Genomic DNA, 57,671 nt, shown 5'->3' with positions numbered 1-57,671 from the left:
GCGCGTCCTCCCCGGACCGCAGGTCGGGCCGCCCCAGCATGGCCCATCCGTCCAGCAGCAGCGCCGCGGCGTAGCCGCCCTCGGCCACCGGTTCCGCCCCGGGGGTGCTGACCACCAGCGCGGGCGCCCCCGGCACCGTGTCCAGCACGTGCTCGCGTCCCGAGGTCCGCACCGGGACGGCGGGGAAGGCCCGGCCCAGCTCCTCGGCGGTCCGCCGCGCCCCCACCACCTGTGCCCGCAGCCGGAAACCGCCGCACTCGGGGCAGTGCCAGCCGCTCTCCTCGCGCCCGCACCACCCGCACCGCAGGTCGTCGGCCCCCCGCGCCTCCAGCGGCCCGGCGCAGTGCCGGCACCGCGCCGGGGCCCGGCAGGCGGCACACGCCATCCGCGGCACGTACCCGCGCCGGGGCACCTGCACGAGCACCGGCCCGTGCCGCAGGCCCTCCCGGACGGCCTGCCAGGCGAGCGTCGGGAGCCGGGCCGCGCGGGCCGCCTCGTCCCGCGCGAGATCCTGGTCGCCGACGGTCCGCACGAGCGGCGCGGCCGTCCGCACCCGTTCCCTGGGGGCGAGAAGCGGTCTGGCCCAGCCGGTGTCCACGAGCTGGGCGGCCTCCACGGTGCAGCTCCAGCCGCCCAGCAGGAAGCCGCACCTGTCCTGCGCCGCCCTCAGCAGCAGGACCTCGCGGGCGTGCGGCTGCGGGGCGTGCTGTTCGCTGTGGCTGTCGTCGCCGTCGTCCCAGACGGCGACCAGGCCGAGGTCCCGCACCGGCGCGAACATCGCCGCCCGCGTCCCGACGACGGCCCGCACGGAGCCCCGCCGCACCGCGAGCCACTGCGCGTAGCGCTTCTCCGGCCCGGCGTCGGCGGTGAGGACCGCGTGCCGGCCCTCCCCCAGCAGTCCGGTGAGCGCGGCGTCCACGCGGGCCACGGCGCGGCCGTCCGGCAGGACGACCAGCGCGCCGCGTCCGGAGGCCAGGGCGGCGGCGACGGCCCGGGCCAGCTCCTCGCTCCACTGCGGGCCGGGCAGTGCGTTCCACACGGCCCGTGGGGCGCCTCCGGAGGCCAGTGACTCCAGGAAGGCGGGCCCCTGCTCGTACCGCTCCCAGGAGCCGGGCGCGGGCGCCGGGGGCGGAGGCTGCGGGGCGGGCGAGGGACGCCGCTCGGCACGGGCGCTGCGCGGCGGCACGGCGAGCTGGAGGACGTCGGCGAGGCTGCCCGCGTACCGGTCGGCGACCACGCGGGCGAGCCCCAGCAGCTCCTCGTCGAGCACCCGCTCGGGCGAGACCACCTGGGCCAGGGCCGCCAGGGGGCCCGCGTAGTCGGACTCGGCGCGCCGCTCGACCAGGAACCCGTCGATCAGCCCGCCGCCCTCGCGACGGCCCTCGCGCACCCGGCGCCCGCCGGCGCCGAACCGCACCCGCACCCTGACGCCCGGCTGGGCGTCGGCGTCCAGCTCCTCGGGCACGGCGTAGTCGAAGTACCGGTCGAGATGGAGCACGCCCTTGTCGACCAGGACCCGGGCCACGGGCAGTTCCTTCGCGAGCGCGGCGCCCCGCCAGGTCCGGGGTTTGGCGCGGGGCGTCCCGGCCTTGCGCACGCTCTCCCGGATGAGCGCGAGCTGCTCGGGCGGCGCACCCTCCGCGTCGCCGTCCGGCTGTCCGTTCTCGCTGCTCACGCCTGCATTCTTACCAAACACGACTGACAGCGGCGCCGGGCCCGGGATCGGCCGCGGGTGCGGACGGACGCCCGGCGCGCCTGCGCCCGGGACCAGCCCGTGCGCCTCACGCCCGGCCGTGACGCCGCCGCGGCCGAAGGACCGCACGCCGAGGCCCGGCGGCCCCTCGGAGGGGACGCCGGGCCTCGGGGACGCGGGGTGGGACCTACAGTCCGGCGGCCTTGCGCAGGGCGTCGACGCGGTCGGTGCGCTCCCAGGTGAAGTCGGGCAGCTCACGGCCGAAGTGGCCGTAGGCGGCGGTCTGGGCGTAGATCGGGCGCAGCAGGTCGAGGTCGCGGATGATGGCGGCCGGGCGCAGGTCGAAGACCTCGTCGATGGCCCGCTCGATCCGCTCGGTGTCGACCTTGGCGGTACCGAAGGTCTCCACGAACAGACCCACCGGCTCGGCCTTGCCGATCGCGTAGGCCACCTGCACCTCGCAGCGCGCGGCCAGCCCGGCCGCCACCACGTTCTTGGCGACCCAGCGCATCGCGTACGCCGCCGAGCGGTCCACCTTGGAGGGGTCCTTGCCGGAGAACGCGCCGCCGCCGTGGCGGGCCATGCCGCCGTAGGTGTCGATGATGATCTTCCGGCCGGTCAGGCCGGCGTCACCCATCGGACCGCCGATCTCGAACCGGCCCGTGGGGTTCACCAGCAGCCGGTAGTTCTCCGTGTCCAGCTTGATGCCGTCGTCCAGCAGCGCCCTGAGCTCCGGCTCGACGACGAACTCCCGGATGTCCGGCGCCAGCAGCGACTCCAGGTCGATGTCGGAGGCGTGCTGGGAGGAGACGACCACGGTGTCCAGACGGACCGCCTTGTCGCCGTCGTACTCGATGGTGACCTGGGTCTTGCCGTCCGGACGCAGGTAGGGGATCGTCCCGTTCTTGCGCACGTCCGACAGGCGCTTGGACAGCCGGTGGGCCAGGAACACCGGCAGCGGCATCAGCGTCGGCGTTTCGTCCGTCGCGTAACCGAACATCAGGCCCTGGTCGCCCGCGCCCTGACGGTCCAGTTCGTCGTCGTCGCCCTCGACGCGGGCCTCGTAGGCGGCGTCGACGCCCTGCGCGATGTCAGGGGACTGCGCGCCGATCGACACCGACACGCCGCAGGAGGCGCCGTCGAAGCCCTTCTTCGAGGAGTCGTAGCCGATCTCCAGGATCTTGTTGCGCACCAGCGTCGCGATGTCCGCGTACGTCTTGGTGGTGACCTCGCCGGCCACGTGCACCAGGCCGGTGGTGATCAGAGTCTCGACGGCGACCCGGGAGGCCGGGTCCTCGCGGAGCAGCGCGTCGAGGATGGTGTCGCTGATCTGGTCAGCGATCTTGTCGGGGTGACCCTCGGTCACGGACTCCGAGGTGAACAGACGACGGGACACAATGCTCCCTGGGGTTGCAGCGGCTGCTGGCTGATCATTGGCGAACGGCGGGGGCTGCACCCGACGCCGTCAGTGGAACAGTTTATCGGTCGCGCTTCGCCACGGGTCCCCCTGTCTCGTCTCGCGAGAGCGCTGTGACCTGCGGCACGGGCATTCTCCACGGGCCGGGCGACGTTTGCCAGAGGCGCCACGCCCCCGGCGGACGCGGTTCAGGCGTGCCGGCCGTGAATCAGTCACTCACCGAGGCGCTCGGAAACCAGGTCCCACACGGTGTCGGCCAGGGCCTCCTTCGGGCCGTGCGCGACGGGGGTCTCGCTGCCGTCGGCACCCAGCACCACGGCCTCGTTCTCCTCGGAACCGAAGGTCTTGCGCTCTCCCACCTCGTTCACCACCAGCAGGTCGCAGCCCTTGCGCTTCAGCTTGGCGCGGCCGTTGGCGAGCACGTCGTCGGTCTCGGCGGCGAAGCCGACGATCACCTGTCCGGACCGCACCCGGTCGCCCGAGATCTCCGCGAGGATGTCCGGATTCCGCACCAGGGTGACCGGTTCGGGCTCCTGGCCGTCCTTCTTCTTGATCTTCCCGGCCGCGTAGGCCGCCGGGCGGAAGTCGGCGACGGCCGCCGCCATGACGACGGCGTCCGCGTCGGCGGCGGCGCGCAGGACGGCCTCGCGGAGTTCCACGGCCGTCCCGACGGCGACGACGTCCACACCGGCCGGGTCGGGCAGCGCGGCGTTGGCCGAGACGAGCGTGACGCGGGCGCCCCGGGCGACGGCGGTGCGGGCGAGGGCGTACCCCTGCTTGCCGGAGGAGCGGTTGCCGAGGAAGCGGACGGGGTCGAGGGGCTCGCGGGTGCCTCCGGCGCTGACGACGACGTGCCGGCCCCGGAGGTCCGGCTCGGTGACTCCACGGGCCAGCACCCGGCGGCAGACCTCGAAGATCTCGCCCGGGTCGGGCAGCCGGCCCTTGCCCGTGTCGGCGCCGGTGAGGCGTCCGACGGCCGGCTCGACGACGAGGGCACCGCGGGCGCGCAGCGTCGCCACGTTCTCCTGGGTGGCCGGGTGTTCCCACATCTCCGTGTGCATGGCGGGGGCGAAGACGACCGGGCAGCGGGCGGTGAGCAGGGTGTTGGTGAGGAGGTCGTCGGCCAGGCCGTGGGCCGCCCTGGCCAGCGTGTCCGCCGTGGCCGGGGCGACGACCACCAGGTCGGCGTGCTGCCCGATGCGGACGTGCGGCACCTCGTGGACGTCGTCCCAGACCTCGGTGGAGACCGGGTTGCCGGAGAGGGCGGACCAGGTGGCGGCGCCGACGAAGTGCAGGGCCGAGGCGGTGGGGACGACCCGCACGTCGTGCCCCGACTCCGTCAGCCGCCTGAGCAGCTCACAGGCCTTGTACGCGGCGATGCCGCCGCTGACCCCCAGAACGACCTTCGGCTTGTCCACCGTCTCTCCCCGGAACCTCGGAAACCTGCGACGAACCCCATGAGACACCACAGGCCCGGCAGACGTACTGCCGGGCCTGTGGAAAAGTCAGCCGCGAACTGCCGATACGACGTACTGACCGGTTACTGGCCGGGGCCTTCGACGGCCTCGGAGGTCAGCAGTCCCGCGTTGATCTCGCGCAGGGCGATCGAGAGCGGCTTCTCGTGGACGTGGGTGTCGACGAGGGGACCGACGTACTCGAGCAGACCCTCGCCGAGCTGCGAGTAGTACGCGTTGATCTGGCGGGCCCGCTTGGCCGCGTAGATCACGAGGCTGTACTTCGAGTCCGTGGCCTCGAGGAGCTCGTCGATCGGCGGGTTGATGATGCCCTCGGGCGCGGAGATGGAAGAGGACACGCTCTACCTTCCGATGGATGGGAAAGATTCAGTCGACGCGACCGGTGAACGATTGCTCACGATCACACGACGTTCATCAAGGCTAGCAGCTCGCGGGCCACGTCCTGGACGGAGGTGTTGACCAGGGTGGTGTCGAACTCAGGCTCCGCCGCCAGCTCGGTCTTCGCGGCGCCGAGCCGGCGCTCGATGACCTCGGCCGACTCGGTGCCCCGGCCCGTGAGCCTGCGCACGAGCTCCTCCCAGGAGGGAGGAGCCAGGAACACCAGCTGTGCCTCGGCCATGGACTCGCGGACCTGCCGCGCGCCCTGGAGGTCGATCTCCAGCAGTACGGGCACACCCGCCTCCAGGTGCTCCAGCACCGCCGCGCGGGGCGTGCCGTAGCGGTTCCCGGCGAACTCGGCCCACTCCAGCAGCTCGCCGTTGGCGATCAGCTTGTCCATCTCCTCGTCGGTGACGAAGAAGTAGTGGACCCCGTGCCGCTCACCGGGGCGGGGCGCCCGTGTCGTCGCCGACACCGACAGCCAGACCTCGGGGTGTTCCTTGCGCATATGGGCGACGACCGTGCTCTTGCCGACCCCGGAGGGGCCGGAGAGCACGGTCAGCCGCGGTCGTTCACTCATGCAGCGATTATTCCAGTAGTCCCGGGCTGTCCAGAACTCAGGAGCCGGTGCTGCCGAACTCGCGCTCCAGGGAGGCGATCTGGTTGGAACCGAGACCCCGCACGCGGCGGCTCTCGGAGATGCCCAGTCGCTCCATGATCTGCTTGGCGCGGACCTTGCCCACGCCCGGCAGGGACTCGAGCAGGGCGGAGACCTTCATCTTGCCGATGACGTCGTTCTCCTGGCCCTGCTTGATGACCTCGTGAAGGGAGGCGCCGGAGTGCTTGAGTCGATTCTTGACCTCGGCCCGCTCCCGGCGAGCCGCGGCGGCCTTTTCGAGCGCGGCTGCGCGCTGTTCAGGGGTAAGGGGCGGAAGAGCCACGCCTACGTCACCTCGGATGTCGAACTGTCGGATACGGACCGGTGAGGAACCTAGTCGCCCCACACCTGGGGAGCCACGAGCAACACGCCTGCCCGTTCTCCCCCACTGCTTGAAGGGCGTGGGAGGCACCCCCACTCGTCGGAGACTAGCGGCCAATGCCGCCCGAGTCAGCGAGAACAGCGGAAAAGTCCTGGTCAGCCTCCGTCAGGCCGGACATTAAGGACATAATCCCCCCGTTTTGGGGTGGTAGCCAGAGTGCGGCGACCTCGGAATCGGCCGTCGGCGGACTTCAGGCAGCCGTCACCGCGGCACGCACGTCCTCCGCGAAGCGGTCCGCCGCGTCACGCAGAGCGACCACGTCGGGACCGTGGCGCAACACACCCCGGCTGACGTTCGGCACCACGTTGCGCACCGCCCTGCCGAACACCGCCGGGAGGTCGGCCGCGGTGGCCCCCTGCGCGCCGATGCCGGGCGCCAGGATAGGACCGCCCATGTCCAGGTCGTACGAGGACAGGTCACCGAGGGTGGCGCCCACCACCGCGCCGAAGGACCCGAGCGGCTCCTCGCCGGCGTTCTCCAGGGCCAGGTGCCCGAGCATGGTCGCCCCGACGGTGCGTCCGTCCGCGCGGACCGCGTGCTGCACCTCGCCACCCTCCGGGTTGGAGGTCAGCGCCAGCACGAACAGGCCGGTGCCGGTCTCCCGGGCCAGCGCGACGGCCGGGCTCAGCGAGCCGTAACCGAGGTACGGCGAGACGGTGAGCGCGTCGGAGAACAGGGGGGCGTCCCTGTGCAGGAACGACTCGGCGTAGGCGGCCATGGTGGAGCCGATGTCACCGCGCTTGGCGTCCATCACGACCAGCGCCCCGGCTTCCCGTGCCTCCTGGACCGTCCGCTCCAGCACGGCGATGCCGCGCGAGCCGAAGCGCTCGAAGAAGGCGCTCTGCGGCTTCAGCACGGCGACCCGGCCGGCGATTGCCTCGACGACGGTCCGGCTGAACCGCTCCAAGCCCCTCACGTCGTCGCTGAGGCCCCACTCGGCGAGCAGGGAGGCGTGCGGGTCGATGCCCACGCAGAGCGGGCCCCGCTCGTCCATCGCGCGGCGCAGGCGCGCGCCGAAGGGTGCCAGACCGGTCATGCCGTCGTCCTCACGTCGGCGCCCACCGCGTCGGCGAGCGTGGCGTAGGGGCTGGTGCGCAGTCGCGCGGCGAGCCCCTTGTGCATGGCGCGGCCCCAGAAGGGGCCCTCGTAGATGAACGCGCTGTAGCCCTGCACCAGCGTGGCACCGGCCAGGATGCGCTGCCAGGCGTCCTCGGCGTTCTCGATGCCGCCGACGCCGACCAGGGTGATGCGGTCGCCCACGCGCGCGTAGAGGCGGCGCAGCACGGCCAGTGAGTGCGCCTTCAGGGGGGCGCCGGACAGGCCACCGGTCTCCCGGACGACGGCGGGATCGGAGGTCAGGCCGAGTCCCTCGCGGGCGATGGTGGTGTTGGTGGCGATGATGCCGTCCAGGCCGAGTTCCACGGCGAGGTCGGCGACGGCGTCGACGTCCTCGTCCGCGAGGTCGGGGGCGATCTTCACCAGCAGCGGCACCCGGCGGGCCGGGACCGCGCGGTCGGCGGCCTCGCGGACGGCGGCGAGCAGCGGGCGCAGGTGGTCCACGGCCTGGAGGTCGCGCAGTCCGGGCGTGTTCGGCGAGGAGACGTTGACGACCAGGTAGTCGGCGTGCGGTGCGAGCCGCTCGGCGGACTTCACGTAGTCGGCGACGGCCTCGGACTCCGGGACGGCCTTGGTCTTGCCGATGTTGACGCCGACCACCGTCCTGAAGACGGGCGCGCGGGAGGCCAGGCGCGCCGCGACGGCGAGCGAGCCCTCGTTGTTGAAGCCCATGCGGTTGATCAGGGCCCGGTCCGCGACCAGACGGAACAGCCGCTTCCTGGGGTTGCCGGGCTGCGGCTCCCCCGTGACGGTGCCGACCTCGACGTGGTCGAAGCCCAGCATCGCCATGCCGTCGATGCCGACGGCGTTCTTGTCGAAGCCCGCGGCGAGACCGAAGGGGCTGTGCAGGCGCAGCCCGAGGGCCTCGGTGCGCAGTTCCGGGTGGCGGGGGGCGAGCACGGCGGCGACGAAGGTCCGCAGCACGGGGACGCGCGCGACCCGGCGGATCCAGCGGAAGGCCAGGTGGTGGGCCTGCTCCGGGTCCATCCGCCGGAAGAGCAGAGTGAAGAGAATCTTGTACATGGTGTCCTCATGAAGAGGGGGACACCGTTTCCGGTGTCCCCCTGGGGGCGGCTGCTAGTCGCGGGCCGCGGTCAGATGTTCCGCGTGTTCCTGGAGGGAGCGCACGCCCACCTCCCCGCGGTTGAGCGCGTCGATGCCCTGGACGGCGGCGGCGAGCGCCTGGACCGTCGTCAGGCAGGGCACGGACCGGGCCACGGCGGCCGTACGGATGTCGTAGCCGTCGAGGCGGCCGCCGGTGCCGTACGGGGTGTTGACGATGAGGTCGACCTCGCCGTCGTGGATGAGCTGGACGATGGTCTTCTCGCCGTTCGGGCCGGTGCCCTCGGACTGCTTCCGCACGACCGTGGCGTTGATGCCGTTGCGCTTGAGGACCTCGGCGGTGCCGGAGGTGGCCAGCAGCTCGAAGCCGTGCGCCACCAGCTCCCGCGCGGGGAAGATCATCGAACGCTTGTCGCGGTTGGCGACCGAGATGAACGCGCGTCCCTTGGTCGGCAGCGGGCCGTAGGCGCCCGACTGGGACTTGGCGTACGCCGTGCCGAAGACCGAGTCGATGCCCATGACCTCGCCGGTGGAGCGCATCTCGGGGCCGAGCACGGTGTCGACGCCGCGGCCGTGGATGTCCCGGAAGCGGGACCACGGCATCACGGCCTCCTTGACGGAGATCGGCGCGTCCAGCGGCAGCTCGCCGCCGTCACCCTTCGCCGGGAGCAGACCCTCGCCGCGCAGTTCGGCGATGGTCGCGCCGAGCGAGATCCGTGCGGCGGCCTTCGCCAGCGGCACCGCGGTCGCCTTCGAGGTGAAGGGCACGGTGCGCGAGGCGCGCGGGTTGGCCTCCAGGACGTAGAGGATGTCCCCGGCCAGCGCGAACTGGATGTTGATCAGGCCGCGCACACCGACGCCGCGTGCGATGGCCTCCGTGGAGGCGCGCAGCCGCTTGATGTCGAAGCCGCCGAGGGTGATCGGGGGCAGGGCGCACGCCGAGTCGCCGGAGTGGATGCCGGCCTCCTCGATGTGCTCCATGACGCCACCGAGGTAGAGCTCCTCGCCGTCGTACAGCGCGTCGACGTCGATCTCTATGGCGTCGTCGAGGAAGCGGTCGACGAGCACCGGCCGCGAGGGGCTGATCTCGGTCGACTCGGCGATGTAGGACTCCAGCCGGGTCTCGTCGTAGACGATCTCCATGCCGCGGCCGCCGAGCACGTAGGACGGGCGGACGAGGACCGGGTAGCCGATCTCGTCGGCGATGGCCTTGGCCTCCACGAAGGTGGTGGCGGTGCCGTGCTTGGGGGCCGGCAGGCCGGCCTCCTTGAGGACCCGGCCGAAGGCGCCGCGGTCCTCGGCGGCGTGGATGGCCTCCGGGGAGGTGCCGACGATCGGCACGCCGTTGTCCTTCAGCGCCTGCGACAGGCCGAGCGGGGTCTGGCCGCCGAGCTGGACGACGACGCCCGCGACCGGTCCGGCCTGCTGCTCGGCGTGGACGATCTCCAGGACGTCCTCCAGGGTGAGCGGCTCGAAGTACAGCCGGTCGGAGGTGTCGTAGTCGGTGGAGACCGTCTCCGGGTTGCAGTTGACCATCACGGTCTCGTAGCCGGCGTCGCTGAGGGCGAAGGAGGCGTGGACGCAGGAGTAGTCGAACTCGATGCCCTGGCCGATGCGGTTCGGGCCGGAACCCAGGATGATCACCGCGGGCTTCTCGCGCGGCGAGACCTCGGTCTCCTCGTCGTAGGAGGAGTAGAAGTAAGGCGTCCTCGCGGCGAACTCGGCGGCGCAGGTGTCGACGGTCTTGTAGACCGGGCGGATGCCCAGCGCGTGCCGGACCTCGCGGACGACGTCCTCGCGCAGGCCGCGGATCTCACCGATCTGCTGGTCGGAGAAGCCGTGCCGCTTGGCCTCGGCGAGCAGCTCGCGGGTCAGCTCCGGGGCCCCGGCGAGGTCGTCGGCGATCTCCTTGATGAGGAAGAGCTGGTCGACGAACCAGGGGTCGATCTTCGTGGCGTCGAAGACCTCCTCCGGGGTGGCGCCCGCGCGGATGGCCCCCATGACCGCGTTGATCCGGCCGTCGGTGGGACGGACCGCCTCACGCAGCAGCTCGGCCTTGTCGCCCGCCTCGCCGACGAAGGTGAACTGGCTGCCCTTCTTCTCCAGCGAGCGCAGCGCCTTCTGGAACGCCTCGGTGAAGTTGCGGCCGATGGCCATGGCCTCGCCGACCGACTTCATGGTGGTGGTCAGTGTGGAGTCGGCGGAGGGGAACTTCTCGAAGGCGAAGCGGGGCGCCTTCACCACCACGTAGTCGAGCGTCGGCTCGAAGGAGGCCGGGGTCTCCTGCGTGATGTCGTTGGGGATCTCGTCGAGGGTGTAGCCGACGGCGAGCTTGGCGGCGATCTTGGCGATGGGGAAACCGGTCGCCTTGGAGGCGAGCGCCGAGGAGCGCGACACGCGCGGGTTCATCTCGATGACGATGACCCGGCCGTCCTCGGGGTTCACCGCGAACTGGATGTTGCAGCCGCCGGTGTCGACGCCGACCTCGCGGATGACGGCGATGCCGATGTCGCGCAGGATCTGGTACTCGCGGTCGGTGAGCGTCATCGCCGGGGCGACGGTGATGGAGTCACCGGTGTGCACGCCCATGGGGTCGAAGTTCTCGATGGAGCAGACGACCACGACGTTGTCGTGCTTGTCGCGCATCAGCTCCAGCTCGTACTCCTTCCAGCCGAGGATGGACTCCTCCAGGAGCACCTCGGTGGTCGGCGAGAGGGTGAGGCCCTGTCCGGCGATGCGGCGCAGCTCCTCCTCGTCGTGGGCGAAGCCGGAGCCGGCGCCGCCCATGGTGAAGGAGGGGCGGACGACGACCGGGTAGCCGCCGAGCTCCTCGACCCCCTTGAGGACGTCGTCCATGGAGTGGCAGATGTAGGACCGGGCGGACTCGCCGTGCCCGATCTTCTTGCGGACCTCCTCCACGACCTCCTTGAACTGGTCGCGGTCCTCGCCCTTGTGGATCGCCTCGACGTTGGCTCCGATCAGCTCGACGCCGTACTTGTCGAGAACGCCGTTCTCGTGCAGCGAGATCGCGGCGTTGAGCGCGGTCTGGCCGCCCAGGGTGGGCAGCAGGGCGTCGGGCCGCTCCTTGGCGATGATCTTCTCGACGAACTCGGGGGTGATCGGCTCGACGTAGGTGGCGTCGGCGATCTCCGGGTCGGTCATGATCGTCGCCGGGTTGGAGTTGACCAGGACGACCCGCAGGCCCTCGGCCTTGAGGACGCGGCACGCCTGGGTGCCGGAATAGTCGAACTCGGCGGCCTGGCCGATGACGATCGGGCCGGAGCCGATGACCAGGACGGACTGGATATCGGTGCGCTTAGGCACGCTGGCCCTCCATCAGGACGGTGCTCATCAAAGACGTGAAGCGGTCGAACAGGTAGGCGGCGTCGTGCGGGCCCGCTGCCGCTTCGGGGTGGTACTGGACGCTGAAGGCGGGCTTGTCGAGCAGCCGGAGGCCCTCCACCACGTTGTCGTTGAGGCAGACGTGGGACACCTCGGCGCGGCCGAACGGGGTGTCGGACACCTCGTCCAGCGGCGCGTCGACGGCGAAGCCGTGGTTGTGCGCGGTGACCTCGACCTTGCCGGTCGTCCGGTCCTGCACCGGCTGGTTGATGCCGCGGTGGCCGTACTTCAGCTTGTAGGTGCCGAAGCCGAGGGCACGGCCCAGGATCTGGTTGCCGAAGCAGATGCCGAACAGCGGGGTGCCCCGCTCCAGGACCGCCTGCATCAGGGCGACCGGGTGGTCGGCGGTGGCGGGGTCGCCGGGGCCGTTGGAGAAGAACACGCCGTCCGGGTTCACCGCGTAGACGTCGTCCACGGTCGCCGTGGCCGGCAGGACGTGCACCTCGATGCCGCGTTCGGCCATGCGCCGGGGGGTCATGCCCTTGATGCCGAGGTCCACGGCGGCGACGGTGAACTTCTTCTCGCCGATGGCCGGGACGACGTACGGCTCGGTGGTGGCGACCTCGGCGGACAGGTCGGCGCCCTTCATCCCGGGCACCTCCTGGACCCGGGCGAGCAGTGCCGCGTCGTCGCCCACGGCGTCGCCGCTGAAGATGCCGACGCGCATGGCGCCGCGCTCGCGCAGGTGCCGGGTGAGGGCGCGCGTGTCGACGCCGCTGATGCCGACGACGCCCTGCGCGGCGAGCTCGTCGTCCAGTGAGCGCGTCGAGCGCCAGTTGGAGGGCACGCGCGCGGGGTCGCGGACGACGTAGCCGGAGACCCAGATCCTGCGGGACTCCATGTCCTCGTCGTTCACGCCGGTGTTGCCCACGTGCGGGGCGGTCATCACGACGACCTGGCGGTGGTAGGACGGGTCGGTGAGGGTCTCCTGGTAGCCGGTCATCCCGGTGGAGAACACCGCTTCGCCGAAGGTCTCCCCCACAGCCCCGTAGGCACGGCCACGGAAGATCCGGCCGTCCTCCAGGACGAGTACGGCGGGAACCTTCACGGTTCCCCTGGTGGAGGTTGTCATCGTGCGCCTTCCGTCTTGACGATCATGTGGTTGAGGGCTTCGACCCACTGGTTGTGCTCGGCCGCGTGGTCGGAGCGGAAGCCGGAGTCGATCAGCCGCTCGCCGTGCGCCCAGGTGACGACCAGCAGACCGCCCTCGGTGAGGACCTTGCCGGCGATGCCCTTGTCGAGCCGGGCGCCGCGCAGCGCGTCCGCCGGGACGAAGAAGTCGTCCGCTCCTGGCCGTACGACGTCCAGTCCCGCCTCCGTGAGCGTGAGCTCGGCCCGGCTGCGGGTGCCCAGGCCGTGCGCCACGATGCGGTCGAGCCACTGACCGGCGGTGGTGGAGCCGTGGTAGCGGCCGCTCATGCTCAGTCTCACCGGTCCGGGGTCGTCCGGCGCGCCCGGCAGCTCGGGCAGGTCCCCCTGGAGCGTGCCGCGCCACTTCCAGCCCTCGCGCATCAGCCAGTAGACGAGCGCGACGAAGAGGGCGAGTCCGACGACCCAGCCGATCCGGGCGGCCCAGTCGGTCACTTCCGCCGATTCCTTCTCGGCGGCCAGCAGGATTACAGGTGTCACGTGAGCTTCCCGTCGACGAGCGTGGCCTTGCCCCGGAGCCAGGTGTGCGTGACACGGCCCGGCAGCTCGCGGCCCTCGTACGGAGTGTTGCGGCTGCGCGAGGCGAAGCCCGCGGGGTCCACGGGACCACGGTATGCCGTGTCGACGAGGGTGAGGTTGGCGGGCTCACCTGCCGAGACGGGACGGCCGTGGCCCTCCGCCCTTCCGATGCGCGCGGGCTTGAAGGACATGCGGTCGGCGACGCCGGCCCAGTCCAGCAGGCCCGTGCCGACCATCGTCTCCTGGACCACCGACAGCGCGGTCTCCAGGCCGACCATGCCCATGGCCGCGGCGGCCCACTCGCAGTCCTTGTCCTCGTGCGGGTGCGGGGCGTGGTCGGTGGCGACGATGTCGATCGTGCCGTCGGCGAGCGCCTCGCGCAGCGCCATGACGTCGCGCTCGGTGCGCAGCGGCGGGTTGACCTTGTAGACCGGGTTGTAGGTCCGCACCAGTTCGTCGGTGAGGAGGAGATGGTGCGGGGTGACCTCGGCGGTGACGTCGATGCCGCGGGACTTGGCCCAGCGCACGATCTCGACGCTGCCGGCCGTGGACAGGTGGCAGATGTGGACGCGGGAACCGACGTGCTCGGCGAGCAGCACGTCCCGGGCGATGACCGACTCCTCGGCGACGGCCGGCCAGCCGCCGAGCCCCAGCTCCGCGGAGACGACACCCTCGTTCATCTGGGCGCCCTCGGTCAGCCGCGGCTCCTGCGCGTGCTGGGCGACGACCCCGCCGAAGGCCTTCACGTACTCCAGCGCGCGGCGCATGATCACGGCGTCGTGGACGCACTTGCCGTCGTCGGAGAAGACGGTGACGCCGGCCGCTGACTCGTGCATGGCGCCCAGCTCGGCGAGTTTCCGCCCCTCCAGGCCGACGGTGACGGCGCCGACGGGCCGCACGTCGCAGTAGCCGTGCTCCCTGCCGAGCCGCCAGACCTGCTCGACGACGCCGGCGGTGTCGGCGACCGGGAAGGTGTTGGCCATGGCGAACACGGCCGTGTAGCCGCCGCTCGCCGCGGACCGGGTGCCGGTCAGCACGGTCTCGGAGTCCTCGCGGCCGGGCTCGCGGAGGTGCGTGTGCAGGTCCACCAGGCCCGGCAGCAGCACCTTGCCGCCGGCCTCGACGACCTCGGCGCCCTCGCCGGACAGGCCGGTGCCGACCTGCGTGATCGTTTCACCGTCGATCAGGACGTCCTGCGGCTCGCCGCCGAGCACCTTCGCACCACGGATCAGGGTCTTGCTCATGGTTGTTACTTCTCCTCGGTGGTACGGGCGTGGGTAACGGCGGGTTCGTTGCCGCCCAGCAGCAGGTAGAGAACGGCCATGCGGATGGAGACGCCGTTGGTGACCTGCTCGATCACGGTGCAGCGGTCGGAGTCCGCGACCTCGGCGGTGATCTCCATGCCGCGGACCATCGGGCCGGGGTGCATCACGATGGCGTGCTCGGGCATGCGCGCCATGCGGTCGCCGTCGAGGCCGTAGCGGCGCGAGTACTCCCGCTCCGTGGGGAAGAACGCGGCGTTCATCCGCTCGCGCTGGACGCGCAGCATCATCACGGCGTCGGACTTGGTCAGCGTGGAGTCGAGGTCGTAGGACACCTCGCAGGGCCAGGTGTCGACGCCGACCGGCAGCAGGGTCGGCGGGGCGACGAGGGTGACCTCGGCGCCGAGGGTGTGGAGCAGGTCGACGTTGGAGCGGGCGACCCGGCTGTGCAGGACGTCGCCGACGACGGTGATGCGCCGGCCGGAGAGGTCCTGTCCGATCCCGGCGTCCCGGCCGACGAGCCGGCGGCGCATGGTGAAGGCGTCGAGGAGCGCCTGGGTGGGGTGCTGGTGGGTGCCGTCGCCCGCGTTGATGACGTGGGCGTCGATCCAGCCGGAGGTGGCCAGTCGGTACGGGGCTCCGGAGGCGCCGTGCCGGATGACCACGGCGTCCACGCCCATGGCCTCCAGGGTCTGGGCGGTGTCCTTGAGGGACTCCCCCTTGGAGACGCTGGAGCCCTTGGCGGTGAAGTTGATGACGTCCGCGGACAGGCGCTTCTCCGCGGCCTCGAAGGAGATGCGCGTGCGCGTGGAGTCCTCGAAGAAGAGGTTCACGACCGTGCGGCCGCGCAGGGTCGGCAGTTTCTTGATCGGCCGGTCGGCGACCCGGGCCATCTCCTCGGCGGTGTCGAGGATGAGGACGGCGTCGTCGCGGGTGAGGTCGGCGGCCGAGATGAGATGACGCTGCATCTGTCAGGCTCCGTATAGCAGTTCAAAGAGGCGAAATCGGGCAGACGGGTACGCGCGAGGGCGTGCCGGGCCGGCGCACGCCTCCGGCGTGCGCGCGCGGTGCTACTGGGCGGTCCGCTTCGCGCCGAGCAGCACGGTGTCGCGACCGTCCTCCTCGGCGAGCAGGACCTTGACCGTCTCCCGCAGCGACGTGGGCAGGTTCTTGCCGACGTAGTCGGCGCGGATGGGCAGTTCGCGGTGGCCGCGGTCGACGAGGACGGCGAGCTGGACCGCGCGCGGGCGCCCGATGTCGTTCAGCGCGTCGAGGGCGGCTCGGATGGTGCGGCCGGAGAAGAGCACGTCGTCGACGAGGACGACGAGCCGGCCGTCGATGCCGTCACCGGGGATCTCGGTGCGGGCCAGCGCACGCGGCGGGTGCATGCGCAGGTCGTCGCGGTACATGGTGATGTCGAGCGAGCCGACCGGGACCTTGCGCTCGGTGATCTGCTCGAGCTTGGCGGCGAGCCGCTGGGCGAGGAAGACGCCTCTGGTCGGGATGCCGAGGAGCACCACGTCGTCGGCGCCCTTGGCGCGCTCGACGATCTCGTGGGTGATGCGGGTCAGCACCCGCGCGATGTCAGGGCCTTCGAGAACGGGCCGGGCATCGGACTGCGGATTCTGCGGTTCCTGCGTGTCCATACGAAACGGACCTCCTTCTCCGCCTCACGGGACGGACCTTAAAGGACGTCGGATTGCGCCACTCAGGCTATCAGGCCGGGATCCACGCGGAGCGACACCCCCGATCACTCCAATGGCGTAGCCGATCTTCGCTACCACGGAAGCGTCGGTGTGGACCATTCGGCTTGACGCACGAGAGTAACGCTGCGTAACCTCACAGTGAGTTACCAGCCGCGCGGCATGGAAACCAGCCAGAGCCGCGTCGACACAGTGCCGGGGAGCTATATGTCCAGCGAATACGCCAAACAGCTCGGGGCCAAGCTCCGGGCGATCCGCACCCAGCAGGGCCTTTCCCTCCACGGTGTCGAGGAGAAGTCCCAGGGCCGCTGGAAGGCGGTCGTGGTCGGTTCGTACGAGCGCGGCGACCGCGCCGTGACCGTGCAGCGCCTCGCGGAGCTGGCGGACTTCTACGGTGTTCCGGTGCAGGAGCTGCTGCCGGGTACGACCCCGGGCGGCGCCGCCGAGCCGCCGCCGAAGCTGGTCCTCGACCTGGAGCGGCTGGCCACGGTGCCGGCCGAGAAGGCGGGCCCGCTGCAGCGCTACGCGGCGACGATCCAGTCCCAGCACGGTGACTACAACGGCAAGGTGCTCTCCATCCGCCAGGACGACCTGCGCACCCTCGCCGTCATCTACGACCAGTCGCCCTCGGTCCTCACCGAGCAGCTGATCAGCTGGGGCGTCCTGGACGCGGACGCGCGCCGCGCGGTCGCCACGCACGAGGAGGCGTAACCGCTCCGCGGGTACGCAGAAACGTGCCGCCGGGGTGATCGGACCCACATGGTCCGATCACCCCGGCGGTTTTCGTTCCCCATGCCCCTGAGGGCGCTTCTACTCCCGGCGCAGCGACGGCTTGAGCTCCTTGAGCCGGCCGAGCAGCCCGTTCACGAACGAGGGCGACTCGTCGGTGGAGAACTCCTTCGCCAGCTGCACCATCTCGTCGAGGACGACCGCGTCCGGGGTCTCGTCGACCCAGATCAGCTCGTACGCGCCGAGACGCAGGATGCTGCGGTCGACGACCGGCATCCGGCCGAGGGTCCAGCCGACCGAGTACTGGGAGATCAGCTCGTCGATGCGCTTCGCGTGTTCCGCGTAGCCCTCGACGAGCTGCATCGTGTACTCGCTCACCGGCGGCTGCCGGGTGTCGGTCCGGGAGTGCCGGATCCAGTCGGCGAGGACCGTCAGGACCTCGGTGCCGCGCTGGTCGCCCTCGAAGAGGATCTGGAAGGCACGTTTGCGGGCCGTGTTGCGGGCAGCCACGGTTAGCTGTTCACCCGGCCGAGGTAGTCGCTGGTGCGGGTGTCGACCTTGATCTTCTCACCCGTGGTGATGAAGAGCGGGACCTGGATCTGGTGACCGGTCTCCAGCGTGGCCGGCTTGGTGCCGCCGGTGGAGCGGTCGCCCTGGACGCCCGGCTCGGTCTCCTGGATGGTCAGCTCGACGGCGGCCGGGAGCTCGACGAAGAGCACCTCGCCCTCGTGCTGGGCGACCGTGGCGGTGAAGCCCTCGACGAGGAAGTTGGCGGCGTCGCCGACGGCCTTGCGGTCGACCATGAGCTGGTCGTAGGTCTCCATGTCCATGAAGACGAAGTAGTCGCCGTCCATGTAGGAGAACTGCATGTCGCGCTTGTCGACGGTGGCCGTTTCGACCTTGACGCCGGCGTTGAAGGTCTTGTCGACGACCTTGCCGGAGAGCACGTTCTTGAGCTTGGTGCGCACGAAGGCCGGGCCCTTGCCGGGCTTGACGTGCTGGAACTCGACGACGGACCAGAGCTGGCCGCCTTCGAGCTTGAGCACCATGCCGTTCTTGAGGTCGTTCGTGGAAGCCACGGTTGCGGAATCTCCTGGACTGGACTGACGTGGACGACCCCGGGGCGGGCGTGCGCACAGCGCGAAGGCTAGAGCGCGAGCAGCTCCTTGGTCGTGATGGTGAGTAGCTCGGGTCCGCCGTCCGCCTCGGGGCGCACGACGAGCGTGTCATCGATCCGGACCCCGCCCCGGCCGGGGAGGTGGACCCCCGGTTCGACGGTGACCGGCACACAAGCGTCCAGTTTACCCATGGCCGCAGGGGTCAATTGAGGGTCCTCGCGGATTTCCAGTCCGACACCGTGACCGGTGAGGACGGGGAGGGCCTCGCCGTACCCCGCGGAGTCCAGGACGTGGCGTGCCGCACGGTCCACGTCGCGGCAGGCCGCGCCGGGGACGAGGGACTCGCGTCCGGCGCGCTGGGCCGAGAAGACGAGGTCGTACAGCTCGATCTGCCAGTCCGCGGGGGCCGTGCCGATGACGAAGGTGCGGCCGATCTCGCAGCGGTAGCCGCGGTAGGTGGCGCCGAGGCAGACGGAGAGGAAGTCGCCCTCCTCCACGCGGCGGTCGGTGGGGCGGTGACCGGGGCGGCCGGCGTTCGGGCCGGTGGCCACGGAGGTGGGGAAGGCGGGGCCGTCGGCGCCGTGGTCGACGAGGCGGCGCTCCAGTTCGAGCGCGAGGTGGCGCTCGGTGCGGCCCACGAGGATGGACTCCAGGAGTTCACCGAGGGCCTGGTCGGCGATCTCCGCGCCGATGCGGAGGCAGGAGATCTCCTCCTCGTCCTTGACGACCCTGAGCTGTTCGACCGCGCCGGCGATGCCGGCCAGGCGCAGCCGGGGTGCGGCCGAGCGGAGCGCGCGGTGCCGGGTCACGGTGAGGTGGTGCTCCTCGACGGCGAGGGAGTCGACGCCCTGGGTGAGGGCGAGGCCGGCTGCCGCGACGGCGGCGTCGCCGCCGGTGCCGGGCGTCACGTGGACGCGCAGCGACTCGTCGGGGCGGCTCTGCGGTGACCGGTCGTCGGGTGGGTCCGCGCACACCAGGACGTCCTCGGTTCCGCCCAGCAGCAGCACGGCGCCCTCGGGGGCGGCGCCCGCGAGGTAGCGCACGTTCGCGGGGCGGGACACCAGCGCCGCCGCGCTGCCGCTCGCGTTGCAGCACTCCCGTAGCCGCGTCCGGCGGATCGCGTAGACCTCTGACATTCTTCGAGCGTAGGAGCGGTGGCCGGATGTCGCCGGTCGAGCGGGGCCGAGTGGGGGGCTCGGGCGTCCTCGCGCAGCCCGGTCACATCGAGGGGTCCGCGCTCACCACGGTGGGGGGCTGGCTATCGAGCGGGCCAGGACGTCGTCCAACATGCGGGCGGTCCCCGGTATGTCCAGCTGCGAGTTGTCGATGATCGGCAGACCCGAGCCGTACCAGCCGGCCATGCGGCCGTGGATGCGGGCGACCTCCTCGTCGCTCAGGCGACGGTTGCCCGTGCGCTCCGCGTTGCGCTCCAGGACGATGTCCAGCCCCGGCAGGAGGACGACCGGCAGCAGGCCGGGTCCCACGTGCCGCTTCCAGCCGCCGAGGCCGACGACCGGGCGGTCGGGGAAGACCGCGTCGTCGAGGATGCAGGAGATGCCGTTGGCGAGGAAGTTGCGCGCGGCGAAGCCGCAGGTGCGGCGGGCCAGACGGTACTGCGCCTCGGAGTTGTCGTTCCACCCGGACTGCGGATCGGCGAAGCCCGAGCGGACCCACTCGCGTACGTCGTCGAGGCTGATGTGGGCGGTCGGGACCCGGCGGTGGTCCGCCCAGTACTTGGCCACGCTCGTCTTGCCGGCCCCCGCCGGGCCGATGAGCAGCACGGCGATGATCGTCCCGGCCGGATCGGGTGCCGCGGGGGCCTGCGGCGGGCTGGGCATGCCGACCGGACCGCCGGGCGGCAGCGGCACGTGCCCCGTGGTGTCCGGCGGCGGGGGCATCGAGGCGTGCCGCGGACCCGCGGGGGGCACAGGCGCGGGGAGGCCCGGTGCCGGAGGAGGCACGGGCGCGGAGGCGGGTCCCGGGGGCCGGCCCGGGTGGTGTGCGGCCGGTGACCATCCGACGGCCGGTCCCTGCCCCGGCTGGTGGGGCGGCGGCAGCGGAGAACCCACTGCGTGCTGCATCCGGTGCCACTCCGTCTCGTACAGGCAATGGGGCGCTGACAGCGGGGGGTTCCCGCGTGCTACCGAACGGTACCGCCCCCTGCCGTCGTTGTGTGAACGGCCGGGGGCGGTGCCGAGTGCCCGCTCTACTCGCCCACCTCACCGTACGCGGCGAGCAGGACGGCCGGGTCGGGTCCTTCGAACACCGTGGGCCTGGCAAGACCGTCGAGGACGATGAAGCGCAGCAGGTCGCCGCGGGACTTCTTGTCGACCTTCATGTTCTCGACCAACTTGGGCCACTGGTCGTAGCGGTAGCGCAGCGGCAGGCCGACCGATTCCAGGATCGTGCGGTGCCGGTCCGCGGTGGCGTCGTCCAGACGGCCCGCGAGACGGCCGAGTTCGGCGGCGAAGTGCATGCCCACCGCCACCGCGGCGCCGTGGCGCCACTTGTAGCGCTCGTTCTTCTCGATGGCGTGGCCGAGGGTGTGGCCGTAGTTGAGGATCTCGCGCAGGCCCGACTCCTTCAGGTCGGACGAGACGACGTCGGCCTTGACCCGGATCGAGCGCTCGATGAGTTCCGCGGTGTGCGGACCGGCCGGGGTACGGGCGGCCTCGGGGTCGGCCTCGATGAGGTCCAGGATCGCCGGGTCGGCGATGAAGCCGGCCTTGATGACCTCCGCCAGTCCCGAGACGTAGTCGTTGACCGGGAGGGAGTCCAGGGCGGCCAGGTCGCACAGGACGCCGGCGGGCGGGTGGAAGGCGCCGACGAGGTTCTTGCCCTCGGCGGTGTTGATGCCGGTCTTGCCGCCGACGGCCGCGTCCACCATGGCGAGGACCGTGGTGGGTACGGCGATCCAGCGGACGCCCCGCAGCCAGGTCGCCGCGACGAAGCCGGCCAGGTCGGTGGTGGCGCCGCCGCCCACGCCGACGACGACGTCGGTGCGGGTGAACCCGGACTGGCCGAGCGCCTTCCAGCAGTAGGCCGCGACCTCGTAGGTCTTGGCCTCCTCCGCGTTGGGCACCTGGATGGCGACCGCCTCGTACCCCTGTCCGGCGAGGTCCGCGCGGAGCGCGTCACCGGTCTCGGCGAGAGCCTCCGGGTGCACGACCGCGACCCGCTTGGCCTTCTCGCCGATCAGGCCGGCCAGTTCACCCAGGAGCTGACGCCCCACCAGGACGTCGTAGGGCTCGGTGCCCGCCGTCCCGCCGATGTGGATCCGCGTCACTTCCTCGTTGCTCATGCTTCCTTCAGCTCCAGTGCGTCCAGCGCGGCCTCGGCGACCTCTTCCGGCGTGTGTCCGTCGGTCGGTACGACGGCCGTGGCGACCTCCTCGTACAGGTGCCGGCGGGCCTCCATCAGCTCCCGCCACTGCTTGCGCGGGTTGACGGCGAGCAGGGGGCGGGCGACGCCCAGGCCGGTGCGCCTGACGGCCTCCTCGACGTCCATCGAGAGGTAGACGACCCGCTGTCCGGCGAGGAGCGCGCGGGTGTCCGCGTCGAGGACCGCGCCGCCGCCCAGGGCCAGGACGCCGTCGTGCCCGGTGACCGCCGAGTGCACCGCGCGCTTCTCGATCGCGCGGAAGGCGGCTTCGCCCTCGTCGACGAAGATGTCGGCGACGGTCCTGCCCTCGGCGGCGACGATGTCGTCGTCGGTGTCCCGATAGCCGACGCCCAGCCGCTCCGCCAGCAGGTGCCCGACGGTGGACTTGCCCACGCCCATCGGGCCGACCAGCACGAGCACCGGGCTCATCGGACGGCCAGGTTGTCGAGGTACGAGGTCACGTTGCGCCGGGTCTCGGTGACGCTGTCGCCGCCGAACTTCTCCGCGACCGCGTCCGCGAGGACCAGGGCCACCATCGCCTCGGCGACGATGCCGGCGGCCGGCACCGCGCACACGTCGGAGCGCTGGTGGTGGGCGGCCGCCTCCTCGCCGGTGACGACGTCCACGGTCTTCAGCGCGCGCGGCACGGTGGCGATCGGCTTCATCGCCGCGCGCACCCGCAGCAGCTCACCGGTGGTCAGTCCGCCCTCGGTGCCGCCGGAGCGGCCCGAGGCACGCCTGATGCCCTCGTCGGTGGCGAGGATCTCGTCGTGCGCCTTGGAGCCGGGGACGCGGGCCAGGTCGAAGCCGTCGCCGACCTCGACGCCCTTGATGGCCTGGATGCCCATGAGCGCGGCGGCCAGGCGGGCGTCGAGGCGCCGGTCCCAGTGCACATGGGAGCCGAGGCCCACGGGAACGCCGTACGCCAGCACCTCCACCACGCCGCCGAGGGTGTCGCCGTCCTTGTGGGCCTGGTCGATCTCCGCGACCATCGCCTTCGACGCGTCCGCGTCCAGGCAGCGCACCGGGTCCGCGTCCAGCCGCTCCACGTCGGCGGGGGTCGGGTACACGCCGTAGGGCGCCTTGGCGGCGGCCAGCTCGACGACGTGACTGACGATCTCGATGCCGGCCGTCTCCTTCAGGTACGACCGTGCCACCGCGCCCAGTGCCACGCGGGCGGCCGTCTCGCGGGCGGAGGCGCGCTCCAGGATCGGGCGGGCCTCGTCGAAGCCGTACTTCTGCATGCCCGCCAGGTCGGCGTGGCCGGGGCGGGGCCGGGTCAGCGGGGCGTTGCGCGCCAGGCCGGCCAGCACCTCGGGGTCGACCGGGTCGGCGGCCATGACCTGCTCCCACTTCGGCCACTCGGTGTTGCCCACCATGACCGCGACCGGGGAACCGAGGGTCAGACCGTGCCGGACGCCGCCGAGGAAGGTGACCTCGTCGCGCTCGAACTTCATCCGGGCACCGCGTCCGTAGCCCAGCCGCCGCCTCGCGAGGTGGTCCGCCACCATCTCCGTGGTGATCGGCACGCCGGCGGGAAGCCCCTCCAGCGTCGCGACGAGTGCGGGACCGTGCGACTCCCCCGCGGTCAGCCAGCGCAACCTGCTCAACGGTGCTCCTCCGTGCTTCGCGCCCCGGTATGCCCTGCGTACGCGCCTCTTCGCGTACGGCTGTGGCGTGACGGGGTGCGCGGCCCCGGTCCGCCACCTCCGATCCTCCCACGTCCGGGCGGGGGTCCGGCCGCCGGTCCATCAGGCGGACGGCCGGGATCACGGGCCGGGGCATTGGTATTCAGGCCTGGCCGTCGCCCTCGCGCCGCGACGGCGCGTAGGCGCCGAGGAAGTCGGCGCCGCTCGGCTGCCGGGCGCCGGCCGGTGCCGTGGGCCGCGGCGCGTACGGGCCCAGGTGGTCGGTCCCGCTCCCCTGGCCGTGCGGCGCCGCCGTGGGGACCGGCTGCCCCGAACGGGCGGCGCGGCGGTGCGCGATCCTGCGTTTGATCTTGAGAACCCAGGACGCGACGACGGCGAGCACGATCAGGGCCAGCACCGTGATCTGCACCCAGTCGGGCAGGAAGCCCAGCACGGACTCGAACATCTGGGACTTCCACGATGCCAGTGGCATGCCTGCGGACATGGAACCTGTTCCCCTCCCGTGTTCCGCCCCCTGCGGAACCGAAGGGGGATCCTAGCGGGCGGCGAGGGCCCGTTCTCCCGCTTTTCGCATGGCGTCCAGCGGAGCCGGCGAGCGCCCCGTCATCTGCTCCACCTGGAGCACGGCCTGGTGCACCAGCAGGTCGAGTCCGCTGATCACGGCTCCCCCGTACGCGGACCACCGCGCGGCGAGGACGGTCGGCCACGGGTCGTAGAGCACGTCGAAGAGGGCCGTCGGGCGCTCGGGCACGGCCCGGGCCAGGACGTCGGTGACGCCGGCCGGGGTGGTGCTGACGACCAGCGGGGCGCGCAGCGCCTGCTCGGCGTCGTCCCAGCCGGCGATGCGGACCGCGACGCCGAGCCGCTCGGCCCACTGGCGCATCTGAGCGGCCCGGGCCTCGCTGCGGACGTGGACGGTGACCTCGCCCGAGCAGATCCGGGCCAGGGCGGCCAGCGCGGAGGAGGCGGTGGCGCCCGCGCCCAGGATGGCAGCGCTGTCCACCTGGTCGATGCCGTGCTCGCGCAGGGCGGCGACCATGCCGGGGATGTCGGTGTTGTCGCCGGTCCTGCGGCCGTCCTCGGTGAAGACCACGGTGTTCACGGCGTCCACCGAGGCCGCCGTGACACTGATGTCGTCCAGCAGCGGGATGACCGCCCGCTTCAGCGGCATGGTCAGCGACAGCCCCGCCCATTCCTGGCCCAGCGTCTCGAAGAACCCCGGCAGCGCCTGCTCGTCGACCTCGAAGCGGTCGTACGTCCATCCCCCGAGCCCCAGCTCCGCGTACGCGGTGCGGTGCAGCACCGGGGAGAGGGAGTGGGCGATCGGCGAACCGAGTACCGCCGCCCGCCGTGCCCCGGCCCTAACTGGCATTGAACTTGTCCTTCAGCTTCAGGAACTCGGAGTGCGTCCTGGCGAACTCCGTCTTGTTCACGCCGTCGGTGGCCACGAAGTAGATCCAGCCGTCGGACGTGGGGTTCAGCGCCGCCTGCAGGGCGTCCTCACCGGGGTTGCCGATGGGGCCGGGCGGCAGGCCCTTGTTGGTGTAGGTGTTGTACGGGTCCTTGTTGCTGTTGATCTCGGACTCGCTGATGTCGATGTTGCTCTCGCCCTTCAGGTAGTTGAAGGTCGAGTCGAACTGCAGGAGTTGGTAGGTCTCGGTGTTGCTGGTCTTGAGGCGGTTGTAGACGACCTCGGACATCTTGCGGAAGTCGTCGTGGGTCTTGCCCTCGGCCTGTACCAGGCTCGCGACCGTCACCAGTTCCCACGGTCCCTCAAGACCCAGGCTCTCGGCCTTCTCCTCGAAGTTCAGTTCCGTGTACGTCTCGGTGGCGCGGGCCACCATCTGTTTCAGCACGGCCTCGGGCTTCTGGCCCTTGGCGACGGCGTAACTGGACGGGTAGAGGAAGCCCTCCAGCGGATCCTTGACGTCGTCGTGGTTCACGGCCCAGTCGGGCAGGCCGAGGGTCTTCCACTTGGTCTCGGCGACCTCGGCCGTGGTGCCCTCCTCGAGTCCGAGGCGCTTGTCGATGGCCTCGTAGACGCGGGCGTTGCGCCAGCCCTCGGCGATGATCAGGTTGTTGCGGCTCTTGGGACTGAGCATCAGCTCCACCGCGCTCGCGGCCGACATCTCCTTCTGCAGCGTGTAGACGCCGTCCTGGATGTTCTTGCCCTCCGGGTTGGAGGCCTGGGCCGCGACGAACGCGTCGACGCTCTTGATCACACCCGCCTTCTTGAGCTCCTGGCCGATGGCGTACCCGCCGGAGCCCTTGGGGATGGTGACGGTCACCTGCTCACCGTTGCCGGATCCCGCGAAATCGGGGGCGCTGCCGAAACGATCCTGGTAGAACTGGTACCCGAAGTAACCGACACCGGCCAGGCCGCCGCCGAGGACCACGACCACCACGAGACAGGCCAGGCCGCTGCGTCGTTTCTTCTCCTTGCCGCCCCGGCGCTCGCCGCGTCCCCGCCGGTCGGCCGGCTCGTCGTCACGGCCGTCGTCCTCGTTGCGGCCGTCATCGTCGCCGCCCGAGAAGAAGGCGTGTTCGCCCTGGTCGGGGCCCGGGTCCCAGTCGGTCTCCGGCTCGGGTTCGGCACGCCGGCGGCCGGGCGGCTCGGGCGGCGGGTAGGCCTCGGGGCTGCCGTAGTAGTCGGGCTGCTCGCCGTACCCGGCCTGCTGGGCGTAGGGGTCCGTCGGGCCGACGGCGTAGGGGTCCTGCGGGTAGGAACCCGTGGGCCAGCCGTTCTGGTCGTACTGCGGCGGCTGCTGGGGCGCGTACTGCTGCTGGTCGTACCCGTGCTGCTCGCCGGTGCCCCAGTCGCCGTACCGCGCGTGCGTCTGCGGCTGCTGCGGATGGTGCTGCGGCTGGCCGCCGTAGGGGGACTGCGGGCCCTGGGCCTGCTGTCCTCCCCATCCGTCGTCCCCGTACAACGGGTCGTCCGGATGCCACGGTTCGGAGCCTCGGCCCCGGCCATACTCAGTCATCGATCCCCTAGAGCCGCGAGGCGGCGGTCACCCCGGCCACCTGAGGACCACGGCTCCCGTCCCGCCTCTCTTAGTGCGGCGGCTGTTCGAACACCGCCCGCATCGCGCGGAACGTTACCGTATCGCGATCAGACGACCACTTCGACGCCCTCGCCGGGTGGCTTGCCTGACACCCGTTCGGATTCCAGTGCCTGCTGGAGAATGATCACGGCGGCGGCCTGGTCGATGACGGAGCGTCCCTTCCTGGACTTCACCCCCGAGGCGCGCAGTCCCTGACTCGCCGTGACCGTCGTCATGCGCTCGTCGACGAGCCGGACCGGAACGGGCGTGATCAGACGGGCCAGTTCCCCCGCGAAGCCGCGGACCTTGATCGCGGCCGGGCCCTCGCCCCCCTTGAGGGAGCGAGGGAGACCGACGACGACCTCGATCGGCTCGTACTCCTCGACGAGCTGCCGCAGCCGTCGGTGCGCGGCGGGGACGTCCCGGCCGGGGACGGTCTCGACCGGCGTGGCGAGGATCCCGTCGGGGTCGCAGGACGCGACCCCGATGCGGGCGTCCCCCACGTCGATCGCGAGACGGCGGCCGCGGCGCATCACCGGGCCGTCCGTCTGCTCGTTCACCCGGCCGTTCACGTGGCGGTGTCCGCCACGAGGCGCTCGACGGCCTCGACGGCCTCGCCGACGGCGGCCGGGTTCTGTCCGCCGCCCTGGGCGACGTCCGGCTTGCCGCCACCGCCGCCGCCGAGCGTCTTGGCGGCGGTGCGCACCAGGTCACCGGCCTTGAGACCGCGCTCGCGTGCGGCCTCGTTGGTGGCGATGACCGTCAGCGGCTTGCCGTTGTTCACGGCGAAGAGGGCCACGACTGCGGCCCGGCCGCCCTGGATGCGGCCGCGCACGTCGAGGACCAGCTTGCGCAGGTCGTCGGCGGCGGTGCCGTCCGGGACCTGACCGGTGACCAGTGCGACGCCCTTGATGTCCTTGGCGGACTCGGCGAGACCGGCGGCGGCCTGGAGCACCTTCTCGGCGCGGAACTTCTCGATCTCCTTCTCGGCGTCCTTCAGCTTGCCGAGCATGGCGGAGACCTTCTCCGGCAGCTCCTCCGAGCGGCCCTTGAGCAGTTCGGTGAGCTGGTTGACCACCGTGTGCTCACGGGCGAGGAAGTGGTAGGCGTCCACACCGACCAGGGCCTCGATACGGCGGACACCTGAGCCGATGGACGACTCGCCGAGGAGCTTCACCAGGCCCAGCTGGGCGGTGTTGTGCACGTGGGTACCGCCGCACAGCTCCTTGGAGAAGTCGCCGATGGTCACCACGCGCACGCGCTCGCCGTACTTCTCGCCGAACTCGGCGATGGCGCCCTGCTTCCTGGCCTCGTCGATGCCCATGACGTCGGCGCGCACGTCGAGGTCGCGGGCGAGTACCTCGTTGATCTTCTGCTCGACGTCGACCATGACCGTCTGCGGCACCGCGGACGGCGAGCCGAAGTCGAAGCGGAAGCGGCCGGGCTGGTTCTCCGAACCGGCCTGGGCGGCCGTCGGGCCGAGGGCGTCGCGCAGGGCCTGGTGGGTGAGGTGGGTGGCCGAGTGGGCGCGGGCGATGGCCTTGCGGCGGCGGTCGTCGATGGAGGCGTGGGCCTTGGCTCCGACGGTGATCTCACCGACCTGGACGACGCCCTTGTGCACGTAGACGCCCGGGACCGGCTTCTGGCAGTCGCGGATCTCGATGACGGCACCGGTGTCGGCCCTGATCCGGCCGGTGTCACCGATCTGGCCGCCGCCCTCGGCGTAGAACGGGGTGCGGTCGAGGACGATCTCCACCTCGTCGCCCTCCGTGGCGGCCGGCGAGGAGACGCCGTCGACGAGGATGCCGACGACGGTGGACTCGCCCTCGGTGTCGGTGTAGCCGATGAAGTCGGTGGCACCGGCGCGGTCGGCGATCTCGCGGTAGGCGCCGAGGTCGGCGTGGCCGGTCTTCTTGGCCTGGGCATCGGCCTTGGCGCGCTCCCGCTGCTCCTTCATCAGTCGGCGGAAGCCCTCCTCGTCCACGGAGAGGCCCTGCTCGGCGGCCATCTCCAGGGTGAGGTCGATGGGGAAGCCCCAGGTGTCGTGGAGCAGGAACGCCTTGTCGCCGGGCAGGACGGTGGAGCCCGCGGCCTTGGTGTCGCTGACAGCCGTGTCGAGGATGTTGGTGCCGGCCTTCAGCGTCTTGAGGAAGGCGTTCTCCTCGGCGACGGCGACCTTCTCGATCCGCTCGCGGTCGGTGATCAGCTCCGGGTACTGCTGCCCCATCATGCCGATCACGACGTCGATCAGGTCCCTGACGACCGGGCCGGTGGCGCCGAGCAGGCGCATGTTGCGGATGGCGCGGCGCATGATGCGGCGCAGCACGTAGCCGCGGCCCTCGTTGCCGGGGGTCACTCCGTCGCCGATGAGCATCACGGAGGTGCGCATGTGGTCGGTGACCACGCGCAGGGAGACGTCGGAGGCCTGGGCGTCGCCGTAGCGGACGCCGGTCAGCTCGGTGGCCTTGTCGATGACGGCCATCGAGGTGTCGATCTCGTACATGTTCCGCACGCCCTGCAGAATCATGGCGAGCCGTTCGAGCCCCAGGCCGGTGTCGATGTTCTTGCTGGGCAGGTCCCCGAGGATCGGGTAGTCCTTGCCCGGACCCTCGCCCCGCTCGTACTGCATGAAGACGAGGTTCCAGATCTCCACGTACCGCTCGTCGTTGACGGCGGGACCGCCCTCGGCGCCGAACTCGGGGCCGCGGTCGTAGTTGATCTCGGAGCAGGGACCGCAGGGGCCGGGGACGCCCATGTCCCAGAAGTTGTCCTTCTTGCCCAGGCGCTGGATGCGCTCGGCGGGCACGCCGACGACGTCGCGCCAGATCCGCTCGGCCTCGTCGTCGTCCTGGTAGACGGTGATCCACAGGCGCTCGGGGTCGAGGCCGTAACCACCCTTGTCCTGGGGACTGGTGAGCAGCTCCCAGGCGAGCTTGATGGCGCCTTCCTTGAAGTAGTCGCCGAAGGAGAAGTTGCCGCACATCTGGAAGAACGTGCCGTGGCGGGTGGTCTTGCCGACCTCTTCGATGTCGGGGGTGCGTACGCACTTCTGCACGCTCGTGGCGCGCTCGAAGGGCGGCTTGACCTCGCCCAGGAAGTAGGGCTTGAAGGGCACCATGCCGGCCGGGACGAGCAGCAGAGTCGGGTCGTCCGCGATGAGCGACGCCGACGGGACGACGGTGTGCCCGCGCTCCTCGAAGAAGCTCAGCCAGCGGCGGCGGATCTCGGCCGACTCCATCAGTGGTCCTCATTCCGGTTGTACGGGTACGTCGTGTACGTCGACTTCTGCCCCGGGCCCTCGACGTACTTGGGGCTGTTGCGGTTCTCGATGACGGCGTAACCCCGGGGCGGGGGGAGAGCGCGGTCGACGGGGGCGTTCAGCCCGAGGGCGTCACCCAGTTCGGCCTCACGCCGGGCCATGTTGTCGCGGACCTCGAGGGCGAAGTCCACCGCTCGGTCCCTGAGCCGGCCGCCCGCCTCGATCGCCTTGTTCGCCGCGGCGACGGCGAGGTTCTCGGGCGTCAGCTGCTTGAGCTTGCGATTGACCTTGGTGGTGGCCCATACGCCGGTGGCGACACCGGTGGTGAACCAGAACGTTCGGCGGAACATCGTCGGGTCAGTCCTTCTTTCCCCGGGCCCGCTTTTCCCGCCGCGCGCCCGGGACGGTGCGGCCCACGATCACGGTACGCCTCGGCGCCTTGGCCGGGGCGTCGTCCTTGCGGCCGCTGACGGCCCGGCGGACGCCGTAGCCGAAGGCGGCGACCTTCACCAGGGGGCCGCCGAAGGTGGAGGCCACGGTGGTCGACAGCGCGGAGGCGTTGGAGGTGACCTCCTGGACGTCGGAGGCGATGGCGTCGACCCGTTCGATCTGGGTCTGCGCCGACCGCACCGCCGTGGAGGCGTCGGCCAGCAACGGCACCGCCTGGTCGGTCACCTCCGCCACGAGTCTGGTGGTCGCCCGGAGCGTCTGGGCCAGCCTCACCAGCGCGACGGCGAGGAAGGAGACCAGGATCGCCCAGAAGACGGCCACCAGGATTCCGGCCACCTCGCCACCGGACACTGTGTGCACCCGCTCCCTTGAAACGCGCCTGAACATCGAGAAAGTCGTGTGCCCGAGCCTATCGCGCCGGTGAGGTCCCTCCGCACCGGATTACGGTCCGCCACCGGCGAAGTCGCGGTGAGGAGAGGGCCGGGCGAACACGAGCCCGCCGCCTCGTCCGCCCTGAGGGGCGGGGAGACGGCGGGCTCGGGACACCGCGTGCCTGCTGGGATCAGCGGGCGTAGTACTCGACGACGAGCTGCTCGTCGCAGATCACGGGGATCTCCTTGCGGTTCGGCTCGCGGTCCAGGCGGAACGCCAGGGCCTTGAGGTTCACCTGGAGGTAGCGCGGGATCTCACCGTCGGGGGCGAAGCCGCCTTCACGGGCGATCGTGAAGAGGGTCTTCTCCTTGCTGCGGTCGCGGACCTGCACGACGTCGTCCGGGCGGACACGGAAGGAGGGCTTGTCGACCTTCTTGCCGTTGACCTGGATGTGGCCGTGGGTGACCATCTGGCGGGCCTGGTAGATCGTGCGGGCGATGCCCGAACGCAGGACCAGCGCGTCGAGGCGCCGCTCCAGCTCGACGATCAGGGCCTCACCGGTCTTGCCCTGCACCTTGGAGGCACGCTCGTAGGCGCGGACCAGCTGGCGCTCGGAGAGGTCGTACTGCGCGCGCAGACGCTGCTTCTCCAGCAGACGGACCTTGTAGTCCGAGTTCTGCTTGCGGCCACGGCCGTGCTCACCCGGCGGGTAGGGGCGGGCCTCGAAGTACTTGACGGCCTTCGGGGTCAGCGCGATGCCGAGGGCACGCGACTTCTTGACCTTGGGGCGGGACTGGTTCGCCACTTCTTTTCCTTTTCCTTTTCGGCTGCCTCAGGGTTACGGGAGGTCGCATCCGCAGCCGGGGAATTCCCAGCAGGTCCGCTTCGGACGAGCCGGGCAGCCGCTCCCCTGGTCTGGGCACATACGTGCAGCACACGAACGGCCCACCGACCGGTCCCGGGACTGACGGGTGGTGGTGGGCTGCCCGCGACACCTACGACGGTGCGCGACGCTCCTGGATCGAAGGATCCGGCTGGATGTCCCGCCTGAGGCGCCGACCGGAGCCGGACACGGGACGCAGCACTTCGGGCAAGTCTACAGGGTGGTCAGGACCGCTTCCGACCGAGGTGCTTCCTGGTCCATTCGACCGCGTCCGCGTACCTCGCCTCCGCACCGTGCCGCGTGGGCTCGTAGTACTCGCGGTCCTTCAGGGCGTCCGGCGCGTACTGCTGCTCGGCGATGCCCTCGGGCAGGTCGTGCGGGTAGGTGTAGCCCTTCCCGTGCCCCAGCTTCGTCGCGCCCTTGTAGTGGCTGTCCCGCAGGTGGGACGGCACGGGACCGGCCAGTCCCTTGCGCACGTCGTCCAGGGCGGCGCCGATCGCGGTGGTCGCCGCGTTGGACTTCGGGGCGAGGGCGAGCGCGATGGTGGCGTGGCTGAGGGTGAGCGCCGCCTCGGGGAAACCGATCATCGCCACGGCCTGGGCGGCGGCGACCGCGATGGGCAGCGCGCCGGGGTCGGCGAGGCCGATGTCCTCGCTCGCGGAGATCATCAGCCGGCGTGCGATGAAGCGGGGGTCCTCGCCGGCCTCGATCATGCGGGCCAGGTAGTGCAGGGCGGCGTCCACGTCGGAGCCGCGGATGGACTTGATCAGGGCGCTGGCGACGTCGTAGTGCTGGTCGCCGTCGCGGTCGTACTTCACCGCCGCCCGGTCGACCGTCTCCTCCAGCGTGGTCAGGGCGATCTCCGCCTCGCCCTTGTCCAGCGCGGCTCCCGCGGCTGCCTCCAGGGCGGTCAGCGCGCGGCGGGCGTCGCCGCCGGCGATGCGCAGGAGGTGGTCCTCGGTGTCCTCGGGGAGGGCGAGGGCGCTCCTGAGACCCCGCTCGTCGCTCAGGGCGCGCCTCAGCAGGTCCCGCACGTCGTCGTCGGTGAGCGGTTCGAGGGTGAGGAGCAGGGACCGGGAGAGCAGCGGGGAGATGATCGAGAAGTAGGGATTCTCGGTGGTCGCGGCGATCAGGGTGACCCAGCGGTTCTCCACGGCCGGGAGCAGGGAGTCCTGCTGGGCCTTGCTGAAGCGGTGGATCTCGTCGAGGAAGAGAACGGTCTCCTGGCCGTACCCGCCGGAGGCGCGGCGGGCGCCGTCGATGACCGCGCGGACCTCCTTGACGCCCGCGGTGATCGCCGACAGTTCGACGAAGCGCTTGTTGGTGGCCTTGGAGACGACGTAGGCCAGGGTGGTCTTGCCGGTGCCGGGCGGGCCCCAGAGGACGACCGAGGAGGGACCCGCGGGCCCCGAGGCGCCCTCGCCGACCAGTCTGCGCAGGGGGGAACCCGGCTTCAGCAGGTGCTGCTGGCCCACGACCTCGTCGAGGGTGCGCGGGCGCATCCGGACCGCCAGGGGGCTGCCCGTCGGGTCCTTCTCCTGGCGTTCTTCTGCTGCGGCGGTGAACAGGTCGGGCTCCACGTTGAAACCCTAAGGCACCGCACCGACAGCCCGGGGCGGCCGGTCAGCTGGTCCAGAAGTCCCACCAGCGGGTCAGGATCAGCATGCCGATGATCCCGATGTGCAGGACCGGCATGACCCAGGTGAACTCGCCGAAGAAGCTCTTCAGCCAGCCCGGTGCGGGCAGGAAGCCCTTGCGGACGTTGAACGACGTCACATACCAGAACATGATGATCGTGGCGACCCAGGCCAGGCAGCACCACAGGCACAGGGCGTTGATCCGGTACAGCGACTGGAACATCAGCCAGGCGCAGAAGACGACACCGAAGAGCGTGCCCGCGTTGAGGGTGAGCCAGTACCAGCGCGGGAAGCGAGCCCGGGCGAGCAGGCTCATGCCGACGCAGACGACGATGCCGTAGGTCACGAGGCCGAGCATCGGGTTGGGGAACCCGAACACGGAGGCCTGGTCGCTCTCCATGACGCTGCCACAGGACACCACCGGGTTGAGACTGCATCCCGGGACGAACGTCTCGCCCTTGACCTTGGCCTCGAGCAGCTTGAACTTGTCGAGCGTGATCACCCACGCGGCGAGCACACCGGCCGCGCCCGTGATCACCAGGAGCAGGGCGAACGCCCGGCTCGCGCCTTCCGTGCGCGGGGCGGAGGTGCGCTCCGGCGAGGGCGGGTTCTCGGGCTCCATGTCGACGTCCCTGACTGTCGTCTTGCTCATCACGCCGATTCCGTCACTGGGAGGTGGGGACCTGCTTCGGGCAGGGGCCATTGTGCCGTACGGGGCTGTGGGTCCGCCGTTGTGCGGGCATAAGAACGTACGGCTGATCACCCGCGGGCGTTCGATTCCGGCCGACGCCCGTCCGGTGGCCGTACGCGCGTTCCGTACGGCGTCCCCCGCCAGGGTGCCACGACGTCCCGCACCGCCGACGACGAAGGCGCCGGGCCCCGGAGGGGACCCGGCGCCCGTGCGCGGGTCAGCCGAGCCGCGACTCCAGCTCGGCCACGATCTCGTTCACGCCGACCGCCGACTGCTCCCCGGAATCCAGGTCCTTGAGCTGGACCACGCCCTCGGCGAGGTCGCGTTCACCCAGGAGCAGCGCGTACCGGGCGCCCGAACGGTTGGCCGCCTTCATCGCGGCCTTGAGGCCCTTGCCGCCGTAACCGAAGTCCGCGGCCACCCCGTTCTTGCGCAGCTCGGTGACCTTCGAGAACAGCACCCGGCGGGCCTCCTCGCCGAGCGGGACGGCGAACACACTGGTCGTGGCGGGGAGTTCCAGCTCGACGCCCTCCGCCTCCAGGGCCAGCACCGTGCGGTCGACGCCCAGGGCCCAGCCGACGGACGGCAGCGCGGGGCCGCCGATCATCTCGGACAGGCCGTCGTAGCGTCCGCCGCCGCCCACCGCGGACTGCGAGCCCAGGCCGTCGTGGACGAACTCGAAGGTGGTGCGCGTGTAGTAGTCCAGGCCGCGCACCAGCTTGGGGTCGTCCTCGAAGGTCACACCCGCCGCGGAGATCAGTTCGCGGACCTCCTCGTGGTACGCCTTGCACGCGTCGCACAGGTAGTCGCGCAGCAGGGGGGCGCCGGCGAGCTGCTTCTGCACCGACTCGCGCTTGTCGTCCAGCACCCGCAGCGGGTTGATCTCCGCGCGGCGCAGGGTGTCCTCGTCCAGGTCCAGCCCGCGCAGGAAGTCCTGCAGCGCGGCCCGGTACACCGGGCGGCACTCCTTGTCGCCCAGGCTGTTGAGCAGGATGCGGAAGTCGCGCAGGCCCAGCGAGCGGTACGCCTGGTCGGCGAGGATGATCAGCTCGGCGTCGAGCGCCGGGTCCTCCGCGCCGATCGCCTCGGCGCCGACCTGGGAGAAGTGGCGGTAACGGCCCTTCTGGGGGCGCTCGTAGCGGTAGTACGAGCCGGAGTACCAGAGCTTCACCGGGAGGTTGCCCGCCTTGTGCAGGTTGGCCTCCAGGGCGGCGCGCAGCACGGAGGCGGTGCCCTCGGGGCGCAGGGCGAGCCGGTCGCCGCCCTTGGTCTCGAAGGCGTACATCTCCTTGGTGACGATGTCGGTGGACTCGCCGACACCGCGCGCGAACAGCTCGACGTTCTCGAAGCCGGGCGTCTCGATGTAGCCGTAGCCGGAGTTGCGCAGGGGGGCGGCGATGGCCTCGCGCACGGCCAGGTACTTGGCGCTGTCCGGCGGGATCAGGTCGTACGTGCCCCTGGGGGCCTTGAAAGTGCTCACGGAAGTCTCTCGTCACATTCCTCGTCGGGGAGCCTCGGATGCTCCCTGGCCGGCGGCCACCTGCCGCAGGTACGGGTTGGTGGCGCGCTCCTGACCGATGGTCGTCTGGGGGCCGTGGCCGGACAGCACCACGGTCGAGTCGTCGAGCGGCAGGCACACGCGGGCCAGCGAGCCGAGCATCTCGGCCATGTCACCGCCCGGCAGGTCGGTGCGTCCGATGGAGCCGGCGAACAGCAGGTCGCCCGAGAAGAGGACCGGCGGGACGTCCGCGGCCTCGGGCATGCCGAAGGTCACCGACCCCTTGGTATGGCCCGGCGCGTGCGCGACGGAGAACTCCAGGCCCGCGAGCCGCAGCCGCGCGCCGTCGGTGAGCTCCTTGACGTCGTCCGGCTCCCCCACGGTCAGCTCGCCCATCAGCGGCATGCCGATGGCGCGGCCGATCCCCTTCTCGGGGTCGCTCATCATGTAGCGGTCCTCGGGGTGGATCCAGGCCGGTACGTCGTGCGCCCCGCACACGGGGACGACGGAGGCGACGTGGTCGATGTGACCGTGGGTGAGGACGACGGCGACGGGCTTGAGCCGGTGCTTGCGGACCGCCTCCGCGACGCCGTCGGCGGCCTGGTGGCCGGGGTCGATGATCACGCACTCCTCACCCGCGGCGGGGGCGACGAGATAACAGTTCGTCCCCCAGGCCCCGGCGGGGAACCCGGCAATGAGCACGATCGTCCTTCGTTGTGTCGATACGGGAGGCTTGCGACGGGGCGGCGCCCGTGGTCAGAGCCTACCGGCGCTGCCGATTCCTCAGCGAACCCATATACGGTACGGGGCACACGCAGGCGGTCGGCTCACCGCACGCACGCACGCGTACCGGCCGGCACACGAGACGCATGAGGAGAGAACCCGGTGGTCAGCCAGGAACAGCGGCGGCGTCAGCTCGCCCGGGAGAAGTTCTTGCGGCAGCAGCAGCGGCGCACCGAGGCGCGTCGCACGTCGCGGATCCGCAACTCGGTGATCGCGTCCGTGCTCGGCGTGGTCCTCGTGGGCGGCGGCGCACTGTACGCGACCGGGGCGCTGGAGCGGGACGACGACAAGACCGACGCGAACGCCGAGGTCACGCCGAGCGCCGCACCGACGAGCAAGGCCCCGGACCCGTGCGAGAAGCCCGCGGACGGCAAGGTCGAGAAGCAGACCTGGAAGAAGGAGCCGGCGATGTCCATCGACAGGTCGGCGACGTACACGCTGAAGCTGGACACGACCTGCGGGCCGATAGACGTGGCGCTGAAGGCGTCGGCGGCGCCGCACACGGTCAACTCGTTCGACTTCCTGGCGAACAAGGGCTACTTCGACCACAGCAAGTGCCACCGGCTCACCACCAACGGCATCTACGTGCTGCAGTGCGGTGACCCGACCGGCACCGGCACCGGCGGCCCCGGGTACACGATCCCCGACGAGAACCTGAAGGACGAGGTCCTGAAGGAGAACATCTACCCGGCGGGCACGGTCGCGATGGCCAACACCGGGCAGAAGGACAGTGGTGGCAGTCAGTTCTTCCTGGTCTACCAGGACAGTCAGCTGCCGCCCAACTACACACCGTTCGGTACCGTCTCGGACGCCGGCATGAAGGTGCTCAAGAAGATCGCCGGCGCCGGGGAGAACACCGGAGCCGGGGACGGGGCGCCCAACGCGACGGTCGTGATCGACAAGGCGACCGTCACCGAATCCTGACCCCCAACTGCGGAATTTCGGTCGCGCGGGATGCGGACAGGCATCCCGTCGGTCGCCTATGTTGGCCGTGACGAAACTGTGGACGATGCCCGGGGGAGCTCGCAGGCCCCTCGACGGCATCATGTGGAGGAGGCGCTGTGAGCAGCGACCCGTGGGGCCGCGTCGACGAGACGGGGACCGTGTACGTGCGTACGGCCGACGGCGAGAAGGTCGTCGGTTCCTGGCAGGCCGGCTCCCCCGAGGAGGCGCTGGCCTACTTCGAGCGCAAGTACGAGGGCCTGGTTGTCGAGATCGGCCTCCTCGAGAAGCGAGTGAAGACCACCGACCTGTCGTCCAAGGACGCGCTGACCGCGATCGAGCACCTGCGCGAGCAGGTCGACGCCCATCACGCGGTCGGTGACCTGGACGCCCTCAGGGCCCGGCTGGACAAGCTCGTGGAGCTGGTGGACAAGCGGCGCGAGGAGCGCAAGGCGCAGCGGGCCAGGCAGTCCGACGACGCGCGTCACGCCAAGGAGGCGCTGGTCGTCGAGGCCGAGGAGCTCGCGCGGTCCGACCAGTGGCGGGCGGCCGGTGAGCGGCTGCGGGCCCTGGTGGACACCTGGAAGGGCCTGCCGCGGCTGGACCGCAAGTCCGACGACGAACTGTGGCACCGGTTCTCGCACGCGCGGTCGGCGTTCTCCAAGCGGCGCAAGCAGCACTTCGCGCAGCTGGACGCGCAGCGCGAAGAGGCCCGCAGGACCAAGGAACGGCTGGTCGCCGAGGCCGAGTCGCTGTCGAACTCGACGGACTGGGGTCCGACGGCCGCCCGTTACCGCGACCTGATGACGGAGTGGAAGGCCGCGGGCCGTGCCCAGCGCGAGCACGAGGAGGACCTGTGGAACCGCTTCCGCGGCGCCCAGGACGTCTTCTTCGCCGCCCGCAGCTCGGTCTTCGCGGAACGTGACGCGGAACAGGCGGAGAACCTGAAGCTGAAGGAGGAGCTGGCCGGGGAGGCCGAGAAGCTTCTGCCGATCACGGATCTGAAGGCCTCGCGGGCCGCCTTCCGGGCGCTCAACGAGCGCTGGGAGGCCATCGGTCATGTGCCGCGGGACGCCCGCCCGAAGGTCGAGGGCCGGATGCACGCCGTGGAGCGCGCCCTGCAGGAGGCCGAGGAGGCCGAGTGGCGCCGGACGAACCCGGAGGCACGCGCGCGTGCCGCGGGGCTGACCGGTCAGCTCCAGGCCGCCGTGGACAAGCTGAAGGGCCAGATCGAGCAGGCCCGGGCGCAGGGCAACACCGCCAAGGCCGAGAAGCTCGAGCGTGAGCTGGAGGGCCGCCAGGCCCTGCTGGACCAGGCTCTGAAGGGTCTGCAGGAGTTCGGCGGCTGAACCCGTCGCACGTCATGAGGGGCTCCTTCCAGAAGGAGCCCCTCATTCGTGTGTCGGCGGCCGCACGACGGCAGCCCCCTCCTAGGTCCGGTTGCGGGCGGATGTCACCCGGTAGACGTCGTACACGCCCTCCACGCCGCGTACGGCCTTCAGGACGTGGCCCAGGTGCTTGGGGTCGCCCATCTCGAAGGTGAAGCGGGAGGTGGCGACCCGGTCGCGGGAGGTCTGGACGGCCGCGGAGAGGATGTTGACGTGCTGGTCGGACAGGACGCGGGTGACGTCCGACAGCAGCCGGGAGCGGTCCAGGGCCTCGACCTGGATGGCGACCAGGAAGACGGAGGACTGGGTGGGTGCCCACTCGACGTCGAGGATCCGCTCGGGCTCACGGGACAGGGAGTCGACGTTGACGCAGTCGCTGCGGTGCACGGAGACGCCGCTGCCGCGGGTGACGAAGCCGATGATCGGGTCGCCGGGCACCGGCGTGCAGCAGCGGGCCAGTTTCACCCAGACGTCGTCGACGCCCTTGACCACCACACCGGGGTCGGTGCTGGAGCGGCGCTTGCGGCTGCGTCCGCGGGCCGGCGGGACCGACTCGTCGATCTCCTCGGTGGCCGCCTCCTCGCCGCCGAGGGCCTGGACGAGCTTCTGCACGATGTTCTGCGCGGAGACGTGACCCTCGCCGATCGCCGCGTACAGCGCGGAGATGTCCGAGTAGCGCATCTCGTGCGCCAGCGTGACGAGCGAGTCGCCGGTGAGGATGCGCTGGATCGGCAGGTTCTGTTTGCGCATCGCGCGGACGATGGAGTCCTTGCCCTGCTCGATGGCCTCGTCCCGGCGCTCCTTGGAGAACCAGGCACGGATCTTGTTGCGGGCGCGGGGCGACTTCACGAAGCCGAGCCAGTCGCGGGAGGGTCCCGCGCCGGCCGCCTTGGAGGTGAAGACCTCCACCAGGTCGCCGTTGTCGAGGGTGGATTCCAGTGGTACGAGACGGCCGTTGACCCGTGCCCCTATGGTGCGGTGGCCGACCTCGGTGTGGACCGCGTACGCGAAGTCCACGGGGGTGGCGCCTGCGGGAAGCGCTATGACGTCGCCCTTGGGGGTGAAGACGAAGACCTCGTTGCGGGACAGGTCGAAGCGCAGGGACTCCAGGAACTCGCCCGGGTCCTCGGTCTCCTTCTGCCAGTCCAGGAGCTGCCTCAGCCACGCCATGTCGTTGAGGTGGTCGTCCTTGCTCCTGCCGGACGACTTGGGGGCGTCGGTGCGCACCTTCGAGGCGCCGGCGACGGCCTCCTGCTTGTACTTCCAGTGCGCGGCGATGCCGTACTCCGCGCGGCGGTGCATGTCGAAGGTGCGGATCTGCAGCTCGACGGGCTTGCCGCCGGGGCCGATGACCGTCGTGTGCAGCGACTGGTACATGTTGAACTTGGGCATCGCGATGTAGTCCTTGAACCGGCCGGGGACCGGGTTCCATCGCGCGTGCACCGTGCCGAGGGCCGCGTAGCAGTCGCGGACGGTGTCCACGAGGACGCGGATGCCCACCAGGTCGTAGATCTCCGCGAAGTCACGGCCGCGGACGATCATCTTCTGGTAGACGCTGTAGTAGTGCTTGGGGCGGCCGGTGACGGTGGCCTTGATGCGGGCCGCCCTGAGGTCCTGCTGCACCTCGTCGGTGACGATGGCGAGGTACTCGTCGCGCTTGGGGGCGCGCTCGGCGACCAGGCGGACGATCTCGTCGTACATCTTGGGGTAGAGGATCGCGAAGGCGAGGTCCTCCAGCTCCCACTTGATGGTGTTCATGCCCAGGCGGTGGGCGAGCGGCGCGTAGATCTCCAGGGTCTCGCGCGCCTTCTTCTCCTGCTTCTCGCGCTTGAGGTAGCGCATGGTGCGCATGTTGTGCAGGCGGTCGGCGAGCTTGATGACCAGGACGCGGGGGTCCTTGGCCATGGCGACGACCATCTTGCGCACGGTCTCGGCCTGCGCCGCCTCGCCGAACTTGACCTTGTCCAGCTTGGTGACGCCGTCGACGAGGAGGGCCACCACGTCACCGAAGTCGCGGCGCAGGTCCTCCAGGCCGTACTCGGTGTCCTCGACGGTGTCGTGCAGCAGGCCGGCCATCAGCGTGGCCGGGTCCATGCCCAGCTCGGCGAGGATGGTGGTGACGGCGAGCGGGTGCGTGATGTACGGGTCGCCACTCTTGCGCTTCTGGCCGCGGTGCCAGCGCTCGGCGACCTGGTAGGCGCGCTCGATCTGGCGCAGCGTCGCGTTCTCGATCTTGGGGTCGTTGCCGCGGACGATCCGCAGCAGCGGCTCCAGCACCGGGTTGTAGGGGTTGGCGCGCTGGACGCCGAGCCGGGCGAGGCGGGCACGGACGCGGTTGGAGGAGCCGGAGCGGGCGGGCTGACCGGTGTTGGGGCGGGCCATGGGGGCGGGCGGGCCCGGCTTGGGGCGCGGCTGCTCGGGCTTGTCGACGGGCGCGGACTGGGCGTGCTGGACCGGCCCACGCGTGTCGTTCTTCGCGTGGGGCGCGCTCGGCGCGGGCTTCGCCGCGGCCGCCGAGGCGGACTCGGGCTTGGCGGCGGTCAGGTGCTGGGCCTCGTCTGGCAAGAGGACTCCTCGTGCGCGATCCGGGTCCCCGGTCAGGCTCCGGAGACCCCATGGTAGCGATCCCCCGCCCGCGGATCGCCTTCGGAGCGGTGTGAGGACCGTCTACCCCGGAAACGCACGGGGCGGACACCGGATTCCTCCGGGTCCGCCCACGTGGTTCTCCTGTGGCCGGTCAGACCGTGAGCAGCGCCTCGAGGGGTGCGCCCGCGAGGGCCGGCTCCAGCCGGGCACGGCCGCCGAGGAAGCCGAGCTCCATCAGCACGGCGAGGCCCGCCACCTCGGCGCCCGCCCGGCGGATGAGCTGGACCGACGCCTCGGCGGTGCCGCCGGTGGCGAGGACGTCGTCGACCACCAGGACGCGGTCGTCCGCACGGAGGTCCTCCGCGTGCACCTCGATCTCGGCGGAGCCGTACTCCAGGTCGTACGCCTGGCTGAGGGTGGCTCCGGGGAGCTTGCCCGCCCTGCGCACGGGGATGAAACCGAGGCCGGCGCGGACGGCGACCGGGGCGCCGAGGATGAAGCCCCGTGCCTCCAGGCCGACGATCTTGGTCGCGCCGGTGCTCCGGGCGATGCCGGCGAAGGCGTCGCTCAGCGCGGAGAATGCCGCGGGGTCCGCCAGGAGCGGGGTGATGTCCTTGAACATCACCCCCGGCTCCGGGTAGTCCGCCACGTCCCGGATCCGGCTGAGCAGCAGGTCCGAGATGTCGGTGAGCTCGGTCATCGGCGCTTCCCCGAGGGACGGCCCCGGCCGCGGGTGCGGGAGGCGGGCTGGCTGCGCGGACCGACGACCGCGGGCGCGGCGTCGTCCGGCTCGTCGTCGTCATCCCCGCCGGCGGCCGCGACCGTCTGCGGTTCCTCCGCGTCCCCGCCCTGGGCCCGCTTGGCCATGACCCGCTTCTTCAGGGACTTCATCGACGGCTCGAGTTCCTTGAGGTCGGCGACGAGCGGGGTGGCGATGAAGATCGAGGAGTACGCACCGGCCGCGAGACCGACGAACAGCGACAGCGAGATGTCGTTCAGCATGCCGGCGCCGAGGACACCGCCACCGATGAACAACAGGCCCGCCACCGGCAGCAGCGCGACCACCGTGGTGTTGATGGAGCGGACCAGGGTGCTGTTGATGGAGCGGTTGGCGATCTCGCTGTACGTCCAGCGGGTCTGTTTGGTGATGTCCTTGGTCTGTTCCTTGAGGCTGTCGAAGACGACGACCGTGTCGTACAGCGAGTAACCGAGGATGGTGAGCAGACCGATCACCGTGCCGGGCGTGACCTCGAAGCCGACGAGGGCGTAGATACCGACGGTGATGGTGATGTCGTGGATCAGCGCGACGAACGCGGCGAGCGCCATGCGCCACTCGAAGGCGATCGCCAGGTAGATCACGACGAGGATCATGAAGATGCCGAGGCCCTGCCAGGCCTTGTTGGCGATCTGTTCACCCCAGCTGGGACCGACCAGCTCGGCGTTGATCTGCTCGGCGTCGACCTTGAGGTCCTCGGCGAGGGTGTCCTTGATCTTGTCCGAGGTCTGGGTGTCGATGCCGGCGACCTGGATGCGCATGGTGCCGTCGCCGAGCTTCTGCACGATGGCGTCGTGGCCGGAGGCGTCCTCCGCGTACCCCTCGGCCGTGGCGACCGACACGCTCATGTTCTTCGGGGTGGTGAAGACCGCTCCGCCCTGGAACTCGATGCCCATGTGCAGGCCGCGCACCGCCAGGCCGAGGATGGCCGTGATGGTGATCAGGATGGAGACGCCGTACCAGATCTTGCGGTTCTTGACGAAGTCGTAGCCGATCTCGCCGTGGTGCAGTCGGGCGCCGAGGGTGCCGAGCTTCGACATCTCTCACGCCTCCTTCGTCTGGGCAGGGGCGGAGGGACGGCGGGTACGGCGCAGGGGCGGTTTCGCGCCCAGCGCCTTCGGGTCGAGACCGGACCACTTGTGGCCGCTCGCGAAGAACTTCCGGCGGGCCATCAGCGTCAGCAGCGGCTTGGTGAAGAGGAACACCACCACGACGTCGAGCACGGTGGTCAGGCCCAGCGTGAACGCGAAGCCCTGCACCTTGCCGACGGTGACGACGAAGAGCACGGCGGCGGCGAGGAACGACACGAAGTCGGACACCAGGATGGTGCGCCGGGCGCGCGGCCAGGCGCGCTCGACGGAGGGACGCAGCGAGCGGCCCTCGCGGATCTCGTCCCGGACCCGTTCGAAGAAGACGATGAACGAGTCCGCCGTGATGCCGATGGCGACGATGGCACCGCACACGGCCGGCAGGTTCAGCGCGAAGCCGATGGCCGGGCCGAGCAGCGACATGATCACGTAGGTGAGGGCGGCGGACACCAGCAGGGACAGGATGGCGATGAAGGACAGGCCGCGGTAGTAGAACAGCAGGTAGAGCACGACCAGGGCGAGGCCGATGGCGCCGGCGATCAGGCCCGCCTTCAGCTGCTCACCGCCGAGGGCCGCGGTCACGGTGGTGACGCTGTCCTCGCGGAAGGTCAGCGGCAGGGCGCCGTAGGACAGCATGTTGGCCAGTTCCTGCGCCGACTGCTGGGTGAAGTTGCCGGAGATCTCGGCGTTGCCGCCGGTCAGCGCCTGGCTGACGTACGGGTCGGAGACGACCTCGTTGTCCAGCACGATGGCGAACTGGTTCTGCGGGGACTGCTTCTGGGCGAGCTGGCCGGTGATGTCGGCGAACTTCTTGGCGCCCTTGTCCGTGAAGTCCATGGTCACGGTCCAGCCGGCGCCGGTCTGGGTGTTCAGGACGGCCTTGGCCTCGTCGACGTCCGTGCCGTCGACCGCGGCGGGGCCGAGGATGTACTTCTGCCACTGGCCCTGGGAGTTCTGGCCACAGGCGACGGTCGTGTCGCTGGACTTGGACCCGTCACCGGCCTTCGCGCGGACGCTCTCCTTGGTGCAGTCGAGCGCGGCGTACTGGGCCTGGAGCTTGCCGTCGGCGTCGCCCGAGGTGCCGCCGGTGGCGGACGGTGAGGGGCTGGCCTTGCCGCTCGGGGAGCCGGACGGGGTCTCTTCGGCCTTCAGGGCGTCGGTGACCGCGCGGCCCTGCGTGGTGGCGCTCGCCGACGGGCTGCCGGAGGCGGACGGGGACGCGCCGTCCGTCGCCTTCTCCGTGGCCTTGTCGGTCGCCTTGTCCTTCCCGGAGTCCTGCTCCGAGCCGTTTCCGGTCGCGCTGGGCGTCGGAGCGGCCCCGCCGCCGGCGAGTTCGGTGGCGATCACGGGACGGAAGTAGAGCTTGGCGGTGGTGCCGACCTGTTCCCGGGCCTGCCTGGAGTTCGTGCCCTTGGGAATGTTGACGATGATGTTGCGGGTGCCCTGCGTCTGGACCTCGGCCTCGGAGACACCGAGACCGTTGACACGCCGCTCCATGATGGAGACGGCCGTGTCCATGTTGGTCTTGTTGATCGCGGACTCCTGGCCGGCCTCGGGGACCGCCGCCAGCGTGATGCTCGTTCCGCCGGCCAGGTCGATGCCGAGGCGCGGAGTCGTGTGCCCGGAGGCGAACATCCCCCCGGTGAGCGCCACGATGGCGATCAGGATCAGAGCGAGCGAGCGCCACGGCTTACTTGTGGCGCTCGCGTTCCGTCCCTTTTTGAGTGCTGCCACCTTCTCGTACTCCCTCTCGGGCCGTCCCGTGCCGGGTCAGGGGCGGGCGGCCATGACATGGTGTCGGGATTCCGTGCGAGCTGGGCATGTCCCGGGGCGCGCGGACGGTACCCGCGCGCCCCGGGACACGACTACTTCGCGTCGGAGTCGCCGTCGGACTTCTTCGGCTGTGCGTCCGCCTTCGCCCCGTCGGCGGTGTCGGCGTCGGCCGCGTCCTTCTTGCCGAGGTCGACAGGCGTGTCGTCGGAGGCGGCGGCAGCGTCGGAGGAGTCGTCGGTCTCGGTGAGGGAGGAGGCGTCGTCGGGCACGACGTCGGCGTCGGCCTTCAGGTCGTGCTCGATGCCGTGGACGATGCGGTTGTACTCGTCGTCGGTCAGGACGGCACCGATCGAGTTCTTGGCGAACAGCAGTTCCACACCCGGGCCGGCGTCGAGGAGGACGGTGTCCTCGTTGACCTCCTTGACCGTGGCGTACATGCCCCCGATGGTGCGGACGCCGGAACCGGGCTGCATCTGGTTCCGCATCTCGATGGCCTGCTGCTGCTTCTTCTTGGCCGACCGGGTCATCAGGAACATGGCCCCGATGAGCACAATGAACGGGAGGAGGGTCAGGAGACTCACGGGTCGGAACTTCCTTCACACGACCGCGATGGTGAACGGCCTGATGGTTGGGGGTATGTGATGCCGCCGGCAAGGGCGGCATCGGCGGAGTCTAAGCGAGTCCGCACCAAGGGAACAACGCTCAGCATGGCACCCGGGTTCCTGCCCGGGCCAGCACGCTCGCCGTCACGCCCCGAACAGGTCCCCTTGTCCGTTTCCAGCGGTCCGGGAGCGTGGCGGTACGAGGCCGAGATGCGCCCATGCCGCAGGGGTGGCGACCCGACCGCGCGGGGTGCGGGCGAGCAGTCCCTCCCGTACCAGGAAGGGTTCCGCCACCTCTTCCACGGTCTCACGCTCCTCCCCCACCGCGACAGCGAGCGTGGACAGGCCCACCGGTCCGCCCCCGAACAGCTTCAGCAGGGCCTCGAGCACCCCCCGGTCCAGCCGGTCCAGGCCGCGGGCGTCGACCTCGTAGACGGCGAGGGCCGCCGCGGCGATGTCCCTGGTGATCAGGCCGTCGGCCTTGACCTGCGCGTAGTCCCGGACGCGGCGCAGGAGGCGGTTGGCGATGCGGGGCGTGCCGCGGGAGCGGCCGGCGATCTCCGCGGCCCCGTCCGGTTCGATCTCCACGTCGAGCAGGCTCGCCGAGCGGTGCACGACCCGTTCCAGCTCGGCCGGCTCGTAGAACTCCATGTGCGCGGTGAAGCCGAAGCGGTCGCGCAGCGGGGGCGGCAGCAGGCCGGCCCGGGTGGTGGCGCCGACGAGGGTGAAGGGGGGCAGTTCGAGGGGGATGGCGGTGGCGCCCGGGCCCTTGCCGACGATGACGTCGACGCGGAAGTCCTCCATCGCCATGTAGAGCATCTCCTCGGCGGGCCGGGACATGCGGTGGATCTCGTCGAGGAAGAGGACCTCTCCCTCCTGAAGGGAGGAGAGGATCGCCGCGAGGTCACCCGCATGCTGGATGGCGGGGCCCGAGGTGATGCGGATGGGGGCTTCCATCTCGGCCGCGATGATCATCGACAGGGTGGTCTTGCCGAGGCCGGGGGCGCCGGAGAGCAGCACGTGGTCGGCGGTGGCACCGCGTGCGCGTGCCGCGCGCAGGACGAGGTCGAGCTGTTCGCGGACCTTCTCCTGACCGATGAACTCGCCCAGGTCCTTGGGGCGCAGGGCCGCTTCGACGGCCTGGTCCTCACGGTCGGCGGACGCACCGACGAGCCGCTCCTCGGCGGGTGTGTCGGTGGTGTCGTCCCAGTTCATTGCGTATGCCTCAGCTCTTCGTACGGGCCAGGGGGCGCGGGCTATCGGGCGCGGTTCAGCGTCTGCAGGGCGGCCTTCAGCAGCTGCCCCACCTGCGGGGTGCCACCGGCGGCCTCCGCCTGGGGCGCCACGGCGGACACGGCCTCGTCGGCCTCGCGGGTCGCGTAGCCGAGGCCGATCAGGGCCGCGTGCAGCTGGTCCCGCCAGCCGGAAGTGACCGGTGTGCCGACGGCGGGCGCGCCGACCGGTTCGCCGAGGCGGTCCTTCAGCTCCAGGAGCAGCTTCTGGGCGCCCTTCCTGCCGATGCCGGGGACGGCGGTCAGCGCCTTCTCGTCCCCGGTGGAGACGGCTCTGCGCAGGGCGTCGGGGGCGTGCACGGCGAGCATCGCCTGGGCCAGCCGGGGGCCGACGCCGCTGGCGGTCTGGAGCAGCTCGAAGACCTGACGCTCGTCGTCGTCGGCGAAGCCGTACAGGGTCAGGGAGTCCTCGCGGACGACGAGCGAGGTGGCGAGTTTCGCGGGCTTGCCTACGCGGAGCGTGGACAGCGTGTTCGGCGTGCACTGGACGGCCATGCCGACCCCGCCGACCTCGACCACCGCGGTGTCGGGGGCGAGGGCGGCGACCGTGCCGCTGACGAAGGCGATCATGCCGTACGGCCTTTCGATGCGTGCGGGGCGCGGGGCGCGCGGGAGGCTTGGGAGGCGTGCAGGGCGGCGGCCTGCTGGAGCCGGTTCTGCGCCGGGGCCCGCCAGATGTGGCAGATGGCGAGCGCGAGGGCGTCGGCCGCGTCGGCGGGCTTCGGCGGCGCGTCGAGCCGCAGCAGCCGGGTGACCATGGCGCCGACCTGTGCCTTGTCCGCGCGGCCGGAGCCGGTGACGGCGGCCTTGACCTCGCTGGGCGTGTGCAGGGCGACGGGGATGCCGCGGCGGGAGGCGCACAGGATCGCCACCGCGCTGGCCTGGGCGGTGCCCATCACCGTCCGCACGTTGTGCTGGCTGAAGACGCGCTCCACGGCGACGAACTCGGGCCGGTGCTCGTCCAGCCACCGTTCGAGGCCCTGCTCGACGGCGACGAGGCGGTGGCCGAGGTCGGCATCCGCCGGTGTGCGGACGACTCCCACGCCGCGCAGGGTGAGTGGCCGCCCGGCAACGCCCTCCACGACACCGACACCGCACCGGGTCAGCCCCGGGTCCACCCCCAGTACGCGCACGCGCCGCACCCTCTTTCCTCGATCACCTGTCCGTGCAGGCTAGCGGGTGCCACTGACAAGGCGACGGGCCGGCGGAGTGTGTCCCGCCGGCCCGCCGATCAGTGGACGCGTCACGCGTCGACCTTCTCCATGATCTCGTCGCTCACGTCGAAGTTGGCGAAGACGTTCTGCACGTCGTCGCTGTCCTCCAGGGCGTCGATGAGCTTGAAGATCTTCTTGGCGCCCTCCTCGTCCAGCTCGACCTGCATGGTCGGGACGAAGTTGGCCTCGGCGGAGTCGTAGTCGATCCCGGCGTCCTGCAGCGCGGTGCGGACGGCGACCAGGTCGGTGGCCTCGCTGAGCACCTCGAAGGACTCACCGAGGTCGTTGACCTCCTCGGCACCCGCGTCCAGGACGGCGGCGAGGACGTCGTCCTCGGCCAGCTCGCCCTTGGGGACGATCACGACGCCCTTGCGGTGGAACAGGTACGACACCGAGCCGGGGTCCGCCATGGAACCGCCGTTGCGGGTCATCGCGACGCGCACGTCCGAGGCCGCGCGGTTGCGGTTGTCGGTGAGGCACTCGATGAGCACCGCGACACCGTTCGGGCCGTAGCCCTCGTACATGATCGTCTCGTATTCGGCGCCCCCGGCCTCGAGTCCGCCGCCACGCTTGATGGCGGAGTCGATGTTCTTGTTCGGCACCGACTGCTTCTTGGCCTTCTGGACGGCGTCGTAGAGCGTGGGGTTGCCGTCCAGGTCGACGCCGCCCATGCGCGCGGCGACTTCGATGTTCTTGATCAGCTTCGCGAAGAGCTTGCCGCGTTTGGCGTCGATCACGGCCTTCTTGTGCTTCGTCGTGGCCCATTTAGAGTGGCCGGACATCTGCCTGTCTCCTTCGCGTAACCCATCTCTGCAACGAACGCAGGAATCCTACAAGGACTCGGCTGTCCGCCTCGCCCGTACCAGGTCGGCGAAGAGCGCGTGGACGCGGTGGTCGCCGGTCAGTTCCGGGTGGAACGAGGTGGCGAGGACGTTGCCCTGGCGCACCGCGACGATGTGACCGCCGTGCTCGGCCAGCACCTCGGCCCCGGCTCCGACGGACTCCACCCAGGGCGCGCGGATGAAGACGCCCTCCACCGGGTCGCCGGCGACGCCCTTGACGTCGACCGCGGCCTCGAAGGACTCGTTCTGCCGTCCGAAGGCGTTGCGGCGCACGATCATGTCGATGCCGCCGACGGTCTCCTGGCCCGAGCGGGGGTCGAGGATCTTGTCGGCCAGCATGATCATGCCGGCGCAGGTGCCGTAGACGGGCATGCCGTCGCGCACCCGCGCGCGCAGGGGCTCCATCAGGCCGAAGAGGACGGCCAGCTTGGAGATCGTGGTGGACTCGCCGCCGGGGATGACGAGGCCGTCGACCTCGGCGAGTTCCTCGGGCCGCCTGACCGGCCTGGCCACGGCGCCGGCCGCGGCCAGGGCGACGAGGTGCTCCCGCACGTCGCCCTGGAGGGCCAGGACGCCGATGACAAGTGCGTCGCTCATCGGCGGACTACCAGCCGCGGTTGGCGTAGCGCTCGGCCTCGGGCAGGGTGTCGCAGTTGATGCCGACCATGGCCTCGCCGAGGTTGCGTGACGCGTCCGCGACGATCTTCGGGTCGTCGTAGAAGGTGGTCGCCTTGACGATGGCGGCGGCGCGCTTGGCCGGGTCGCCGGACTTGAAGATGCCGGAGCCGACGAAGACGCCCTCGGCACCGAGCTGACGCATCAGCGCGGCGTCGGCCGGGGTGGCCACGCCACCGGCGGAGAACAGCACGACGGGCAGCTTGCCCAGCCCGGCGACCTCCTTGACCAGCTCGTACGGGGCGCGCAGCTCCTTGGCGGCGGCGTACAGCTCGTTGTTGTCGTAACCGCGCAGGCGGGCGATCTCGTTCTTGATCTGGCGCAGGTGGCGCACGGCCTCGACGACGTTGCCGGTGCCGGCCTCGCCCTTGGAGCGGATCATGGCGGCACCCTCGGCGATGCGGCGCAGTGCCTCGCCCAGGTTGGTGGCACCGCAGACGAAGGGGGTGGTGAACGCCCACTTGTCGGAGTGGTTGACCTCGTCGGCCGGGGTGAGGACCTCGGACTCGTCGATGTAGTCGACGCCGAGCGACTGCAGCACCTGGGCCTCGACGAAGTGGCCGATGCGGGACTTGGCCATCACGGGGATGGAGACCGCGTCGATGATGCCCTCGATCATGTCCGGGTCGGACATGCGGGCCACGCCGCCGTCCTTGCGGATGTCGGCGGGGACCCGCTCCAGGGCCATGACGGCGACGGCGCCCGCGTCCTCGGCGATCTTGGCCTGCTCCGGTGTGACGACGTCCATGATCACGCCGCCCTTGAGCTGCTCGGCCATGCCGCGCTTCACGCGGGCGGTGCCGGTCTCGGGACCCTGGTTTTCGGAGAGCGTGCTGGACACGTGTGACCTCGCTGAAGGAAAGAGGGGTTTCTGCAGCACCGAGGAAACGTGAGGGGACCAGGCCACAGCAAGGGCCAATGCGCACCCGGTGGATCCTTTTCGGTCGGTGGCGCTCCGCCGTGCGGCCGGATCCCGCCGTTACCCCGCCCGCTCGATCAGGGCGGCCGGCGGCTCGTCGTCCATCTCGAAGGCCATCGGGAAGGGCGCGTGCCCGGCCAGCCGGAACCAGCGCACCTTGCGGTGCCGCCGCAGGGCACGCGCGGCCCGTACGGCGTCGTTGTGGAAGCGGCGGGCCATCGGCACCCTGCGGACCGCCTCGGCGAGCTCCAGGGTCGCTTCCTCTCCCCCGGGCGCCTCCCTGACCGCGTCCACCTGGTGCGCGTCGGCGAAGACCGCGCGCAGCGCCTGGCTCAGCTCGCTCTCGGCGACCTCGCGCTGTTCCTCCTCCGCCTGCCGCGCGGCGTGCGCGGCCTCGTAGAGCACGATCGAGGCGGCGGGATCGAGCACGCCCGAGGTGGCCAGTTCCTGTGCCACGGAGGCGCGGCGCAGGAGTTGCGCGTCGAGCGCGGCGCGGGCGGCGTCGATGCGGGCGTGCAGCCGGTCCAGCCGCCCCGCCGTCCAGCTCAGATAGAGGCCGACGGCGACAAGGGCGACGAGGATCCAGATGAGGGTTGCGGTCACGGGCGGCAAGGCTACCGGTGACGCCCGCACGGGGTCCCCGGGTGTCCGGCGCTGCCGCCCCCGGACCCCCGGGCCCCGGCGACCGCCGGACGGGAGCTAGTCCCGTGCGAGGCCCAGACGCGCTCGCAGGCCCGTCGCCCGGTCGTCCGCCGCCACCGCCGCCGCGCCCGCCGTCACCGTCTCGTACACCGAGAGGATGTCCGCGCCGACCGTCGACCAGTCGAAGCGGCGGACGTGGGCGCTGCCCCGCTCCCGCAGTTCCGCGCGGCGCTCCGGGTCGGCCAGGAGCCGTACCGCGGCCTCGGCGAGCGCGTCCGCGTCCTCGTTGGCGAACAGCTCACCGGCCGCGCCCCCGTCGAGGACCTGCGCGAACGCGTCCAGGTCGGAGGCGAGCACGGGTGCCCCCGCCGACATCGCCTCGACCAGGATGATCCCGAAGCTCTCGCCGCCGGTGTTGGGCGCCACGTACAGGTCGACGCTGCGCAGGAAGCGGGCCTTGTCCTCGTCGCTGACCATGCCGAGGAACTCCACGCGCGGGCGCAGCTCCCGCGGCAGTGACGCGACCGCCTCCTCCTCGTCGCCCCGGCCGGCGACCAGCAGCCGCGTCTGCGGACGGGCGGCGAGGATCTTCGGCAGCGCCTTCATCAGCACCGGCAGACCCTTGCGGGGTTCGTCGATCCGGCCGACGAAGCCGATCGTGTCCCCCTGCCACTCCGGCCGTGGCTCGGCCCCGGCGAAGAAGTCGACGTCGACGCCGTTCGGAATGACCACCGCGTCGCCGCCCAGGTGTTCGACGAGGGTGCGGCGGGCGTACTCGCTCACCGCGATCCGCGCGCTGATCTTCTCCAGGGCGGCCTGGAGGATCGCGTACGCGGCGATCATCGCGCGGGAGCGCGGGTTGGAGGTGTGGAACGTGGCGACGATCGGTCCCTCGGCCGCCCAGCAGGTCAGCAGGCCGAGCGAGGGCGACGTCGGCTCGTGGATGTGGACGACGTCGAAGGAGCCCTCGTGCAGCCAGCGCCGCACCCGCGCGGCGGAGAGGAAGCCGAAGTTGAGCCGGGCCACCGAGCCGTTGTACGGCACCGGCACCGCGCGGCCGGCCGAGACGACGTACGGCGGCAGCGGTGTGTCGTCGTCGGCCGGGGCGAGGACGGACACGTCGTGCCCGAGGCGGATGAAGTACTCGGCCAGGTCGCGGATGTGGAACTGGACACCACCCGGTACGTCCCAGGAGTACGGACAGACGATGCCGATCCTCACGAGGTCCCCTTCTGGTCCTTCTCGGGGGCTGCCGCGGGATCGAGGTCCCTGACCCACAAGCGCTGCAGCATGTGCCAGTCCTCCGGATGGTCGGCGATCCCCGAGGCGAAGGCGTCGGCCAGCGCCTGTGTCATGACGGACGTCTTCTCGGGGCGCGTACCCGACCCGGGCACCTCGACCGGCGGATGGACTTTGCCCCGCATCACCGGGCCGTCGTACCACAGGGTCACCGGCAGCAGCCGCGCCCCGGTCTGCTGGGCCAGCAGGGCGGGACCGGCCGGCATCCGGGCGGTCTCGCCGAAGAAGCCGACCTCGACCCCGGAAGAGGACAGATCACGGTCGGCCACCAGGCAGACCAGTCCGCCGTCGCGCAGCCGCCGGGCCAGCGTGCCGAAGGCGGAGCCGCCGCTGTGCGGGAGCACCTCCATGCCGAGGCCCTCCCGGTAGGCGACGAACCGGTCGTACAGCGTCTCCGGCTTCAGTCGCTCGGCGACGGTGGTGAACGGTATGCCCAGCCTGGTGGTGACCCAGGCGCCGGCGAGGTCCCAGTTGGCGAGGTGCGGCAGCGCCAGGACGACGCCCTTGCCGGCCGCCATGCCGTCGGTCAGGTGGTGGAGGTCCTTGACGTCGAGGCCGTCGGCGATGCGCTCGGCGCTCCAGGCGGGCAGCCGGAAGGACTCCATCCAGTAGCGCAGGTACGACCGCATGCCCGCGCGGGAGAGTTCGGCCAGCCGGTCCGGCCCCGCGTCCGGCACCACGCGCGCGTAGTTGTTCTCCAGCCGGAGCACGCCCTTGCCGCGCTGCTTCCACGCGAGGTCGGCGACGGTCCTCCCGAGGCGGGCCGCGACGGGCTCGGGGAGTTTCCTGACGGTGCCCCAGCCGGCGCCGTACAGGGCGTCGGCGAGCCGCTCCTGGGCGCTCACGTCGCGGCCTCGCTCCCCCGGGTCTCCTGCCGCTCCGCGGCTTCCGCCTCGGCGGACTCCCGGCGCACGGTGACGACCCGCTGGATCAGCGTGACGAGGCTGCCGACGGCGACGACCCACAGCGCGACCGGCAGCAGGTACTGGATGCCCGGCACACCGAAGGCGTGCAGGCCCGCGAGACCGGCCGAGACCAGCGAGATCACCAGCCGCTCGGCCCGCTCGACCAGACCGTTGACGGCGACCGGCAGGCCGATCGACTCGCCGCGCGCCTTGGTGTACGACACCACCTGGCCGCTGGCCAGGCAGAAGATCGACACCGCGCACAGCACGTTGTCGTCGCCGCCGCCCGCGTACCACAGGGCGAAGCCGCCGAAGACGGCCCCGTCGGCGACCCGGTCCAGGGTCGAGTCCAGGAAGGCGCCCCACCGGCTGGACCGCCCGAGCTGGCGGGCCATGTTCCCGTCGACCAGGTCGGAGAACACGAACAGCGTGATCACGACCGTGCCCCAGAAGAACTCGCCCATGGGGTAGAAGACCAGCGCGCCCGCGACCACACCCGCGGTGCCGATGAGCGTGACCGTGTCCGGGCTGACCCCCCGCCGGATGAGAAACGCGGCGAACGGTGTGAGGACACGCGTGAAGAATGCACGCGCGTACTTGTTCAGCATGGCCTTCCCGACGGTCGGTGTGGCCGCATGGCCCCTGCTGGCCACCGGCGGGCCCAATCGTAGCCACGCGAGCGTGCGGGCGGGGGCCGGGCACCCGGGCACCCGCGTGGGGCCGGGCGGGGGCCGCGGTCCGTAGGACCGTGCGCGGGGACCGGCGGGATCCCGTCCCTCGTATGGACGCGCCGTGACGGGAGTGCAAAGCTCGAATGACCGCGGGCGCCGCCGGAGCCGCACCGCACGCGGATTCCGCGGGTCCGCGCCCACAGCGACCTCACCGTGCACGGGAGGCAGGATCATGGGCGACAAGGCGCACACACACCCCGGGGCCGCCGGCAGGGCACAGGCGGCCGACCGTCCCACGTCCGTACGGAATGTGGTGCTGGTCGGCCACTCCGGATCGGGCAAGACGACACTGGTGGAGGCCCTCGCGCTGACCGCGGGGGCGGTGAACCGGGCGGGCCGCGTGGAGGACGGCGGCACCGTCTCCGACTACGACGACATCGAGCACCGGCAGCAGCGCTCGGTACAGCTCTCCCTGGTGCCCCTCGAATGGGACGGCATCAAGGTCAACCTGCTGGACACCCCCGGATACGCCGACTTCGTCGGGGACCTCAGGGCCGGTCTGCGAGCGGCGGACGCGGCCCTCTTCGTCGTCTCGGCCTCGGACGGCGTGGACGGTTCGACCCGGATGGTGTGGGACGAGTGCGCGGCGGTCGGCATGCCTCGCGCCATCGTCGTCACGCACCTGGAGGCGGCCCGCGCGGACTTCGAGGAGATGACCCGGGTCTGCGCGGAGGCCTTCGGCGGGGAGGACCCCGACGCCGTGCTGCCGCTGTACCTGCCGCTGCGCGGCCCCGAGGGACCTGACGGGCACGCGCCCGTGCACGGCCTGATCGGGCTGCTGACGCAGAAGCTGTTCGACTACTCCGGCGGCGAGCGCAAGGAGTCCGAGCCCGGCGAGGAGCAGGTTCCCCTGATCGAGGAGGCCCGGGGCCGGCTGATCGAGGGGATCATCGCCGAGAGCGAGGACGAGACCCTCATGGACCGCTATCTCGGCGGGGAGCAGGTCGACGTCACGACACTGATCGAGGATCTGGAGCGGGCGGTGGCGCGCGGGGTGTTCTTCCCCGTCCTGGCCGCCGCCCCCGCCGCCGAGGGAGCCCGCCAGGGACTCGGCACGGTCGAGGTGCTGGAGTTGATCACCCGCGGCTTCCCGACCCCTCTGGAACACGGCACGCCGCGCGTGACCACGATCGACGGCAGGCCCCGGGAGCTCGAGCCGTGCGACCCGGACGCCCCGCTGGTCGCGGAGGTCGTGAAGACCTCCTCCGACCCGTACGTCGGGCGGATCTCGCTGGTGAGGGTCTTCTCCGGCACCCTGCGCGCCGATCAGACCGTGCACGTCTCCGGGCACGGGCTGGCCGACCGGGGCCACGAGGACCACGACGTCGACGAGCGGATCGGGGCCCTGTCCACACCGTTCGGCAAACAGCAGCGTCCGGTGTCGCACGTCATCGCGGGCGACCTCGCGTGTGTGGCGAAACTGAGCCGCGCGGAGACCGGGGACACCCTGTCCGCCAAGGACGACCCCCTGCTCATGGAGCCCTGGGAGATGCCCGATCCGCTGCTGCCGCTGGCCATCCAGGCGCACAGCAAGCCGGACGAGGACAAGCTCTCGCAGGGACTGGCCCGGCTGGTGGCCGAGGACCCGACGATGCGGCTGGAACAGAACCAGGACACCCACCAGGTGGTGCTGTGGTGCCTGGGCGAGGCGCACGCGGACGTGGCGCTGGAGCGGCTGCGCGGCCGGTACGGCGTTCAGGTGGACGTCGTACCGCACCGGGTGTCGCTCAGGGAGACGTTCGGCGGCAGGGCGGCAGGGCGCGGCCGGCACGTCAAACAGTCCGGCGGCCACGGGCAGTTCGCCATCTGCGAGATCGAGGTGGAGCCGCTGCCGAACGGCTCGGGCGTCGAGTTCGTGGACAAGGTGGTCGGCGGCGCGGTGCCGCGGCAGTTCATCCCCTCGGTGGAGAAGGGCGTCAAGGCGCAGGCCGCCAGGGGAGTCGCCGCGGGACATCCGCTCGTCGACGTGCGGGTGACCCTGCTGGACGGCAAGGCGCACTCGGTGGACTCCTCCGACGCCGCGTTCCAGACCGCGGGCGCGCTTGCCCTGCGGGAGGCCGCGTCGGACGCGAGGATCCATCTGCTGGAACCGGTGGCCGAGGTGAGCGTCCTGGTCGGCGACGACTACGTCGGCGCCGTGATGAGCGACCTGTCCGGCCGGCGCGGCCGGGTGCTCGGCACCGAGCAGTCGGCCGGCGGACGTACCGTCATCAAGGCCGAGGTCCCGGAGATCGAGATCGGCCGGTACGCCGTCGACCTGCGCTCCCTCTCGCACGGCACCGCGCGCTTCAGCCGTCGTTACGCGCGGCACGAGCCCATGCCGCCGCAGGTCGCGGAACGGGTCAAGGAGGAGGCACGCAAGGCCGCGTAGCCGCCGCGGGCGCCCGCCGGGAGACCCGGCGGGCGCCCGCGTACGCGTCTCGTGCCGGCGCGATCTGGAACGCTTCACTCCGTACCGGTGGGCCGCTTGGGAAGTACGCCGACGGACGGCACCGGCTGCGGATACGCTGAAGACCTGATCAACAGGTGTGCGCAGGACGGAAGTCGGGAAGGCCGCAAGACGACAGTCACGCGGCGATCGGGGGCGGGAATGACCGTTGAGAGCGGTTACGCGGATTTCTTCGGTCCGCAGGTGCCGCGCACGGGCGACGAGGGGCAGACGCCGACGTTCGCGCTGGCCTCGGCGGCGTACCGGGACAACGAGGCCGACGAGATACTCAAGGCCAACAGCGAGTGGCACAAGTCGGCCGTCAGCAAGCCGAGGATCAAGCTGTTCCGGCCGAATCTGGGCGAGGCGTTCTCCAGGGCCGTCATCGACCGGATGCTCGGTTCCGGCCGCGCGCCGCTCATCCAGTCCTTCGGCACCCAGCCGCAGGTCGTGGTGGAGCACGCGCTTGCGGCGCACCGCATCCGCCGCGAGCGGGACAACTGGCTGAGCGCCGTCATGGTCCTGTGCGGGCTGCTGTTCCTGCCCGGTCTGCTGGTGTGGCTGCTGGTCTTCCAGATCCGTACGACGATGAGCCGGCGCGAGGACAAGCGGGCCGGCGCGCTCGCCACCGTCCTGCTGGTCGCGGTGGGCGCCCTCGCCGTGCTGTTCCTGATCCGCATGCCGTTCGAGGGCTTCTGGGGCTGGTACGCGCGCGCCTCGGTGGTCGCCCCGGTGGTGGGCTGGTTCTGGGCCAAACGGATCTGCGAACGCACGGCGACGGATCTGCGCGACCGGTGGAGCAGCCTGCTCTCCGGGAGCAGCGTCGGCGCCAAGGTGCCCGAGGCGGTCCCCTCCAGCCCGGGTGAGACGGCGGCCGAGCAACTGCGGCAGTCCCTGGCCCGGCTCAGCGCCGAGCAGCAGTCCAACTCCGTGTTCTACGCCGGGCCCAAGGGCATACTCGGGATGGGCACGCGCTGGGGCAGCTGGCAGCTCGCCGAGGACCTGGTGCAGGCAGACCCGGACCGGGAGATCAACCCGTTCCGCAGCTGGGACGTCATCAAGGCCGTCTACGACCGGCTGCGGATGCTGGAGCGCGGACCCCTGCACACCGGTGGCTTCCCCAAGCCGTCCGTACGGCACTGGATCGTGACGCCCGTCGGCGAGAACGCCGACGCGGTGTCCCGGCCCGAGGGCACGGACGTCGAGGCGTACCAGGTCAAGTCCCACGCCATACAGGAGATCTGCAACAAGCAGCAGTTCGGCGCGGGCGACCGGCACTACCTTGGAGTGCAGTGGACGCTGTGGGACGGCCAGCTCGTGATCACCATGCTGATCACGGTGACCGTGCTGCACGAGACGCTGCGCATCGAGGTCACCGGGCACGCGCTGGGACCGGTGCACTCCCTGTTCACCACGAAGCCGGCGGCCAAGGAGAAGGAGGTCCAGAAGTCGATCAAGTTCTGGGAGACCCGGAAGGTGAAGCTCCCGCTGGTCGACTCGGACGAGGTGGTACGGCTGACCGCACGGGCACCGCTGACCTGGTATCCGCCGCTGCTGTACTGGCTCGGCGGCAAGCTGACCCTGCCGGAGCCGTTCGGTCTGCGTCACGCGTGGGCGGACAAGCCGTGGCGGCACCGGTTCATGGCGGACGACGCGTTGCGTGCGGCAGCACCGGTGCTGCGGGTGGTGCACTCGGCGGCGATCAAGGTGCTGGAGGAGAACGGGGTGGACACGGAGAAGTTCGGGTCCCGGTCGTCGTTCCTCAGTACGGCGGTGCAGGACGCTTCGCCGCGCAAGGCCGACGTGTACGACGCGTAGGCCTCCGGCGGTCGGGCGGCTGTGGGGACGGGGGTCCGGGGG

The 57,671-nt window shown here is 71.1% G+C and carries 53 protein-coding genes (1 of these 53 running past the window's edge); 5 read left to right on the top strand and 48 right to left on the bottom strand.

From position 1 onward, the window contains the following. The 14 genes from BU52_RS20570 to pyrR form a co-directional block, all read right to left on the bottom strand. Positions 1 to 1,675: the 5' portion of a primosomal protein N' gene (locus BU52_RS20570; RefSeq protein ID WP_037936475.1), read on the bottom strand. The gene continues 473 nt to the left of window position 1, outside the view; the window shows 1,675 of its 2,148 coding nt (coding positions 1-1,675); it begins with the start codon at positions 1,673 to 1,675; the stop codon falls past the left edge of the window. Between the two features lie 205 nt (positions 1,676 to 1,880). After that, the gene (gene metK, locus BU52_RS20565) at positions 1,881 to 3,089 is read right to left on the bottom strand and encodes a methionine adenosyltransferase (RefSeq protein ID WP_037936472.1); all 1,209 of its coding nucleotides are present in this window, start codon (positions 3,087 to 3,089) and stop codon (positions 1,881 to 1,883) included. 233 nt (positions 3,090 to 3,322) lie between these two features. After that, complete coding sequence (gene coaBC / locus BU52_RS20560) at positions 3,323 to 4,528, bottom strand: bifunctional phosphopantothenoylcysteine decarboxylase/phosphopantothenate--cysteine ligase CoaBC (RefSeq protein ID WP_037936471.1); 1,206 nt, start codon at positions 4,526 to 4,528, stop codon at positions 3,323 to 3,325. A 122-nt stretch (positions 4,529 to 4,650) separates the two neighbouring features. Continuing rightward, positions 4,651 to 4,923 carry a DNA-directed RNA polymerase subunit omega gene (gene rpoZ / locus BU52_RS20555; RefSeq protein ID WP_004933985.1) on the bottom strand — a complete coding sequence of 91 codons (273 nt, stop codon included), beginning with the start codon at positions 4,921 to 4,923 and terminating at the stop codon, positions 4,651 to 4,653. A gap of 62 nt (positions 4,924 to 4,985) precedes the next feature. Then, entirely contained in the window at positions 4,986 to 5,543 is a 558-nt protein-coding gene (gene gmk, locus BU52_RS20550; RefSeq protein WP_037936470.1) for a guanylate kinase, read from the bottom strand. Between the two features lie 37 nt (positions 5,544 to 5,580). After that, positions 5,581 to 5,904 (bottom strand): integration host factor, encoded by a 324-nt coding sequence (locus tag BU52_RS20545; RefSeq protein ID WP_003977346.1) that lies wholly within the window; start codon positions 5,902 to 5,904, stop codon positions 5,581 to 5,583. Between the two features lie 289 nt (positions 5,905 to 6,193). Next, positions 6,194 to 7,039 carry an orotidine-5'-phosphate decarboxylase gene (gene pyrF / locus BU52_RS20540; RefSeq protein ID WP_037936467.1) on the bottom strand — a complete coding sequence of 282 codons (846 nt, stop codon included), beginning with the start codon at positions 7,037 to 7,039 and terminating at the stop codon, positions 6,194 to 6,196. Beyond that, complete coding sequence (locus tag BU52_RS20535; RefSeq protein ID WP_037936465.1) at positions 7,036 to 8,142, bottom strand: quinone-dependent dihydroorotate dehydrogenase; 1,107 nt, start codon at positions 8,140 to 8,142, stop codon at positions 7,036 to 7,038. Before BU52_RS20535 ends, pyrF begins: the two co-directional genes overlap by 4 nt. 54 nt (positions 8,143 to 8,196) lie before the next feature. Next, on the bottom strand, positions 8,197 to 11,505 hold the full coding sequence (carB, locus tag BU52_RS20530) for a carbamoyl-phosphate synthase large subunit (RefSeq protein ID WP_037936462.1): 3,309 nt from the start codon (positions 11,503 to 11,505) through the stop codon (positions 8,197 to 8,199). After that, the gene (gene carA, locus BU52_RS20525; protein WP_037936461.1) at positions 11,498 to 12,655 is read right to left on the bottom strand and encodes a glutamine-hydrolyzing carbamoyl-phosphate synthase small subunit; all 1,158 of its coding nucleotides are present in this window, start codon (positions 12,653 to 12,655) and stop codon (positions 11,498 to 11,500) included. The genes carB and carA overlap by 8 nt, the downstream gene beginning before the upstream one ends. Continuing rightward, positions 12,652 to 13,212: a PH-like domain-containing protein gene (locus tag BU52_RS20520; protein ID WP_037936459.1), complete on the bottom strand. Its 561-nt coding sequence runs from the start codon at positions 13,210 to 13,212 to the stop codon at positions 12,652 to 12,654. The genes carA and BU52_RS20520 overlap by 4 nt, the downstream gene beginning before the upstream one ends. Beyond that, the gene (locus BU52_RS20515) at positions 13,209 to 14,495 is read right to left on the bottom strand and encodes a dihydroorotase (RefSeq protein ID WP_037936457.1); all 1,287 of its coding nucleotides are present in this window, start codon (positions 14,493 to 14,495) and stop codon (positions 13,209 to 13,211) included. The genes BU52_RS20520 and BU52_RS20515 overlap by 4 nt, the downstream gene beginning before the upstream one ends. A gap of 5 nt (positions 14,496 to 14,500) precedes the next feature. Beyond that, a complete protein-coding gene (locus tag BU52_RS20510) occupies positions 14,501 to 15,481 on the bottom strand; it encodes an aspartate carbamoyltransferase catalytic subunit (protein WP_037936456.1) in 981 nt (326 codons plus the stop codon). A gap of 102 nt (positions 15,482 to 15,583) precedes the next feature. Further along, the gene (pyrR, locus tag BU52_RS20505) at positions 15,584 to 16,159 is read right to left on the bottom strand and encodes a bifunctional pyr operon transcriptional regulator/uracil phosphoribosyltransferase PyrR (RefSeq protein ID WP_037936455.1); all 576 of its coding nucleotides are present in this window, start codon (positions 16,157 to 16,159) and stop codon (positions 15,584 to 15,586) included. A 264-nt stretch (positions 16,160 to 16,423) separates the two neighbouring features. Between pyrR and bldD the strand changes: the two genes are divergently transcribed. Then, positions 16,424 to 16,927 (top strand): transcriptional regulator BldD, encoded by a 504-nt coding sequence (gene bldD, locus BU52_RS20500; protein ID WP_037936452.1) that lies wholly within the window; start codon positions 16,424 to 16,426, stop codon positions 16,925 to 16,927. Positions 16,928 to 17,026: 99 nt separating this feature from the next. Here the strand turns inward: bldD and nusB are convergent, their stop codons facing one another. From nusB to BU52_RS20405, 19 genes are all read right to left on the bottom strand, one after another. Next, on the bottom strand, positions 17,027 to 17,455 hold the full coding sequence (gene nusB, locus BU52_RS20495) for a transcription antitermination factor NusB (protein WP_037936449.1): 429 nt from the start codon (positions 17,453 to 17,455) through the stop codon (positions 17,027 to 17,029). Positions 17,456 to 17,457: 2 nt separating this feature from the next. After that, positions 17,458 to 18,024 (bottom strand): elongation factor P, encoded by a 567-nt coding sequence (gene efp, locus BU52_RS20490; RefSeq protein WP_006131211.1) that lies wholly within the window; start codon positions 18,022 to 18,024, stop codon positions 17,458 to 17,460. A gap of 68 nt (positions 18,025 to 18,092) precedes the next feature. After that, on the bottom strand, positions 18,093 to 19,199 hold the full coding sequence (locus BU52_RS20485; RefSeq protein WP_037936447.1) for an aminopeptidase P family protein: 1,107 nt from the start codon (positions 19,197 to 19,199) through the stop codon (positions 18,093 to 18,095). A 102-nt stretch (positions 19,200 to 19,301) separates the two neighbouring features. Further along, complete coding sequence (locus BU52_RS20480) at positions 19,302 to 20,144, bottom strand: Pro-rich N-terminal domain-containing protein (RefSeq protein ID WP_078903356.1); 843 nt, start codon at positions 20,142 to 20,144, stop codon at positions 19,302 to 19,304. A gap of 125 nt (positions 20,145 to 20,269) precedes the next feature. Then, positions 20,270 to 21,364 carry a 3-dehydroquinate synthase gene (gene aroB / locus BU52_RS20475; protein ID WP_037936444.1) on the bottom strand — a complete coding sequence of 365 codons (1,095 nt, stop codon included), beginning with the start codon at positions 21,362 to 21,364 and terminating at the stop codon, positions 20,270 to 20,272. Then, positions 21,361 to 21,873 (bottom strand): shikimate kinase, encoded by a 513-nt coding sequence (locus tag BU52_RS20470; protein WP_037936441.1) that lies wholly within the window; start codon positions 21,871 to 21,873, stop codon positions 21,361 to 21,363. The genes aroB and BU52_RS20470 overlap by 4 nt, the downstream gene beginning before the upstream one ends. Next, positions 21,870 to 23,054: a chorismate synthase gene (gene aroC, locus BU52_RS20465; protein ID WP_037936439.1), complete on the bottom strand. Its 1,185-nt coding sequence runs from the start codon at positions 23,052 to 23,054 to the stop codon at positions 21,870 to 21,872. Before aroC ends, BU52_RS20470 begins: the two co-directional genes overlap by 4 nt. Positions 23,055 to 23,235: 181 nt before the next feature. After that, positions 23,236 to 23,577 (bottom strand): hypothetical protein, encoded by a 342-nt coding sequence (locus BU52_RS20460; protein WP_037936437.1) that lies wholly within the window; start codon positions 23,575 to 23,577, stop codon positions 23,236 to 23,238. 51 nt (positions 23,578 to 23,628) lie between these two features. Beyond that, complete coding sequence (locus BU52_RS20455) at positions 23,629 to 24,465, bottom strand: shikimate dehydrogenase (protein ID WP_037936435.1); 837 nt, start codon at positions 24,463 to 24,465, stop codon at positions 23,629 to 23,631. After that, the gene (gene mltG / locus BU52_RS20450) at positions 24,455 to 26,077 is read right to left on the bottom strand and encodes an endolytic transglycosylase MltG (protein WP_037936432.1); all 1,623 of its coding nucleotides are present in this window, start codon (positions 26,075 to 26,077) and stop codon (positions 24,455 to 24,457) included. Before mltG ends, BU52_RS20455 begins: the two co-directional genes overlap by 11 nt. Positions 26,078 to 26,205: 128 nt before the next feature. Next, positions 26,206 to 26,670 carry a Holliday junction resolvase RuvX gene (ruvX, locus tag BU52_RS20445; protein ID WP_037936642.1) on the bottom strand — a complete coding sequence of 155 codons (465 nt, stop codon included), beginning with the start codon at positions 26,668 to 26,670 and terminating at the stop codon, positions 26,206 to 26,208. 35 nt (positions 26,671 to 26,705) lie between these two features. Next, entirely contained in the window at positions 26,706 to 29,375 is a 2,670-nt protein-coding gene (gene alaS / locus BU52_RS20440; protein WP_037936430.1) for an alanine--tRNA ligase, read from the bottom strand. Next, the gene (locus BU52_RS20435; RefSeq protein WP_037936428.1) at positions 29,375 to 29,746 is read right to left on the bottom strand and encodes a hypothetical protein; all 372 of its coding nucleotides are present in this window, start codon (positions 29,744 to 29,746) and stop codon (positions 29,375 to 29,377) included. Before BU52_RS20435 ends, alaS begins: the two co-directional genes overlap by 1 nt. A gap of 7 nt (positions 29,747 to 29,753) precedes the next feature. Beyond that, positions 29,754 to 30,197: a DUF948 domain-containing protein gene (locus tag BU52_RS20430; protein WP_037936426.1), complete on the bottom strand. Its 444-nt coding sequence runs from the start codon at positions 30,195 to 30,197 to the stop codon at positions 29,754 to 29,756. 211 nt (positions 30,198 to 30,408) lie between these two features. Beyond that, on the bottom strand, positions 30,409 to 31,023 hold the full coding sequence (gene rpsD, locus BU52_RS20425) for a 30S ribosomal protein S4 (RefSeq protein ID WP_037936423.1): 615 nt from the start codon (positions 31,021 to 31,023) through the stop codon (positions 30,409 to 30,411). Between the two features lie 302 nt (positions 31,024 to 31,325). Then, the gene (locus tag BU52_RS20420; RefSeq protein ID WP_037936422.1) at positions 31,326 to 32,681 is read right to left on the bottom strand and encodes a replication-associated recombination protein A; all 1,356 of its coding nucleotides are present in this window, start codon (positions 32,679 to 32,681) and stop codon (positions 31,326 to 31,328) included. 43 nt (positions 32,682 to 32,724) lie between these two features. Further along, positions 32,725 to 33,390: a vitamin K epoxide reductase family protein gene (locus tag BU52_RS20415; RefSeq protein ID WP_037936419.1), complete on the bottom strand. Its 666-nt coding sequence runs from the start codon at positions 33,388 to 33,390 to the stop codon at positions 32,725 to 32,727. A gap of 256 nt (positions 33,391 to 33,646) precedes the next feature. After that, on the bottom strand, positions 33,647 to 34,909 hold the full coding sequence (hisS, locus tag BU52_RS20410; RefSeq protein WP_037936418.1) for a histidine--tRNA ligase: 1,263 nt from the start codon (positions 34,907 to 34,909) through the stop codon (positions 33,647 to 33,649). 12 nt (positions 34,910 to 34,921) lie between these two features. Then, entirely contained in the window at positions 34,922 to 35,629 is a 708-nt protein-coding gene (locus BU52_RS20405) for an MBL fold metallo-hydrolase (protein ID WP_037936417.1), read from the bottom strand. 183 nt (positions 35,630 to 35,812) lie between these two features. On the opposite strand from BU52_RS20405, the gene BU52_RS20400 reads away from it, so the two are divergent. Both BU52_RS20400 and BU52_RS20395 read left to right on the top strand, forming a co-directional pair. Continuing rightward, positions 35,813 to 36,634 carry a peptidylprolyl isomerase gene (locus BU52_RS20400; RefSeq protein WP_037936416.1) on the top strand — a complete coding sequence of 274 codons (822 nt, stop codon included), beginning with the start codon at positions 35,813 to 35,815 and terminating at the stop codon, positions 36,632 to 36,634. Positions 36,635 to 36,771: 137 nt separating this feature from the next. Then, positions 36,772 to 38,001: a DUF349 domain-containing protein gene (locus BU52_RS20395; RefSeq protein ID WP_037936415.1), complete on the top strand. Its 1,230-nt coding sequence runs from the start codon at positions 36,772 to 36,774 to the stop codon at positions 37,999 to 38,001. A gap of 81 nt (positions 38,002 to 38,082) precedes the next feature. Here BU52_RS20395 and relA read toward each other — a convergent pair whose 3' ends face one another. From relA to pgsA, 15 genes are all read right to left on the bottom strand, one after another. Next, on the bottom strand, positions 38,083 to 40,605 hold the full coding sequence (gene relA / locus BU52_RS20390) for a GTP pyrophosphokinase (protein ID WP_037936414.1): 2,523 nt from the start codon (positions 40,603 to 40,605) through the stop codon (positions 38,083 to 38,085). Positions 40,606 to 40,777: 172 nt separating this feature from the next. After that, positions 40,778 to 41,326: an adenine phosphoribosyltransferase gene (locus BU52_RS20385; RefSeq protein WP_037936411.1), complete on the bottom strand. Its 549-nt coding sequence runs from the start codon at positions 41,324 to 41,326 to the stop codon at positions 40,778 to 40,780. Then, positions 41,323 to 42,441, bottom strand: a complete 1,119-nt coding sequence (gene secF, locus BU52_RS20380) for a protein translocase subunit SecF (protein ID WP_037936410.1) — start codon at positions 42,439 to 42,441, stop codon at positions 41,323 to 41,325. The genes BU52_RS20385 and secF overlap by 4 nt, the downstream gene beginning before the upstream one ends. A gap of 3 nt (positions 42,442 to 42,444) precedes the next feature. Next, positions 42,445 to 44,223 carry a protein translocase subunit SecD gene (secD, locus tag BU52_RS20375; protein ID WP_078903355.1) on the bottom strand — a complete coding sequence of 593 codons (1,779 nt, stop codon included), beginning with the start codon at positions 44,221 to 44,223 and terminating at the stop codon, positions 42,445 to 42,447. 131 nt (positions 44,224 to 44,354) lie between these two features. Continuing rightward, the gene (gene yajC, locus BU52_RS20370) at positions 44,355 to 44,843 is read right to left on the bottom strand and encodes a preprotein translocase subunit YajC (RefSeq protein WP_037936409.1); all 489 of its coding nucleotides are present in this window, start codon (positions 44,841 to 44,843) and stop codon (positions 44,355 to 44,357) included. Between the two features lie 165 nt (positions 44,844 to 45,008). Further along, complete coding sequence (gene ruvB, locus BU52_RS20365; protein ID WP_037936405.1) at positions 45,009 to 46,079, bottom strand: Holliday junction branch migration DNA helicase RuvB; 1,071 nt, start codon at positions 46,077 to 46,079, stop codon at positions 45,009 to 45,011. Positions 46,080 to 46,120: 41 nt separating this feature from the next. After that, positions 46,121 to 46,726 (bottom strand): Holliday junction branch migration protein RuvA, encoded by a 606-nt coding sequence (gene ruvA, locus BU52_RS20360; RefSeq protein WP_037936402.1) that lies wholly within the window; start codon positions 46,724 to 46,726, stop codon positions 46,121 to 46,123. Beyond that, complete coding sequence (gene ruvC / locus BU52_RS20355; protein ID WP_037936635.1) at positions 46,723 to 47,289, bottom strand: crossover junction endodeoxyribonuclease RuvC; 567 nt, start codon at positions 47,287 to 47,289, stop codon at positions 46,723 to 46,725. The genes ruvA and ruvC overlap by 4 nt, the downstream gene beginning before the upstream one ends. A 110-nt stretch (positions 47,290 to 47,399) precedes the next feature. Next, positions 47,400 to 48,152, bottom strand: coding sequence for a YebC/PmpR family DNA-binding transcriptional regulator (locus BU52_RS20350; RefSeq protein ID WP_037936401.1), 753 nt, complete (start codon positions 48,150 to 48,152; stop codon positions 47,400 to 47,402). Between the two features lie 48 nt (positions 48,153 to 48,200). Then, positions 48,201 to 48,809, bottom strand: coding sequence for a pyridoxal 5'-phosphate synthase glutaminase subunit PdxT (gene pdxT / locus BU52_RS20345; protein WP_037936400.1), 609 nt, complete (start codon positions 48,807 to 48,809; stop codon positions 48,201 to 48,203). A gap of 7 nt (positions 48,810 to 48,816) precedes the next feature. Next, entirely contained in the window at positions 48,817 to 49,728 is a 912-nt protein-coding gene (gene pdxS, locus BU52_RS20340) for a pyridoxal 5'-phosphate synthase lyase subunit PdxS (protein WP_037936399.1), read from the bottom strand. Positions 49,729 to 49,866: 138 nt separating this feature from the next. Beyond that, positions 49,867 to 50,409 carry a LemA family protein gene (locus BU52_RS20335; RefSeq protein ID WP_037936397.1) on the bottom strand — a complete coding sequence of 181 codons (543 nt, stop codon included), beginning with the start codon at positions 50,407 to 50,409 and terminating at the stop codon, positions 49,867 to 49,869. A 96-nt stretch (positions 50,410 to 50,505) separates the two neighbouring features. Then, entirely contained in the window at positions 50,506 to 51,669 is a 1,164-nt protein-coding gene (locus BU52_RS20330; protein ID WP_037936396.1) for a glycosyltransferase family 4 protein, read from the bottom strand. Beyond that, positions 51,666 to 52,592, bottom strand: a complete 927-nt coding sequence (locus BU52_RS20325; protein ID WP_037936393.1) for a phosphatidylinositol mannoside acyltransferase — start codon at positions 52,590 to 52,592, stop codon at positions 51,666 to 51,668. Before BU52_RS20325 ends, BU52_RS20330 begins: the two co-directional genes overlap by 4 nt. Then, positions 52,589 to 53,317, bottom strand: coding sequence for a phosphatidylinositol phosphate synthase (gene pgsA, locus BU52_RS20320; RefSeq protein WP_037936392.1), 729 nt, complete (start codon positions 53,315 to 53,317; stop codon positions 52,589 to 52,591). Before pgsA ends, BU52_RS20325 begins: the two co-directional genes overlap by 4 nt. A gap of 238 nt (positions 53,318 to 53,555) precedes the next feature. Here pgsA and BU52_RS20315 point away from each other — a divergent pair, with 238 nt between their 5' ends. Next, positions 53,556 to 55,754: an elongation factor G-like protein EF-G2 gene (locus tag BU52_RS20315; protein ID WP_037936389.1), complete on the top strand. Its 2,199-nt coding sequence runs from the start codon at positions 53,556 to 53,558 to the stop codon at positions 55,752 to 55,754. 219 nt (positions 55,755 to 55,973) lie between these two features. Continuing rightward, positions 55,974 to 57,629: a hypothetical protein gene (locus BU52_RS20310; RefSeq protein ID WP_037936388.1), complete on the top strand. Its 1,656-nt coding sequence runs from the start codon at positions 55,974 to 55,976 to the stop codon at positions 57,627 to 57,629. Positions 57,630 to 57,671 lie beyond the last annotated feature (42 nt).

It is taken from the genome of Streptomyces toyocaensis, assembly GCF_000725125.1.
GTDB classification, from domain to species: domain Bacteria; phylum Actinomycetota; class Actinomycetes; order Streptomycetales; family Streptomycetaceae; genus Streptomyces; species Streptomyces toyocaensis.
The sequence above is the reverse complement of the archived record's forward strand: the minus strand, read 5'-3'. Positions and strand labels throughout refer to the sequence as shown.

Bases quoted from the DNA above. Each gene is read 5' to 3' on its own strand.
- BU52_RS20455 (WP_037936435.1), bottom strand. From the start codon at position 24,465: ATGCCAGTTAGGGCCGGGGCACGGCGGGCGGCGGTACTCGGTTCGCCG.
- pdxT (WP_037936400.1), bottom strand. From the start codon at position 48,809: ATGAGCGACGCACTTGTCATCGGCGTCCTGGCCCTCCAGGGCGACGTG.
- gmk (WP_037936470.1), bottom strand. From the start codon at position 5,543: ATGAGTGAACGACCGCGGCTGACCGTGCTCTCCGGCCCCTCCGGGGTC.
- BU52_RS20480 (WP_078903356.1), bottom strand. From the start codon at position 20,144: ATGCAGCACGCAGTGGGTTCTCCGCTGCCGCCGCCCCACCAGCCGGGG.
- carA (WP_037936461.1), bottom strand. From the start codon at position 12,655: ATGACAACCTCCACCAGGGGAACCGTGAAGGTTCCCGCCGTACTCGTC.
- BU52_RS20485 (WP_037936447.1), bottom strand. From the start codon at position 19,199: ATGTCAGAGGTCTACGCGATCCGCCGGACGCGGCTACGGGAGTGCTGC.
- ruvX (WP_037936642.1), bottom strand. From the start codon at position 26,670: ATGCGCCGCGGCCGCCGTCTCGCGATCGACGTGGGGGACGCCCGCATC.
- ruvB (WP_037936405.1), bottom strand. From the start codon at position 46,079: ATGAACTGGGACGACACCACCGACACACCCGCCGAGGAGCGGCTCGTC.
- BU52_RS20350 (WP_037936401.1), bottom strand. From the start codon at position 48,152: ATGTCCGGCCACTCTAAATGGGCCACGACGAAGCACAAGAAGGCCGTG.
- BU52_RS20460 (WP_037936437.1), bottom strand. From the start codon at position 23,577: ATGTCCGCAGGCATGCCACTGGCATCGTGGAAGTCCCAGATGTTCGAG.
- secF (WP_037936410.1), bottom strand. From the start codon at position 42,441: ATGTCGAAGCTCGGCACCCTCGGCGCCCGACTGCACCACGGCGAGATC.
- BU52_RS20515 (WP_037936457.1), bottom strand. From the start codon at position 14,495: ATGAGCAAGACCCTGATCCGTGGTGCGAAGGTGCTCGGCGGCGAGCCG.
- aroB (WP_037936444.1), bottom strand. From the start codon at position 21,364: ATGAGCAACGAGGAAGTGACGCGGATCCACATCGGCGGGACGGCGGGC.
- BU52_RS20535 (WP_037936465.1), bottom strand. From the start codon at position 8,142: ATGTACAAGATTCTCTTCACTCTGCTCTTCCGGCGGATGGACCCGGAG.
- pyrR (WP_037936455.1), bottom strand. From the start codon at position 16,159: ATGGACACGCAGGAACCGCAGAATCCGCAGTCCGATGCCCGGCCCGTT.
- ruvA (WP_037936402.1), bottom strand. From the start codon at position 46,726: ATGATCGCCTTCGTCAGCGGCACGGTCGCCGCCCTCGCCCCCGACACC.
- BU52_RS20415 (WP_037936419.1), bottom strand. From the start codon at position 33,390: ATGAGCAAGACGACAGTCAGGGACGTCGACATGGAGCCCGAGAACCCG.
- mltG (WP_037936432.1), bottom strand. From the start codon at position 26,077: ATGACTGAGTATGGCCGGGGCCGAGGCTCCGAACCGTGGCATCCGGAC.
- BU52_RS20435 (WP_037936428.1), bottom strand. From the start codon at position 29,746: ATGTTCCGCCGAACGTTCTGGTTCACCACCGGTGTCGCCACCGGCGTA.
- BU52_RS20510 (WP_037936456.1), bottom strand. From the start codon at position 15,481: ATGCAGCGTCATCTCATCTCGGCCGCCGACCTCACCCGCGACGACGCC.
- BU52_RS20470 (WP_037936441.1), bottom strand. From the start codon at position 21,873: ATGAGCCCGGTGCTCGTGCTGGTCGGCCCGATGGGCGTGGGCAAGTCC.
- pyrF (WP_037936467.1), bottom strand. From the start codon at position 7,039: ATGACCGGTCTGGCACCCTTCGGCGCGCGCCTGCGCCGCGCGATGGAC.
- bldD (WP_037936452.1), top strand. From the start codon at position 16,424: ATGTCCAGCGAATACGCCAAACAGCTCGGGGCCAAGCTCCGGGCGATC.
- BU52_RS20310 (WP_037936388.1), top strand. From the start codon at position 55,974: ATGACCGTTGAGAGCGGTTACGCGGATTTCTTCGGTCCGCAGGTGCCG.
- BU52_RS20385 (WP_037936411.1), bottom strand. From the start codon at position 41,326: ATGACCGAGCTCACCGACATCTCGGACCTGCTGCTCAGCCGGATCCGG.
- alaS (WP_037936430.1), bottom strand. From the start codon at position 29,375: ATGGAGTCGGCCGAGATCCGCCGCCGCTGGCTGAGCTTCTTCGAGGAG.
- BU52_RS20315 (WP_037936389.1), top strand. From the start codon at position 53,556: ATGGGCGACAAGGCGCACACACACCCCGGGGCCGCCGGCAGGGCACAG.